This is a genomic window from Lacinutrix venerupis (genome assembly GCF_001971745.1).
Classification (GTDB): Bacteria; Bacteroidota; Bacteroidia; order Flavobacteriales; family Flavobacteriaceae; genus Lacinutrix; species Lacinutrix venerupis.
This window is the reverse complement of sequence record NZ_CP019352.1, coordinates 57,672-115,342: the sequence shown is the minus strand read 5'-3', so window position 1 is coordinate 115,342 and position 57,671 is coordinate 57,672. Positions and strand designations below refer to the sequence as shown.

The 57,671-nt window shown below is 30.5% G+C and carries 51 protein-coding genes (2 of these 51 cut by a window edge); 20 read left to right on the top strand and 31 right to left on the bottom strand.

From position 1 onward, the window contains the following. Window positions 1–207: the final stretch of a metal ABC transporter permease gene (locus BWR22_RS00500; RefSeq protein WP_076731492.1), read on the top strand. Its footprint begins 954 nt before the window's first position; the window shows 207 of its 1,161 coding nt (coding positions 955–1,161); its start codon lies beyond the left edge, outside the window; it ends in the stop codon at window positions 205–207. 72 nt (window positions 208–279) lie between these two features. Here BWR22_RS00500 and pyk read toward each other — a convergent pair whose 3' ends face one another. The 5 genes from pyk to BWR22_RS00475 form a co-directional block, all read right to left on the bottom strand. Then, window positions 280–1,707: a pyruvate kinase gene (gene pyk / locus BWR22_RS00495; protein ID WP_076731491.1), complete on the bottom strand. Its 1,428-nt coding sequence runs from the start codon at window positions 1,705–1,707 to the stop codon at window positions 280–282. Beyond that, the gene (locus tag BWR22_RS00490; protein WP_076731490.1) at window positions 1,707–2,195 is read right to left on the bottom strand and encodes an IPExxxVDY family protein; all 489 of its coding nucleotides are present in this window, start codon (window positions 2,193–2,195) and stop codon (window positions 1,707–1,709) included. The genes pyk and BWR22_RS00490 overlap by 1 nt, the downstream gene beginning before the upstream one ends. Window positions 2,196–2,347: 152 nt before the next feature. Then, a complete protein-coding gene (gene rnc, locus BWR22_RS00485) occupies window positions 2,348–3,091 on the bottom strand; it encodes a ribonuclease III (protein ID WP_076731489.1) in 744 nt (247 codons plus the stop codon). A 7-nt stretch (window positions 3,092–3,098) separates the two neighbouring features. Beyond that, window positions 3,099–4,349 carry a beta-ketoacyl-ACP synthase II gene (gene fabF, locus BWR22_RS00480; protein ID WP_076731488.1) on the bottom strand — a complete coding sequence of 417 codons (1,251 nt, stop codon included), beginning with the start codon at window positions 4,347–4,349 and terminating at the stop codon, window positions 3,099–3,101. Window positions 4,350–4,360: 11 nt separating this feature from the next. Continuing rightward, window positions 4,361–4,594 (bottom strand): acyl carrier protein, encoded by a 234-nt coding sequence (locus BWR22_RS00475; protein WP_013869581.1) that lies wholly within the window; start codon window positions 4,592–4,594, stop codon window positions 4,361–4,363. A gap of 182 nt (window positions 4,595–4,776) precedes the next feature. On the opposite strand from BWR22_RS00475, the gene purN reads away from it, so the two are divergent. From purN to BWR22_RS00455, 4 genes are all read left to right on the top strand, one after another. Further along, entirely contained in the window at window positions 4,777–5,346 is a 570-nt protein-coding gene (purN, locus tag BWR22_RS00470) for a phosphoribosylglycinamide formyltransferase (protein ID WP_076731487.1), read from the top strand. Between the two features lie 34 nt (window positions 5,347–5,380). Beyond that, the gene (locus BWR22_RS00465; RefSeq protein WP_076731486.1) at window positions 5,381–6,022 is read left to right on the top strand and encodes a ribonuclease H1 domain-containing protein; all 642 of its coding nucleotides are present in this window, start codon (window positions 5,381–5,383) and stop codon (window positions 6,020–6,022) included. A gap of 67 nt (window positions 6,023–6,089) precedes the next feature. Further along, entirely contained in the window at window positions 6,090–7,019 is a 930-nt protein-coding gene (locus BWR22_RS00460; RefSeq protein ID WP_076731485.1) for a PfkB family carbohydrate kinase, read from the top strand. A gap of 115 nt (window positions 7,020–7,134) precedes the next feature. Beyond that, window positions 7,135–9,033, top strand: coding sequence for an amidophosphoribosyltransferase (locus BWR22_RS00455; protein ID WP_076731484.1), 1,899 nt, complete (start codon window positions 7,135–7,137; stop codon window positions 9,031–9,033). Window positions 9,034–9,579: 546 nt separating this feature from the next. Here the strand turns inward: BWR22_RS00455 and BWR22_RS00450 are convergent. From BWR22_RS00450 to recA, 4 genes are all read right to left on the bottom strand, one after another. Further along, a complete protein-coding gene (locus tag BWR22_RS00450) occupies window positions 9,580–11,151 on the bottom strand; it encodes a hypothetical protein (RefSeq protein WP_076731483.1) in 1,572 nt (523 codons plus the stop codon). After that, complete coding sequence (locus tag BWR22_RS00445; protein WP_076731482.1) at window positions 11,151–11,696, bottom strand: RNA polymerase sigma factor; 546 nt, start codon at window positions 11,694–11,696, stop codon at window positions 11,151–11,153. Before BWR22_RS00445 ends, BWR22_RS00450 begins: the two co-directional genes overlap by 1 nt. Before the next feature lie 26 nt (window positions 11,697–11,722). Further along, window positions 11,723–12,130 (bottom strand): hypothetical protein, encoded by a 408-nt coding sequence (locus BWR22_RS00440; RefSeq protein ID WP_076731481.1) that lies wholly within the window; start codon window positions 12,128–12,130, stop codon window positions 11,723–11,725. Window positions 12,131–12,230: 100 nt separating this feature from the next. After that, window positions 12,231–13,235 (bottom strand): recombinase RecA, encoded by a 1,005-nt coding sequence (gene recA, locus BWR22_RS00435; protein ID WP_076731480.1) that lies wholly within the window; start codon window positions 13,233–13,235, stop codon window positions 12,231–12,233. Window positions 13,236–13,761: 526 nt separating this feature from the next. Here recA and trhO point away from each other — a divergent pair. The 4 genes from trhO to BWR22_RS00415 all read left to right on the top strand — a co-directional run bounded on the left by trhO (window position 13,762) and on the right by BWR22_RS00415 (window position 19,371). Beyond that, window positions 13,762–14,829: an oxygen-dependent tRNA uridine(34) hydroxylase TrhO gene (trhO, locus tag BWR22_RS00430; protein ID WP_076731479.1), complete on the top strand. Its 1,068-nt coding sequence runs from the start codon at window positions 13,762–13,764 to the stop codon at window positions 14,827–14,829. A gap of 351 nt (window positions 14,830–15,180) precedes the next feature. Beyond that, window positions 15,181–16,458, top strand: a complete 1,278-nt coding sequence (locus tag BWR22_RS00425) for a PSP1 domain-containing protein (RefSeq protein WP_076731478.1) — start codon at window positions 15,181–15,183, stop codon at window positions 16,456–16,458. After that, the gene (locus BWR22_RS00420) at window positions 16,448–16,933 is read left to right on the top strand and encodes a gliding motility lipoprotein GldH (protein ID WP_076731477.1); all 486 of its coding nucleotides are present in this window, start codon (window positions 16,448–16,450) and stop codon (window positions 16,931–16,933) included. The genes BWR22_RS00425 and BWR22_RS00420 overlap by 11 nt, the downstream gene beginning before the upstream one ends. 83 nt (window positions 16,934–17,016) lie before the next feature. Beyond that, the gene (locus BWR22_RS00415; protein WP_076731476.1) at window positions 17,017–19,371 is read left to right on the top strand and encodes a penicillin-binding protein 1A; all 2,355 of its coding nucleotides are present in this window, start codon (window positions 17,017–17,019) and stop codon (window positions 19,369–19,371) included. 74 nt (window positions 19,372–19,445) lie between these two features. Here BWR22_RS00415 and BWR22_RS00410 read toward each other — a convergent pair whose 3' ends face one another. Next, on the bottom strand, window positions 19,446–20,036 hold the full coding sequence (locus BWR22_RS00410; RefSeq protein WP_076731475.1) for a carboxymuconolactone decarboxylase family protein: 591 nt from the start codon (window positions 20,034–20,036) through the stop codon (window positions 19,446–19,448). 59 nt (window positions 20,037–20,095) lie between these two features. Between BWR22_RS00410 and BWR22_RS00405 the strand changes: the two genes are divergently transcribed. From BWR22_RS00405 to BWR22_RS00385, 5 genes are read left to right on the top strand one after another with little or no spacing between them, the layout of a single operon-like run. Then, window positions 20,096–20,518 (top strand): OsmC family protein, encoded by a 423-nt coding sequence (locus tag BWR22_RS00405; protein WP_076734328.1) that lies wholly within the window; start codon window positions 20,096–20,098, stop codon window positions 20,516–20,518. Window positions 20,519–20,569: 51 nt separating this feature from the next. Continuing rightward, on the top strand, window positions 20,570–22,261 hold the full coding sequence (gene recJ, locus BWR22_RS00400) for a single-stranded-DNA-specific exonuclease RecJ (protein WP_076731474.1): 1,692 nt from the start codon (window positions 20,570–20,572) through the stop codon (window positions 22,259–22,261). A gap of 25 nt (window positions 22,262–22,286) precedes the next feature. Next, window positions 22,287–23,360, top strand: coding sequence for an OmpA family protein (locus BWR22_RS00395; RefSeq protein ID WP_076731473.1), 1,074 nt, complete (start codon window positions 22,287–22,289; stop codon window positions 23,358–23,360). 53 nt (window positions 23,361–23,413) lie between these two features. Beyond that, complete coding sequence (locus tag BWR22_RS00390) at window positions 23,414–24,673, top strand: MFS transporter (protein WP_076731472.1); 1,260 nt, start codon at window positions 23,414–23,416, stop codon at window positions 24,671–24,673. A 47-nt stretch (window positions 24,674–24,720) separates the two neighbouring features. Next, complete coding sequence (locus tag BWR22_RS00385) at window positions 24,721–25,380, top strand: peptidoglycan-binding domain-containing protein (RefSeq protein ID WP_076731471.1); 660 nt, start codon at window positions 24,721–24,723, stop codon at window positions 25,378–25,380. Here the strand turns inward: BWR22_RS00385 and BWR22_RS00380 are convergent. The 3 genes from BWR22_RS00380 to BWR22_RS00370 form a co-directional block, all read right to left on the bottom strand. Beyond that, window positions 25,377–26,129 carry a UDP-2,3-diacylglucosamine diphosphatase gene (locus tag BWR22_RS00380; protein ID WP_076731470.1) on the bottom strand — a complete coding sequence of 251 codons (753 nt, stop codon included), beginning with the start codon at window positions 26,127–26,129 and terminating at the stop codon, window positions 25,377–25,379. The genes BWR22_RS00385 and BWR22_RS00380 overlap by 4 nt on opposite strands. 5 nt (window positions 26,130–26,134) lie before the next feature. After that, window positions 26,135–26,584, bottom strand: coding sequence for a 6-pyruvoyl trahydropterin synthase family protein (locus BWR22_RS00375; protein WP_076731469.1), 450 nt, complete (start codon window positions 26,582–26,584; stop codon window positions 26,135–26,137). Between the two features lie 138 nt (window positions 26,585–26,722). After that, window positions 26,723–28,057: an MATE family efflux transporter gene (locus BWR22_RS00370; RefSeq protein ID WP_076731468.1), complete on the bottom strand. Its 1,335-nt coding sequence runs from the start codon at window positions 28,055–28,057 to the stop codon at window positions 26,723–26,725. A 314-nt stretch (window positions 28,058–28,371) separates the two neighbouring features. Between BWR22_RS00370 and BWR22_RS00365 the strand changes: the two genes are divergently transcribed. Continuing rightward, on the top strand, window positions 28,372–30,735 hold the full coding sequence (locus BWR22_RS00365; protein WP_076731467.1) for a hybrid sensor histidine kinase/response regulator: 2,364 nt from the start codon (window positions 28,372–28,374) through the stop codon (window positions 30,733–30,735). On the opposite strand, the gene BWR22_RS00360 is transcribed toward BWR22_RS00365, so the two are convergent. The 5 genes from BWR22_RS00360 to BWR22_RS00340 all read right to left on the bottom strand — a co-directional run bounded on the left by BWR22_RS00360 (window position 30,732) and on the right by BWR22_RS00340 (window position 40,320). Beyond that, window positions 30,732–31,574, bottom strand: a complete 843-nt coding sequence (locus BWR22_RS00360; protein ID WP_076731466.1) for an alpha/beta hydrolase family protein — start codon at window positions 31,572–31,574, stop codon at window positions 30,732–30,734. The genes BWR22_RS00365 and BWR22_RS00360 overlap by 4 nt on opposite strands. Beyond that, window positions 31,574–34,315, bottom strand: a complete 2,742-nt coding sequence (locus BWR22_RS00355; RefSeq protein ID WP_076731465.1) for a PD-(D/E)XK nuclease family protein — start codon at window positions 34,313–34,315, stop codon at window positions 31,574–31,576. The genes BWR22_RS00360 and BWR22_RS00355 overlap by 1 nt, the downstream gene beginning before the upstream one ends. Window positions 34,316–34,385: 70 nt before the next feature. Then, a complete protein-coding gene (locus tag BWR22_RS00350) occupies window positions 34,386–35,798 on the bottom strand; it encodes an OmpA family protein (RefSeq protein WP_076731464.1) in 1,413 nt (470 codons plus the stop codon). Between the two features lie 120 nt (window positions 35,799–35,918). Beyond that, on the bottom strand, window positions 35,919–37,115 hold the full coding sequence (gene kbl / locus BWR22_RS00345; protein WP_076731463.1) for a glycine C-acetyltransferase: 1,197 nt from the start codon (window positions 37,113–37,115) through the stop codon (window positions 35,919–35,921). Window positions 37,116–37,155: 40 nt separating this feature from the next. Continuing rightward, complete coding sequence (locus BWR22_RS00340) at window positions 37,156–40,320, bottom strand: UvrD-helicase domain-containing protein (RefSeq protein ID WP_076731462.1); 3,165 nt, start codon at window positions 40,318–40,320, stop codon at window positions 37,156–37,158. Between the two features lie 203 nt (window positions 40,321–40,523). Here BWR22_RS00340 and BWR22_RS00335 point away from each other — a divergent pair, with 203 nt between their 5' ends. Then, on the top strand, window positions 40,524–41,132 hold the full coding sequence (locus tag BWR22_RS00335) for a superoxide dismutase (protein ID WP_076731461.1): 609 nt from the start codon (window positions 40,524–40,526) through the stop codon (window positions 41,130–41,132). A gap of 72 nt (window positions 41,133–41,204) precedes the next feature. Here BWR22_RS00335 and BWR22_RS00330 read toward each other — a convergent pair whose 3' ends face one another. Then, window positions 41,205–42,170, bottom strand: a complete 966-nt coding sequence (locus BWR22_RS00330) for an endonuclease/exonuclease/phosphatase family protein (RefSeq protein WP_076731460.1) — start codon at window positions 42,168–42,170, stop codon at window positions 41,205–41,207. Between the two features lie 78 nt (window positions 42,171–42,248). Here BWR22_RS00330 and hflX point away from each other — a divergent pair, with 78 nt between their 5' ends. Both hflX and BWR22_RS00315 read left to right on the top strand, forming a co-directional pair. Then, window positions 42,249–43,478 carry a GTPase HflX gene (gene hflX / locus BWR22_RS00325; protein WP_076731459.1) on the top strand — a complete coding sequence of 410 codons (1,230 nt, stop codon included), beginning with the start codon at window positions 42,249–42,251 and terminating at the stop codon, window positions 43,476–43,478. A 216-nt stretch (window positions 43,479–43,694) separates the two neighbouring features. Further along, the gene (locus BWR22_RS00315) at window positions 43,695–45,956 is read left to right on the top strand and encodes a transglycosylase domain-containing protein (RefSeq protein WP_076731457.1); all 2,262 of its coding nucleotides are present in this window, start codon (window positions 43,695–43,697) and stop codon (window positions 45,954–45,956) included. Between the two features lie 17 nt (window positions 45,957–45,973). On the opposite strand, the gene BWR22_RS00310 is transcribed toward BWR22_RS00315, so the two are convergent. The 8 genes from BWR22_RS00310 to BWR22_RS00270 form a co-directional block, all read right to left on the bottom strand. Then, a complete protein-coding gene (locus tag BWR22_RS00310; RefSeq protein WP_076731456.1) occupies window positions 45,974–46,468 on the bottom strand; it encodes a DUF6265 family protein in 495 nt (164 codons plus the stop codon). Between the two features lie 84 nt (window positions 46,469–46,552). Further along, window positions 46,553–47,497 (bottom strand): DUF3078 domain-containing protein, encoded by a 945-nt coding sequence (locus BWR22_RS00305; protein ID WP_076731455.1) that lies wholly within the window; start codon window positions 47,495–47,497, stop codon window positions 46,553–46,555. A gap of 111 nt (window positions 47,498–47,608) precedes the next feature. After that, window positions 47,609–48,112 (bottom strand): DUF2480 family protein, encoded by a 504-nt coding sequence (locus tag BWR22_RS00300; protein ID WP_076731454.1) that lies wholly within the window; start codon window positions 48,110–48,112, stop codon window positions 47,609–47,611. A gap of 17 nt (window positions 48,113–48,129) precedes the next feature. Beyond that, window positions 48,130–49,965, bottom strand: a complete 1,836-nt coding sequence (locus tag BWR22_RS00295) for an ABC transporter ATP-binding protein (RefSeq protein WP_076731453.1) — start codon at window positions 49,963–49,965, stop codon at window positions 48,130–48,132. A gap of 10 nt (window positions 49,966–49,975) precedes the next feature. Continuing rightward, window positions 49,976–50,302 carry an SUF system Fe-S cluster assembly protein gene (locus BWR22_RS00290; RefSeq protein WP_076731452.1) on the bottom strand — a complete coding sequence of 109 codons (327 nt, stop codon included), beginning with the start codon at window positions 50,300–50,302 and terminating at the stop codon, window positions 49,976–49,978. Window positions 50,303–50,366: 64 nt separating this feature from the next. Beyond that, complete coding sequence (locus tag BWR22_RS00285; RefSeq protein ID WP_076731451.1) at window positions 50,367–50,792, bottom strand: SufE family protein; 426 nt, start codon at window positions 50,790–50,792, stop codon at window positions 50,367–50,369. Window positions 50,793–50,832: 40 nt separating this feature from the next. Further along, the gene (locus tag BWR22_RS14290; protein WP_083678162.1) at window positions 50,833–51,636 is read right to left on the bottom strand and encodes an META domain-containing protein; all 804 of its coding nucleotides are present in this window, start codon (window positions 51,634–51,636) and stop codon (window positions 50,833–50,835) included. Window positions 51,637–51,690: 54 nt separating this feature from the next. Next, a complete protein-coding gene (locus BWR22_RS00270) occupies window positions 51,691–52,905 on the bottom strand; it encodes an aminotransferase class V-fold PLP-dependent enzyme (RefSeq protein ID WP_076731450.1) in 1,215 nt (404 codons plus the stop codon). Between the two features lie 109 nt (window positions 52,906–53,014). Between BWR22_RS00270 and BWR22_RS00265 the strand changes: the two genes are divergently transcribed. Together BWR22_RS00265 and BWR22_RS00260 are read left to right on the top strand one after the other, a co-directional pair. Next, complete coding sequence (locus BWR22_RS00265; protein ID WP_076731449.1) at window positions 53,015–53,350, top strand: PadR family transcriptional regulator; 336 nt, start codon at window positions 53,015–53,017, stop codon at window positions 53,348–53,350. Continuing rightward, complete coding sequence (locus BWR22_RS00260) at window positions 53,350–53,778, top strand: GldL-related protein (protein WP_076731448.1); 429 nt, start codon at window positions 53,350–53,352, stop codon at window positions 53,776–53,778. The genes BWR22_RS00265 and BWR22_RS00260 overlap by 1 nt, the downstream gene beginning before the upstream one ends. Window positions 53,779–54,034: 256 nt before the next feature. On the opposite strand, the gene sufD is transcribed toward BWR22_RS00260, so the two are convergent. From sufD to sufB, 4 genes are all read right to left on the bottom strand, one after another. Continuing rightward, complete coding sequence (sufD, locus tag BWR22_RS00250) at window positions 54,035–55,348, bottom strand: Fe-S cluster assembly protein SufD (RefSeq protein WP_076731446.1); 1,314 nt, start codon at window positions 55,346–55,348, stop codon at window positions 54,035–54,037. A 145-nt stretch (window positions 55,349–55,493) separates the two neighbouring features. Continuing rightward, window positions 55,494–56,246 carry a Fe-S cluster assembly ATPase SufC gene (gene sufC / locus BWR22_RS00245; protein ID WP_076734326.1) on the bottom strand — a complete coding sequence of 251 codons (753 nt, stop codon included), beginning with the start codon at window positions 56,244–56,246 and terminating at the stop codon, window positions 55,494–55,496. A 4-nt stretch (window positions 56,247–56,250) separates the two neighbouring features. Further along, entirely contained in the window at window positions 56,251–56,655 is a 405-nt protein-coding gene (locus BWR22_RS00240; RefSeq protein ID WP_076731445.1) for a hypothetical protein, read from the bottom strand. A gap of 40 nt (window positions 56,656–56,695) precedes the next feature. Continuing rightward, on the bottom strand, window positions 56,696–57,671 hold the 3' portion of the coding sequence (sufB, locus tag BWR22_RS00235; RefSeq protein ID WP_076731444.1) for a Fe-S cluster assembly protein SufB. It continues 473 nt past the right edge of the window; only the last 976 of its 1,449 coding nucleotides appear in the window; the start codon falls outside the window, past its right edge; its stop codon occupies window positions 56,696–56,698.

The window sequence follows — 57,671 nt, the reverse complement described above, 5'->3', positions numbered from 1 at the left end:
CGAGAGCACATTAATTGGCAAAAAGTTAGAGCTAAAACAGTATTAGAACTGGCAACAAAAAACAATATGATTAGTGTTGAAAATAATATTGTATCTCTTACCGAAAAAGGAGATAAATTCACCTCTAAAGCAATTGATTACATTATAACTAACGAAGATGCGCAAATTGAGGATATGAAAGATGATTTCTTTTTGTTTAGAGGTTAGTTATTTGCATAAATAAAAAACCAGTTACATTTTTGTAACTGGTTTCTACTTTTATATTTATTTTAAAAATTATTATATTTCTGTAATTCTTAACGTGTTTACCATTCCTTTTTCCTGAATAGGCATTGCGGCTAAACTTACAAGCATATCTCCTTTTTCAAGGTAACCCATTTCTTGAGCCATTTTATTAACATCTTCTATAGTTTCATCTGTACTTACAAACTTATCGTAATAGAAAGCTTTAACTCCCCAAAGTAGATTAAGTTGCGTTAAAATACGTCTATTAGATGTAAATACTAATATATGAGATTTTGGTCGCCATGCTGAAATTTGAAAAGCAGTATATCCACTATTTGTTAATGTAGAAATGCCTTTTGCATCAATTTCGTTTGCCATTTGTGCTGCATGATAACAAATAGATTTTGTTATATAACGTTTTGTTCTAATAGTTGGTGGCATGTGTGGAACATTAATTAAATCACTATCCTCGACACTACGAATAATATCTGCCATTTGCTTAATAACTTGAACAGGATATTTACCTACACTAGTTTCTCCAGATAGCATTACGGCATCTGCACCGTCCATAACAGAATTTGCTACATCGTTAACTTCTGCACGAGTTGGTGTTAAACTATCAATCATAGTTTCCATCATCTGCGTAGCAATAATTACCGGTATTCTAGCTTTTTTAGCACGTAAAACTAATTTTTTCTGTACTAAAGGCACTTCTTCGGCTGGGATTTCTACTCCTAAATCTCCACGAGCTACCATTAAACCATCACAATAAGCAACAATTTTATCGATGTTTGCTACACCTTCTGGTTTTTCAATTTTTGCAATAATTGGAATTTTATGGTCACTATGTTCTTTTATAAGTTCTTGTAATACCATTAAATCTTCTGCATGACGTACAAAAGATAGTGCTATCCAATCTACTTTTAGTTCGCAAGCAAATTTTGCATCTGCTATATCTTTTTCTGTTAAAGCAGGTTGAGATATATTTGTATTTGGAAGATTTACACCTTTTTTAGAACGTAAAGGACCTCCTTGAATAACTTTAGCTTTTACTTCTGTTTTTTTATCTGTTGAAACAACTTCGAAAATTAATTTTCCATCGTCTAAAAGAATACGCTCACCTTTTTTAGCATCTTGTGGAAACTTATCGTAAGTCATGTAAACGCGTTCTTTTGTACCTTCAAAACGTTCTCCAGTTGCAAAAATTATTTCATCTCCAGGTTTTACAAATACCTCACCTTTCATTACACCAACTCTAAGTTTTGGGCCTTGTAAATCGGCAAGAATAGAAGCGTTGTAACCAAATTCATCATTAAGTTCGCGAATTGTTTTTACACGTTCTTTTACATCTGCATAATCAGCGTGAGAAAAGTTTATTCTAAAAACATTAGCACCTTCGTCTAACATGCCTTTTAAAACTTTTTTTGAACTTGTTGCAGGACCTAATGTCGCTACTATTTTTGTCTTTTTTCTTTTAAACATTAGTTAAATATTAGTTGATTTTTAGATTTTAAACTTTCAGTATCTATACTGTAAGCTGTAATTACTTGATTTATTTTTAGTATTTTCTCTAAAATAATTTTCTCCTTATTTGGCGAAAAATTATTACTTATTTTAAGTAAATAGTTTGCTTTACTATATTCAGACACCAAATGATGTGTTTTTGTTATAACTTGATTTGCACTAAATAGTGAATCTAAACCGTCGTTAAAATCATTTGTAATTATTTTACAGTTATTAGATACTAGATTCCAGATTTTAAACTGTGTTTTGTCTTCCCATTCAAAAATAGAAAAGGCTGTTTTCTGGTTGTTGTTATCGATGTCTTTGTCTTGTCTCTTGAGTTTTAAGTCTAAAACTTTGTTTAATAAAAAGGCCAATCGATAATCTTCAATTGTACAATGAATACCAATAAGTGAGAAATTTTCTTCTTCTAAAAAATCATCTAAAACGAGTTTTTTTATTGCCATATTAATACTATTTGCACATAGACAGAATTGTAAATATAGTATTTAAAATGGTTTGTAGTACCTTATTTTACTGAATATTAACAAGAATATAATACGAAAACGTTGTAGTGTTTGTGTGTTTTCTTTTTAGGCTTAAAAAAAACTAAAGATAATTAAGAAAAAACTTTTGATATTTGATTTTGAAAAACAAAAAAAGCACGCTTTGAGGCTTTTTCTTCAGCTTTCTTTTTTGATGTAGCTCTTCCTTTTGCAACAATTTTATTGTCTATAGATAGTTTTACAGAGAAATGACGCATATTATCGTTACCAGTATCTTCATAAACATGATAATCGAAAGTCTTTTTTTCTTTCTGGCACCACTCAATTAATAAACTTTTATAGCTAATTACTTTGCCTTCTAGCTGTTCTATATCTACAAATGGTGTGATAACGCGTTTATAAATAAATTTTTCGCATGCTTTATAGCCATCGTCTAGATAAATGGCTCCAACTAAAGATTCAAACAAGTTACCATGTATATTATCTCCAAATTGGCCTTTAGGTATTTTGCTTTCAACTAAATTTATTAGTTTTAAATTGCGCCCTAGTTCATTTAAATGCTCTCTACTTACTATTTTAGAACGCATTTTTGTAAGATAGCCTTCGTCTCCGCTAGGCACTTCAATATACAAGTGATGTGCAATTACTGCGCTAAGCATAGCATCGCCTAAAAACTCCAAACGCTCATAGTTAACAATATTGCCTTTATTGTTTTTTATATTCATAGAACGATGTGTAAACGCTGTTTTAAAGTGTTTAATCGTTTTTGGCTTGTAGCCTATAATTTCAGAAATTGTTGTAAAGAATTCTCCTTTATCTTCTTTAGACTTTGAGAATATGTTTCGAATTCTTTTCATTCAAATTCTAATCTAACTTTTTAAATAATACACAAGCATTATGTCCGCCAAAACCAAAAGTGTTACTCATAGCAACTTTTATATCACGTTTTTGAGGTTGGTTTAGCGTTAAGTTTAGATTAGGATCTATATTTTCATCAATATTTTCGTGGTTAATAGTTGGAGGAACGATACCATGCTCCATTGCTAAAATAGAAGCAATAGATTCAATAGCACCAGCAGCACCAAGTAAGTGACCAGTCATTGATTTTGTAGAATTAATATTAATTGTTTTAGCGTGGTCGCCAAAAACTTCTGTAATTGCTTTAAGTTCTGCAACATCTCCAAGTGGTGTAGATGTTCCGTGTGTATTTATGTGGTCTACGTCTTCAGGCTTTAAACCAGCATTTTCTAGACAATTTCTCATTACTGCCATAACACCTATTCCGTCTGGATGCGGTGCTGTCATATGGTGAGCGTCGCTAGACATTCCTCCACCTACAACTTCGGCATAAATTTTTGCGCCTCTAGCTTTGGCATGTTCATATTCTTCAAGAATAATAGCTCCAGCTCCTTCACCTAATACAAAGCCGTCTCTTGTGGCGTCAAAAGGTCTTGAGGCTGTTTCTGGGCTTTCATTTCTTGTAGATAATGCATGCATAGCATTAAATCCTCCCATTCCAGCGATAGTTACTGCGGCTTCACTTCCTCCTGTAACTATAACATCGCATTGTCCTAAGCGAATGTAATTTAAAGCATCTATCATAGCGTTAGCAGATGATGCACAGGCAGATACGGTTGTATAGTTAGGTCCCATAAATCCATTTTTAATAGATATGTTTCCTGGTGCTATATCTGCAATCATTTTTGGGATAAAGAAAGGATTAAATCTTGGTGTTCCATCTCCTTCAGCAAAGTTTAATACTTCGTTTTGGAAAGTTTCTAAACCTCCAATTCCGGCTCCCCAAATAACACCAACTCTAAGTTTGTTGATGGTATCTAAATTTAGGTTCGCGTCCGCAATAGCCTCATCAGATGCGACCATTGCGTACTGCGTAAACCTATCCATTTTTCGCGCCTCTTTTCTGTCTAGAAAATCGGTTGCGACAAAGTTTTTTAATTCACAAGCGAATTTTGTTTTAAACTTTTCAGTATCAAAATACGTAATAGGTGCAGCACCACTTTTACCGTTAATTAAGGCATTCCAATATTCATCTTTGGTATTACCAATTGGTGTAAGTGCTCCAAGACCCGTAACTACAACTCGCTTTAGTTCCATAAAATTCGTGCTTATTTTGCAGCTTCAATATATGATACAGCTTGACCAACTGTTGCAATGTTCTCTGCTTGGTCATCTGGAATTTGGATATCGAATTCTTTTTCGAATTCCATAATTAATTCAACAGTGTCTAACGAATCTGCTCCTAAGTCGTTTGTGAAGCTAGCTTCTGTTACAACTTCGTTTTCGTCAACACCTAATTTGTCTACGATTATCGCTTTTACTCTTGATGCAATGTCTGACATAATTTTAATTTTTTTAGTTTTAATTAAGAGGCAAAAATAAAAAACTTTATTTTAAAACCATTCTTTCTTTTAAAAAAGACTCCGAAAGTTAATAATTTATTTCGAGGAATTTTGGTTTTAGCCCGTAATTGTTAATAATTATTCTTTTTTTTGTTTGAAGATTTAACATTGAATACTAGAAAATGAAACGTGTAGTAATTTTTGCGTCCGGTAGCGGAAGTAATGCTGAAAATTTAATAAGGTTTTTTCAAAATAGAGACAATGCGTCTGTAATTCAAGTACTAACTAACAATCCGCATGCCAAAGTGCTAAATCGTTGCAAAAAACTGAAAATTAGCGCTTTGTCTTTTAATAAAATTGCTTTTACAGAGACTGAAGATGTTCTAAATATTTTGAAATCTGTAAAGCCAGACTTGATTGTTTTAGCTGGTTTTCTCTGGAAATTCCCTGAGAATATTCTAAAACATTTTAATAATAAAGTAATAAATATACATCCAGCATTATTACCAAAATTTGGAGGTAAAGGTATGTATGGTATGCATGTTCATGAAGCAGTTATAAGACAAAAAGAAACCGAAACAGGTATAACAATTCACTACGTAAATGAGAATTATGATGAAGGAGCTATCATTTTTCAAGCAAAATGCGAGGTGAAAACGTCAGATTCTGCTCAAGATGTAGCAGAAAAAATTCATGAATTAGAAATGAAACATTTTCCTGAAGTGGTTGAAAAAATATTAAACTCACAATAAAAAAATTTGATTTTCGCTTTCACTTAAAATTATTATGAGTAAAAAAAAGAAAAAATATTACACTGTTTGGAAAGGGCATAAAACAGGCGTTTTTGATTCTTGGAATACATGTAAATCATTAATTAAAGACTACGAAGGAGCTCAATACAAGTCTTTTGCAACCTTTGATGCTGCAAAAGAAGCTTTAAAAGGTAATTATTTCGATTATATAGGAAAAAACAAAAGTTTTAAAAGTGAGCTTTCTGCAGAGCAACTTAAAAAAATAGGACTCCCTAATTATAATTCAATAGCTGTAGATGCAGCTTCAAGTGGTAATCCTGGTATAATGGAATATCGTGGTGTAGATACTAAAACAAAACAACAACTTTTTATCCAAGGTCCGTTTGAGCAAGGCACAAATAATTTGGGAGAATTTTTAGCATTAGTTCATGGTTTAAGTTTTTTAAAAAAACATAATAGCGATCGTATTATATATACAGATTCTAAAACAGCAATGAGTTGGGTTAGAAAAAAAACATGCAATTCTAAATTAGAGCGAAACTCTAAAAATAAACCTGTTTACGATTTGGTAGACCGTGCAGTAAAATGGTTAAAAGAAAACGATTACAAAACAACTATAGTAAAATGGGAAACTAAAGCTTGGGGAGAAATACCTGCAGATTTTGGTAGAAAATAAGAATTACATTAATTAATTTAAAACTATATAAAAATCGTATATTTGCCGCTTAAATTAAAACGCTTTTATGAGCAAATTAGTAATAGTAGGTACAGTAGCTTTTGATGCTATAGAAACACCTTTTGGTAAAACCGATAAAATTCTAGGAGGAGCAGCAACTTATATAGGTTTATCTGCTTCAAATTTTGACAATGTAAATGCAGCAGCAGTATCTGTTGTTGGTGGAGATTTTCCGCAAGAATATTTAGATCTATTAACAGATAGAAATATTAATATAGAAGGTATAGAAATTGTAAAAGATGGAAAAACTTTCTTTTGGAGTGGTAAATATCATAACGATATGAACTCTAGAGATACTTTAGCAACAGAGTTAAATGTATTAGAGCATTTTACACCTGTAGTTCCAGAGAGTTATAAGGATGCAGATATTGTTATGCTTGGAAACCTACATCCACTTACACAGCAAAGTGTTTTAGACCAAATGTCTAAAAAACCAAAATTAGCAATTTTAGATACCATGAATTTCTGGATGGATATTGCTATGGACGATTTAAAAGCTGTTTTAAAAAATGTAGATGTTATTACAATTAACGATGAAGAAGCTCGCCAGTTATCTGGAGAATACTCTTTAGTAAATGCAGCTAAGAAAATTCACGAAATGGGACCACAATATGTTGTAATTAAAAAAGGAGAGCATGGCGCACTACTATTTAATGAAGGCAATATGTTTTATGCACCAGCATTACCACTCGCAGAAGTTTTTGATCCAACAGGAGCAGGAGATACATTTGCAGGAGGTTTTTCTGGATATATTGCAAAAACAGGAAACATCTCTTTTGAAAATATGAAGAATGCCGTTATTTATGGATCTGCATTAGCATCTTTTTGTGTCGAGAAGTTTGGCACAGAGCGTATGCTTACTTTAACAGATGAAGAAATATTTGAGCGTCTACAACAATTCAAGGATTTAACACAATTCGAAATAGAATTAAAATAAATTTACGCGCTCATTATTGAGCGCGTTTTTTATTTATTAAAATTTAGTAAATAATAAATAAATTTAGCGACTAAATTTATAGCTAAAATTAACAACAACTCACAACACAACAACAATGAGTGATGCTTTAAAACACGAGTGCGGTATTGCACATATTAGACTTTTAAAACCTTTAGAATTCTATAAAGAAAAGTATGGAAGTGCATTTTATGGAGTAAATAAAATGTATTTAATGATGGAAAAGCAACATAATCGAGGTCAAGATGGTGCAGGCTTTGCTAGTATTAAATTAGACACTAAACCTGGAGAACGTTACATAAGTCGAGTTAGGTCTATACAACAACAACCTATTCAAGATATTTTTGCTCAAATTAACGAACGTATTAATAACGAGTTAGAAGCACATCCAGAGTATAATGATAATGTAGCGCTTCAAAAAAAGCATATTCCGTATATTGGAGAAGTGCTTTTAGGCCATGTACGTTATGGTACTTTTGGTAAAAACAGTGTAGAAAGTGTTCATCCATTTTTAAGGCAAAATAACTGGCAACACAGAAATTTAATTCTTGCCGGTAATTTTAATATGACCAATGTAAAAGAACTTTTTGGTAATTTAGTAGAGCTTGGTCAGCATCCCAAAGAATATACAGACACTATTACCATAATGGAAAAAATAGGTCATTTTCTTGATGATGCTGTAAGTAAAATTTATAAAAAATTAAAAAAAGAAGGTTACAAAAAAAATGAATGCTCACCTTTAATAGCAGAGCGTTTAAACGTTGCAAAAATATTAAAAAGAGCTGCAAAAAACTGGGATGGAGGTTATGCCATGGCAGGATTAATGGGTCATGGAGATAGCTTTGTTTTAAGAGATCCAGCAGGAATTCGTCCAGCATATTATTACAAAGACGACGAAATAGTTGTTGTAGCTTCCGAAAGACCTGTAATACAAACTGTTTTTAATGTAGAATTTGATGATGTAAAGGAACTTGAACCAGGTCATGCTATTATTACAAAAAAGTCTGGAGAAGTTGCTATTAAGCAAATTTTAGAGCCGTTGGAACGTAAGGCTTGTTCTTTTGAACGTGTTTATTTTTCGAGAGGAAGTGACGCAGAAATTTATCAAGAACGTAAAATGTTAGGGCGTCTATTAATGCCTGAGGTTTTAAAAGCCATAGATAATGATACAGCAAACTCAGTATTTTCATATATTCCAAATACAGCTGAAACTTCTTTCTTTGGAATGATTGAAACCGTTGAAGAACACTTAAATCAAAGAAAAACTCAAGCAATTTTAGATGGAGGAGGAAAGCTGTCTAAAGAAACTGTAGTTGAAATTTTAAAAGAAAGACCTCGTATAGAGAAAATTGCAATTAAAGATGTTAAGCTAAGAACTTTTATTACTGAAGATAGTAGCCGAGATGATTTAGTAGCACATGTTTACGATGTTACCTATGGTGTAATTAAACCAACAGACAACCTTGTTATTATTGATGATAGTATTGTACGTGGTACTACTCTAAAAAAGAGTATTATTAAAATGATGGATAGATTACATCCTAAAAAAATTGTAATAGTTTCGTCTGCTCCGCAAATACGTTTTCCTGATTGCTATGGTATTGATATGGCAAATTTAGAAACATTAGTAGCATTTAATGCAACCTTAGAATTATTAAAGGAAAACAATAAGTATCACCTTGTAGAAGAGGTTTATCATAAGTGTAAAGCGCAAGAAAGTTTAGCAGATAAAGATGTAAAGAATTTTGTAAACGAAATATATAACCAGTTTACAACTGAGGAAATATCAGCTAAAATATCTCAATTGTTAAGTGATGATTCTGTAAATGCAGAAGTAGAAATTATTTTTCAATCTGTAGATAATTTACATAAAGCATGCCCTAAAAATTTAGGCGACTGGTATTTTACAGGAAATTACCCAACAGTTGGAGGAAACAGAGTAGTAAATAGAGCGTTTATTAATTTCTATGAAGGAAATAAAGAACGAGCTTATTAATTGATTATCAGTATTTTATTTCATTTTATCTAAGTTTAATGCTTTTAATCTAAAAGATTTTTTAAACGATAATTTTTAATATATTTTTATTATACCATAACATAAGTAGGTTAAGATTATGGTAGATTTGGGGCAAAAAAAGCTGAACTAAAGTTCAGCTTTTTTTATGCAAATAGTTTACTTACAAGTAATTAAGAACTTTGTATTTTATCTAAAAGTATTCTAAAACGCTCAATACTGTCGATGAAATGTATTTTAGCAGATATATTTGCCATTTATCTAAAAAAACAATTTTATTAAAAACTCTTCTTTATATTTGAGCTTACCATAACATAAGTAGGTTAAGTTCATGGTAGATTTGGGGCAAAAAAGCTGGACTCTCGTCCGGCTTTTTTATTTGTAAAAAATTAAAATATTTCTCTTTTAAAATTTTTAATTTATATATAAAAAAGCTGTTCTGGCACAGAACAGCTTTTAAAAATTATTGGGTTGTTAATTTAACAATATACTAAGCAAAAGTTTAACCAACTAAAATTAACTTAAAACTTAAAATTTATAACTAATACCAGTATATACACCAATAATGTATGGTCTAAAATTGCCAGAGGTTTCGTTGTAAGCATTAATTTGATACTTGAAAGTTGGCTCTAAATTAAATTTAACAGTTTTACTAAATTTATAATCTATACCAATTCCAGCATTAGCACTAAAACTTAAATTATTAATATTATTTGCCTCTCCAATTTTTGTTTTTCTATTTTCAACTTCAGTGACAACTTCATTATCACTTAAAAAGAATGTGCTAAATCCGCCTATTAAGTTTAATCCAAAACGTTTTTTTATTACAGAGTATTCAAGTTCTAAAGGAACTTCTAAGTAACTAAGTCTTTGGCTTAGTGCAGCATTTAAATTATCATTAACAACTTCACTAATTTGTTGAACAGAAAAACTATTAGAACTTAATACAGATATATTTTGACCACTACTTGTAGGTATAAAGTTTATATTACGTAAAGGTACATTGCTAGGTGTATTAGTAACGTTTTCATAAACAATAATGTTTGCAGTATCGTAGCTTAAATTAAGTTTATTAATTCCAGATCGTACTTTTAATTTATCGTTTAGGGCATAACCAACATTTATTCCATAGCTTGTGTTTACTTCTCCATTTTTAGGATTATCAATAAATTGATCGTGAATGTGAGAACCTTTGCCAAGAGTATTATAATAAACAGGTGCGGCATTTGCGTTTACCGTCCACCTGTTTATTTTTTCTTCTTTTTCATCAAGATTTTCAATCTTGGCAATAGCTTCTTCTATGGCGTTAGACGAGTTTGCGCTGTCTAGCTCCATCAATTTTTCTTCTTCTTTTTCCGTTTCACTTTTAGTTGAAGCAACATTTGCATTAGTTGCTACATTATCTTGTATAATATCTTTACTATTTATATCAATTTTATTAGAATTAATAGTTGTATTGCTAGTGTTACTATTTAAAACAGTAGCATTTTGATTTGTTTTAGTTTCGTTTAGTGTGCTATTAACAATAGAATTATTATTTGTAGTTGCTTTATTCGTTAAATTATTATTAGTCGATTTTAGTGGTTTGTTTTGGTTAATAAAATTATTTTTGCTTGTTGCACTTTTTGCAACATTATATAAATTTTTATTACCTAGATTTTTTCTATTTAAACTGTTTTTAGGGTTTAAAGAATTTGAAGAAGAATTAATTTCTGAATTATTAGTTTCAATTTTATCTTTACTTGAAGCAGCTACTGGATTAGTAATTGTTTTATTTTCTTGTAAAGAATTATCATTGTTTTTAACAGAACTATTTTTAGTATTAGTAGGTGTGTTGTCTTTTTGGCTATTAGTATTTACAATAGTTGTATTGGTTTTGGTATTTTGATTACTAAATATAAAGTTTCCAACAGAAAATAGTAATAGCAATATAGCTGCAATAGCACTTAAACGTAGCCAAAGAGGAAAAACTGTTTTAGTTTTCTCTGGTTGATGATTTATTTTACTTTGAATATTTTCCCAAACTTTATTGCTAGGCTTGGCTTCAAAATCTTTAAACTTTTCTTGAAAAAGTCTGTCTATTTGTTTTTTATCACTCATTATAAAGATTGAGAATTTAATCTCGTTTTATATTCTATTATTTTATCTTTTAAGGTCTGTCTAGCTCTTGCTAAGTTAGATTTTGATGTTCCAGATGTAATATTTAACATTTGTGCTATGTCTTTATGAGAATAGCCATCCATAACATATAGGTTAAAAACCAAACGGTAACGGTCTGGTAATTCTTGAATAATTTTTAATAAATAATCTAAAGGGATGTTATCTTCATCTTCAATAGTAATTGCTTCATCCTCAATTAAATCTTCATTTACAATATCAAAAACACCTTGTGTTCTATAACGCTGTAATGCGGTATTAATAGTAATTCGTTTTAACCAACCTTCAAAAGAACCTTTGTTTTTATATTGTTCTATTTTTTTAAAAATAGTAATAAACGCATCTTGTAAATTATCTTCTGCTTCTGCATAGTTGCGTGAATACTTTAAGCTTAAAGAAAACAATTTGCTTGAGTAGAGCTTATATAGTTCGCTTTGTGCTTTAGTATCATTAATCTTACAATTTTGTATGAGTTTCTCTAAACTCAAATTAAATCCATGTTTTTAATTAGTAATTATCCTAATACAGGAACTTCTATTGTTAAATAAACATCTTCTCCTTCATCATTTTTGCTTTCCCAAAACTTAAATACATAAGAACCAGTTTCTGTTGCTGTAAAATTGAAACTAGCCTCAAATGGTGTATTTAACTCTTCACAGTTTGTGTTATTTTGAAAAACAGTACCAATAATAACAACTGTTCTATTATTTTGGTTTTTTTTATAAAATATATCACTAAAAGTGTGACATGAAGTTGGTTTTAAATAAGTTACTGTAATTTCATAAGTTTCATTTAAAACAAATTCATCTGGTAAAATTACCGATTCAACTGGCATTGGGTCTTGGTACATTACAAAAGAATCGTCATTTGTGCTGCAAGAGAACAATATAAGGCCAATTATTAAAACAATAATTTTTTTCATTTCTAGTTACTGTTGTACATGTATTTATAAGTAGATGTGAAAATGTTTAAAAGGTTGCGTATAAAAATAAAAAAATCCCGAAAAAATCGGGATTTAATAATTACATATCGTCTTTAATTGCTTGTTTTATTTTTTGTTCAAGCTCTTCAAATAGTTCCGGATTGTCTTTTATAATAGCTTTTACAGCGTCTCGACCTTGTCCTAATTTGGTGTCTTCATAACTAAACCAAGAACCTGCTTTCTTTACAATCTCTTTTTCTACGGCAACATCTAAAATTTCACCAACTTTGCTAACACCTTCACCATACATTATATCAAACTCAGCTAATTTAAAAGGCGGTGCTACTTTGTTTTTAACAACTTTAACTCTTGTTTTATTACCCATTACCGAACCGTCTGTACCTTTTATTTGGGTAGAGCGTCTAATGTCTAATCGTACCGAAGCATAAAATTTAAGTGCATTACCACCAGTTGTAGTTTCTGGGTTACCAAACATTACACCAATTTTTTCACGTAATTGGTTAATAAAAATTACTGTACAATTGGTTTTACTAATAGATGCTGTTAATTTTCTTAGAGCTTGAGACATTAAACGAGCGTGTAATCCCATTTTACTATCTCCCATTTCACCTTCAATTTCACTTTTTGGTGTTAAGGCTGCAACAGAATCTACTACAACTATATCAATAGCTCCAGAACGAATTAAATTATCTGCAATTTCTAATGCTTGCTCACCATTATCTGGTTGTGAGATTATTAAATTGTCTATATCAACACCTAATTTTTCAGCATAAAAACGATCGAATGCATGTTCTGCATCAATAAATGCTGCAATACCTCCTGCTTTTTGAGCCTCTGCAATGGCGTGTAATGTTAATGTTGTTTTACCAGAAGATTCTGGACCGTAAATTTCTATTACTCTTCCTCTTGGATATCCACCAACACCTAAAGCAATATCTAAACCTAAAGAACCAGAAGGAATGGCTTCTACATCTACAACTGCAGCATCACTCATTTTCATTACAGTTCCTTTTCCGTAGGCTTTATCTAATTTATCTAAAGTTAGTTTTAGTGCTTTTAATTTTGCGTCTTTTTCACTGCTCATAATCTTTTTTTTATCTATTTGTTGTGCTAAAATACCACTTTTTTAATCTTTTTTTTAATTTCTCACGCAACCTTTTAAACATTTTTACATCTACTAATAAAGGTGGGAAAATTTTGGCTATGAAAAAGAAAAATTAACCTCACTTTTTAAACTATCATGTTCAATTTTTAAGTGTAATAACATGAGATATTTAAAAAAAATATTAACATCAAAAACATTAGGTGTTTCAGTAGCCGTTTTAGTAAACAGCAGCTGTAAAGCCGATGGAGGTTAGCTCGTTAAATTTTTTAGAAATAAAAAAAATTAATAACGAGTTAGTCTATTAAAAGTCCTTTGCAAAGTGCAAAGGACTTTTTTTGTTTAAAACTAAAAGTAAATCAATCAAAAATTTATTTTATAAGTTTTAAATATTTTGAAGCTGCTTTTAACTTAATTACCAACATCTTTAATAAGTTCAAGCTTGTTCAGTTCATTAAATATAGTACCTTTGCAAAAATTATTCTTTAACCTTAAAAACTAGTATAGCATGCAACTGTACAACAAATTAAGCGCCAAAGAAAGAGCAGAGCTTATAGAAAAAGCAGGAAAAGATCGTTTAACATTATCGTTTTACGCTTATGCTCAAATTGGCAATCCACAACAATTACGCGATAATTTATTTATTAAATGGGACAGTTTAGACGTTTTAGGACGTATTTACATTGCTCATGAAGGTATTAATGCGCAACTTTCTTTACCAGCCGATAATTTTGAAGCTTTTAAAACACATTTAGATAGCATAGATTTTTTAAATGGTATCCGCTTAAATATTGCTATCGAGCAAGACAATATGTCTTTTTTAAAGCTAAAAGTTAAAGTGAGAGATAAAATTGTAGCCGATGGTTTAAACGACGATTCTTTTGATGTTACAAATAAAGGAATACATCTTTCAGCTAAAGATTTTAACGAGATGCTGTCTAACCCAAACACAGTTTGCGTAGATATGCGAAACCATTACGAAAGCGAAATTGGTCATTTTGATGGAGCTGTTACTCCAGATGTAGATACATTTAGAGAGAGTTTAGATATTATTGAAGCAGATTTACGAGAACATAAAGAAGACAAAAACCTTTTAATGTATTGTACTGGAGGAATACGTTGTGAAAAAGCGAGTGCTTATTATAAGCATAAAGGTTTTAAAAACGTATATCAATTAGAAGGCGGTATTATAGAATATACTAGACAAGTAAATGCAGAAGGTATAGAGAATAAATTTATTGGAAAAAACTTTGTTTTCGATGATAGGCGTGCCGAAAAAATAAGTGACGATGTTATAGCAAAATGTCACCAATGCGGTAGTCCTTTCGATGTGCATACCAATTGCGCAAACGATGCCTGCCATTTACTTTTTATACAATGCGATAGTTGTAAAGAAGAAATGAATAATTGTTGTTCAACTACATGTCAAGAAATACATGCTTTACCATTTGAAGAGCAGAAAGCATTAAGAAAAGGACAAGGAAATAGTAATGATATCTTTAAAAAAGGAAGAGCAGACCACTTACCTTATAAAAAAGATTTGAGAAATATATTTGAAACCTTTAAAAAAGAATAATTGCTCAATACATAAACTATATTTAACCTCGCAAATTTTAAAATCTGTGAGGTTTTTTTATAAATTTAATTGTTTTGTTTGCTTAAAAAATGGACACATTATATTTTATAAGATTTTATTTATAACAACTTAATAAACAAATATTTAAAGTGAAATTAAATAAGATTTAAAATCCAAAACATTTAAATTTTTTAGGTCATAATAATAATCTTATCTTTACCGTTAGCTTTTATATAAAGCTGAAAAGAGTTTACTTCAGTTAAAATAAAAGAATATTAATCGTCTTCTGAATTCATGTTAGAACCTTGTAATTAAGTATAATATGTTCAGAATCAATATATAAATACAAATATGGCTTGCACAAGTTGTACAACTAAAGACGGCTCACCTAAGGGCTGCAAAAATAACGGTACTTGTGGTACAGACAGCTGTAATAAACTAACCGTTTTCGATTGGTTAGCAAATATGTCTGTTCCTAACGGAGAAAAACCTTTCGATTTTGTTGAGGTTCGTTTTAAAAACGGAAGAAAACATTACTATAAAAACACAGAAAATTTAACTTTAGCAATTGGAGATATTGTTGCAACACAAGCACAAGCAGGTCATGATATTGGAATGGTAACCTTAACAGGTGAATTAGTACGCGTTCAAATGAAACGCAAAAAAATAAAAGAGAAGCCAGAAGATGTTTTAAAAATATATAGAAAAGCATCACAAAAAGATATCGATATTTGGAGCGATGCACGCGATAAAGAAGAACCTATGAAGGTTCGAGCTAGACAGTTTGCTATTGACTTAAAGCTTCAAATGAAGATTTCAGACATTGAGTTTCAAGGCGATGCAAGTAAAGCAACTTTTTATTATACTGCCGAAGAACGAGTAGATTTTAGAGAACTTATTAAGGTTTTTGCAAGAGAGTTTAGAACACGAATAGAAATGAAACAAGTAGGTTTCAGGCAAGAAGCCTCAAGACTTGGCGGAATTGGTTCTTGTGGTCGTGAGTTATGTTGTTCTACATGGTTAACAGATTTTAGATCTGTAAGCACAAGCGCAGCTCGATATCAACAATTATCCTTAAATCCGCAAAAATTAGCAGGGCAATGTGGTAAATTAAAATGCTGTTTAAACTACGAATTAGATTCATATCAAGATGCCTTAAAAGCATTTCCAAAAACAGACACAAAATTATATACAGAAAAAGGCACCGCAGTTTGCCAGAAAACAGATATTTTTCAAGGATACATGTGGTATGCCTACGAAGGAGAGTGGATGAACTGGCATAAAATAACAACAGATCAAGCTAGAGAAATTATAGAGTTAAATAAGAAAAAACAAAAAATTGCTAGCTTAGAAGAATACGCATCAGAGTTAATAGAAGAGGCTAAAGTTGAGTTCGAAAATGTAGTAGGGCAAGATAGTTTAACACGTTTCGATAGTCCAAAAGGCAATAAAAAACGTAGAAATAACAAGAACAGAAACCGTAATAAAAAAAACAATTCAAATACAAACCCAAACAATAATACTAATAAAAGGCCTCAAAATAAAAAAACCAATAAGCCAAAACCAAAACCAAAATCTAGGCCAAGGCCACAAGGAAAGTCTCAAAACAATACCAAGAATGCAAAATAAAACGTTTTACTTTTTTTTATTTTTAAGCTTATTTTTGTGGTCTTGCGATTCCAAAAGTGTATTCGATGATTATGAAACAGTTCCAGAAGTTTGGAATAAAGATAATACTGTAAGCTTTAAAGTAAATCCACCAGACTCAACAAAAGCATATAATCTATTTGTAAATTTACGTAATACTAATGCCTACAAATACAGTAATATATTTTTAATTGTGGAAATGAATTTTCCTCATGGAAAAAGTATTGTGGATACTTTAGAATATAAAATGGCAAAACCTAATGGAGAATTTTTAGGAACAGGTTTGTCAAGCATAAAAGAAAATAAATTATGGTATAAAGAAGGTGTTATTTTTAACGAAACCGGAGAGTATACAGTAAATATAAATCACGCTATGCGTGAAAATGGAGAAGTTAATGGTATCGCTAATTTAGAAGGTATTACAGATATTGGCTTTAGAATAGAAAAAACAGAATAAATATAATTTTTGCAGCATAATTTAGCTTTGTTAATTACTGTAGAAATAAATTAAAATATTAAATATTAGGCACTTATTTATAAATGGCAAAGACAACAACAAAAGATAAACAAGAGCATCAAGGTTTCGAAAAATACGTGCGTTGGTTTTGGATGCTTTTTTTAGGAGGTATATTATCTTTCACACTACTATTTTTATTAGCTTCTTGGAGTGTTTTTGGAGAAATGCCAGACCATACGGTATTAGAAAACCCAAAAACAAATTTAGCTACAGAAATTATTTCTAGCGATGGTAAAACAATAGGGAAATTTTATTTTGACGATAATAGAACTCCAGTAAAATACGATGAACTTCCTAAAAACTTAGTAGAAGCTTTAGTAGCTACAGAAGATGCAAGATATTACGAGCATTCTGGAATTGATGGAAGAGGAACGTTAAGAGCTATTTTAAAACCTGGAAGTGGTGGAGCTAGTACAATTTCTCAACAATTAGCAAAAAACTTGTTTCATGGAGAAGGCTCAAGAAATATTGTTATGCGTGTCCTTCAAAAAGCAAAAGAATGGATTATTGCTATTCGACTTGAAAGACAATATACTAAAGAAGAAATTATTGCAATGTATTTAAACATTGTAGATTTTAATAATAATGCAGATGGTATTCGTTCTGCATCAAATATTTATTTCGATAAAGAACCACAAGATTTAAGTGTTAAAGAATCAGCCATGATTGTTGGAATGTTAAAGAATCCTTCTTTATACAATCCAAGACCAAATCGTAATCCAGTAGGTGTAAAAAATAGAAGAAATGTTGTATTATCCCAAATGGAGAAATATGGCTACATTTCTGAAGCAACGAAAGATTCACTTCAAAAAACAGAATTAGATTTAAAATATTCTCCACAATCTCATAGAGATGGTACAGCCACTTATTTTAGAGAATATTTAAGAGCTTTCATGAAAGATTGGGCAAACGACAAAGCAAATAGAAAGCCAGATGGAACTAAATATAATATTAATAGCGATGGTTTAAAAGTCTTTGTTACTATAGACTCTCGTATGCAAAAATATGCAGAAGAAGCAGTAGGCAGGCATATGCCAAGATTACAAGCAGAATTTTTTAATCAAAATACACCAGAAAGAAACCCAACAGCTCCATTTTTAGACCTTACTAAAGAAGAAGAAAAAGATTTAATGACAAAAGCGATGCGTCGTGGAGAGCGTTGGAGAATTTTAAAAAACCAAGGTAAAAGTAATAAAGAAATTGAAGCTTCTTTTCAAGTACCTACAAAAATGACTGTATTTAAATGGGAAAACGGTAAAGCTAGCGAAGTGGATACCATTATGAAACCAATAGATTCAATGCGTTATTACAAGTCGTTTTTACGTACAGGAATGATGAGTATGGATCCGCAAACAGGTCATGTAAAAGCGTGGGTTGGTGGTATGAATTATAGACACTTTCAATTCGATATGGTTAAACAAGGTAAACGTCAGGTAGGTTCAACTTTTAAACCGTTTGTTTACGCTACTGCAATAGACCAATTACACATGTCGCCTTGCGATAAATTACCACTATCTCAAATAACTATTGAAGCCAATAAATATGGTAATCCAGAACCTTGGTCGCCAAGTAACGATGGAGGAGATTATGGAGGAGATAAAACGCTTAAAGATGCTTTAGCAAATTCTGTAAACACCGTTACAGCAAGGTTAATGGATAAAGTTGGGCCGCAACCAGTAGCAGATTTAGCAAGACGTTTAGGTGTAACTTCAGAGATTCCAGAGGTGCCTTCTATTGCACTAGGAACACCAGATATTAGTGTTTACGAAATGGTTGGAGCATACTCTGCTTTTGCAAATCAAGGTGTGTATACAAAACCTGTAATGATTGAGCGTATAGAAGATAAAAACGGAACTGTTCTATTTCAATTTACACCAGAAACTAGAGATGTTTTAAGTGCAGAATCTGCTTATGTAACCGTTAAGTTAATGGAAGGTGTAGTACAATCTGGATCTGGAAGTAGATTAAGAGGTAAGTGGAGAGGAAACCAAACGGTCTATAAGGAGATTATAACAGGTTATCCTTACGAATTAAATAATCCAATTGCAGGAAAAACAGGAACTACACAAAACCAAAGTGATGGTTGGTTTATGGGTATGGTACCTAACTTAGTAACGGGAGTTTGGGTTGGTGCAGAAGATAGAGCTGCTCACTTTAAAAGTATTACCTACGGTCAAGGCGCAGCAATGGCATTACCAATTTGGGGAATGTACATGAAAAGTTGTTACGAAGATGAATCGCTTGAAGTTTCAAAAGGAAATTTTGAGAAACCAAAAGACTTATCTATTGAAGTAGATTGCGATAAATATCAAGCCGATAATCCAGATGGAGATAACGATACTCCAACAGATGATATACCTGATGGTTTGGAGTTGTAGAAATTAATATTATAAAACAAAAAGCCCTTAAAATAATTATTTTAAGGGCTTTTTGTTTTTAAGTGCAACATTAATTAAACATGCTTTCCAACCTCAAAACCATGTTTTCCTAAGTATTGATTCCCGCTATCAATAGCATCACCTTCAAGTGTTGTTCCCATAGAATCGTTCCAACGGTTTAAGTATCCAAATAAAGAAATTACACCAAGCATTTCTACAATTTCACCTTCGGTCCAATGTGTATGTAAACGTTCTTTTATATCAGCATTAACTGCATTTGGTACTTGCGAAGCAGCTAAAGAAAAATCTAAGGCAGCACGCTCAGCCTCGTTAAAAGCAGGATGCGTTCTATACTCCCAAATATTGTCTAACTGTTCTTGTTCTGCACCGTAACGCTCTGCTGCTCTAATAGCATGTGCTTGGCAATAACGGCAACCAGTAGCATTACTAGAAACCCATGCAATCATACGTTTTAAGGCTGAGGTTACACGACCTTCATTTGCCATTACAGCTTTATTTAAATTTATAAATGCTTTAGAAATAGCAGGTCTACGTTGCATGGTTAGCACAGAGTTAGGACAAAAGCCTAAAGTTTCATTAAAGAACTCTGCTAGTTTTTTAGTTTCTAAGTCGTATTCAGCATCTAATGGTGTAACTAATGGCATATATTTGTTTTTTAATAGTATTTTTGAAAGTATCTAAATTAACAAAAAAATATTCAATTATGGCAGATAAAGTAACAACTGTTTGGAAAGAAAAAATGATTTTTGAAAGCGATAACCCAAGTGGATTTAACTTTAACTTAGGTGTAACAGAAGAGGAAAACGATCCTTACAAACCATTAAGACCTAAGGCAGCAATGTTATCGTCTTTAGCAGCATGTTCTGGTTTAGATGTTGTTTCTGTTGCCGAAAAAATGAAAACAGAGTTTTCAGATTTCAACATTGAAGTTTCTGGAGAACTAACAGAGGAACACCCAAAAACATACCATACAGTAACTGTAGATTATCATTTTTATGGTAAAGATTTAAACGAAAAAAAAATAAAAAAGGCTGTAGATTTATCTATTGAAAAATATTGCGGTGTTATGGAAATGTTTAGGCAATTTGCAACAGTAAAAACTAAAATTCATTACCATTCAATTTAATAAATTGTTTACAATAGCGATACTGCTTAAAACCTAAACATCATATTTTTAATGCGTTGGACTTTAAAACCTAAACCAAATCAAGAAACTGTACAATTTTTACAACATGCGTTACAAGTAGAAGAACCTGTTGCTTCACTTTTAGCACAACGCGGTATTGAAACCTACGAGCAAGCAAAAGATTTTTTTAGGCCTAATTTAAAAGATTTGCACAATCCTTTTTTAATGAAGGATATGCAAAAAGCGGTCGAGCGTATTGAAAAAGCAATAGAAAACAACGAAAATATTTTAGTGTATGGTGATTACGATGTAGATGGTACAACTGCCGTATCACTTATGTCATCATATTTAAAAAGTGAATATCCAAATGTAGCGACATATATTCCAGACCGTTATAACGAAGGTTACGGCATTTCTTTTCAAGGTATTGATTTTGCCGAAGACAATAATTTTACATTAATTATAGCCTTAGATTGTGGTATAAAAGCGATAGATAAAATCGCTTACGCGGAAGAAAAAAACATAGATTTTATTATTTGCGATCACCACAGACCTGGAGAAAACGTACCAAATGCAGTAGCCGTTTTAGACCCAAAACAAACCGATTGTAATTATCCTTACAAAGAATTGTGCGGTTGCGGTGTAGGTTTTAAACTTATACAAGCATTAGCTTCAAAAAAAGGAAAAAACGTTGAAGATTTAAAAGAGTATTTAGACTTGGTTGCTACAGCCATTGGTGCAGATATTGTACCTATTACAGGAGAAAATAGGATATTAGCTTACTTTGGTTTGCAAGTTATAAATAGTGCTCCAAGAGCTGGTTTTAAGGCGATAATAAATCAAATAAAAAAAGAAACACTTACCATTACAGATGTTGTGTTTGTAATTGCACCAAGAATAAATGCTGCAGGTAGAATGAAACATGGGCAATATGCTGTAGATTTATTAACCGAAACTAATGTAGAAACAGCCCAAGTTTATGCTCAAGAAATTGAAGATTTTAATACTGATAGACGTGCAGCAGATAAACAAATTACAGTAGAAGCATTACAACAAATAGAAGACAATAACGAAAAAGATCGTTTAACCTCTGTTGTTTACCAGCCAGATTGGCACAAAGGCGTTATTGGTATTGTTGCTAGTAGATTAATAGAAACGTATTATAGACCAACATTAGTATTCACTAAAAGTGGCGACAAATTAGCCGCATCGGCACGTTCTGTAAAAGGCTTTGATGTTTACAATGCTTTAGAGGCTTGTGCAGAACATATAGAACAGTTTGGTGGCCATAAATACGCTGCAGGCTTAACACTTAAAGAAGAAAACTACGAAGCCTTTAAGCAAAAGTTTGAACAAGTGGTACAAGCGACAATAGACAAAAGATTGTTAACTCCAGAAATTACAATAGATAGACAAATTGAACTTAACGATATTTCAGATAAATTCTACAGAATATTAAGTCAGTTTGCACCTTTTGGCCCAGGAAATATGTCTCCTGTTTTTATGAGTGACAATTTGCATGATACTGGTTATGGCAAATGCGTTGGCGAAGACAATAAACATTTACGAATAACAGTAAAGCAACCCAATAGCAACCCAATAGTATGCATTGGTTTTGGTCTTGGAGACAAACTTAATTTAATTAAAAACAACAACCATTTTAAAGCTGTTTATTCTATAGATGAAAATGAGTGGCAAGGCAATGTGAGCTTGCAGTTGAAGTTGAGAGATTTACAGGAATAATTTATATTTTTTCGTTATAACTAATATGAAATTAAAAATCACGTTACTATTTGTTTTGGTCTTAGGAATAATTAATGCTCAAAATTTAGTAATAAATCCAAGTTTTGAAGAGTATAAAAAATGCCCAAAAAACTATAGTGAGTTTAATAATAATGTTTTAAGCTGGACTACAGCAAATAAAGGTACTAGTGATTATTATAATAATTGTAATACTACTTTTGGCAGTTTTAATCCGCGAGGTTTTCAGAACCCTCAAAATGGTGATGGTTTTGCAGGAATTGTTACTTATTACGAAGACAGATACAGTGCTGTAAGACATTACAGAGAGTATGTTCAAGGTGAGTTAAAAACACCTTTATTAAAAAATAAACGTTATTCCTTAAAAATCAGGATAAGTCTTGCAGATGAGTCTAATTTTGCTATCAATCAATTATCAGCCGTTTTTTTGGAGCATCCAATTAATATAAAAACTAAATCTTTTATTGATTTAAAAAACTTGAAAAAGGACTCTGTTATTTATAGTGAGGTATCTTTTAAAAAAGACACATATTTTACTACTAAGAAAAACTGGGTGACATTAGAAAAAAACTTTATAGCAAAAGGAAATGAAAAATATATTTGCTTTGGGAATTTTAATTCAAATGAAGCAACAGAAAAAATTAAAATAGGAAAATATTTTCTTCCTATAGAATCTTATTATTTTATAGATAATATAAAAGTTTCTCCTTTAGATACACAAGGTTTTTTAGCAAACAATCTTTACGCTTTTAGTAATGTTTTATTCGATTTTGATAAAGTTGTATTATTAAGTTCTTCATTAAAAGAATTAGATAAATTATACATTCATTTAAAAGAAAATAAACATCTTAATATAGAAATTTATGGCCACACAGATAATGTTGGAACTTTAAACCGTAATGAAGAGTTATCACTGCAACGTGCTCAATCTGTTTCAAATTATTTAATTAATAAAGGTTTAAAAAAAGAAAGAATACAATGGTTTGGTTTTGGTAGCTCTAAACCATTAGTAGAAAATTCTTCAGAAGATAATAGAGCAAAAAACAGACGCGTTGAGTTTAAACTAATTGAAAAAAAATAAAATATAAGCACGTGTTACTTTACTTTTGTAACTTTTAAAATTATAAATTTTTAATGTCTAAAAACGATCCTTACGCAGCACTTAGGTTTAAAGAGTTTAACCTTTTTTTAATCATGCGTTTTTTATTGGTTTTTGCTTGGTCTATGCAATTTATTGTTATAGAATGGCAAGTTTATGCTTTAACTAAAGATCCTTTATCGCTTGGTATTATAGGTTTAATGGAAATTATTCCAGCTTTTACAATGGCATTATTTGCAGGACATATTGTAGACCAACGCGAGAAACGAAATTTACTTGCTATTTGCTTAGCTGCATTTTCAATTATAAGTTTTGCTTTGTTTTGGTTAACGTCAGACACTGTTTCTCAAAGCTGGTCTAAAGACAGTTTGTTATATTCTATATATGCTTTAGTGTTTTTTGGTGGTTTTTTACGTTCCTTTTTTGGTCCAACTATTTTTTCTTTAGTTGCTTTAATTGTGCCTAAAAAAATATATCCAAATGCAGCAACATGGAATAGTTCTACTTGGCAAATGTCTCGTGTTTTAGGCGTTGCCTTTGCTGGTTTTTCTATTGGTTGGATTGGTGTGCATTATTCATTATGTATTGTTTTTGCCTTGGTTATGGCGGCATTATTTATGGTTTTTCAAATTTCTAGAAAACCAATATTAAATCCTAAAATTGGAGAACCTGTAATGCAAAGTTTAAAAGAAGGTGTAAGCTTTGTGTTTAAAACAAAAGCCATTTTAGGAGCTATAACACTAGATATGGTTTCGGTTTTATTTGGTGGAGCAGTGGCACTTTTAGCTGTTTTTGCCGAAGATATTTTAAAAGTTGGTCCGCAAGGTTTTGGTATTTTAGTCGCCGCGCCATCGGTTGGTGCTTTTTTAACCATGTTAGTTACTGCATATATTCCAATAAGTAAAAATGCCGGAATGAAACTGCTAGTAGCTATTTTTGGCTTTGGAGTTTGTATTGTAGTTTTTGGTTTATCATCAACCTTTTGGATTTCTGTTGTGGCACTGTTTTTTAGTGGTGTAACAGATGGTGTTTCTATGGTTATTAGGCAAACCATTCTTCAGCTTAAAACACCAGATAATATGCGTGGTCGTGTATCGTCTGTAAATTCAATGTTTGTTGGTAGCTCTAACGAGTTAGGCGCTTTTGAAAGCGGATTAACAGCAAAACTTATGGGTACAGCTACTGCCGTTGTTTTTGGTGGAAGTATGACGCTAATTACGGTTGTTACAACTGCTATTGTATCTCCAAGTTTTAGGAAACTTGATTTAACTAAAGATTTTGAAGCAAACAATTAAAACCAAATTCCCTTATATTTGTTTAAACCTTTTAATATTAGACACCAATGAAAAAAATACTCTTCTTCATAATTGCTATTATTATTTTAATGTTTGCTTATTCAGAATATAAAGAATACCAACGTTTTCATCCAGAAAATGCAAATTTAAAGGTATCTGAAACAATAGATGTAAATTACTACAATCAAGAAGTAGTTTATAATTATTATGATGCTTTAGAAGCAGCAAATAATTATATGCAAATGCAATGGAGTGCAAACGGTATTGATGTTAGAAGTCCAGAAGATGATGATGAAGAAACTGTTTTAGCTGTAGCCGAATATGGAAAAAAAATTGCTAAATTAAATTATTTTAAAGCTGTTTTGGAGCAATCTAAAACTTTAAAAAGTAAAGGATTAAGCAACAACGATATTAAATTTTTTGAATCTGAAGGTGTTTCTATTGCAGAATACAATAAAACTAAAGCTGAAGAGGATTTTAAAAAAGAAATACTTAGTATGTTACCTCAAAAACCGTTGTATTCTGGAGAAAAAAGTGTTTTTGTATATGAAATGCAAAAGCTTTTAGTAAAAAAAGGTTTCGATATTTCTGTAGATGGTGTATATAAAAATATAACGTCTGAAGCTTTAAAAAGTTTTGAAGAAAAGCAAAATTTGTTTCCTGATGGAAAAATTGATGTAATAACGTTAAAAGCTTTGCTTAACTAGTATTCTTTTAATTCCATAGTTTCACCATCAAACACTCCATAAGTGTAATAACTTATCCAGTCTCCTAAATTTATATATCGAGATTTAGAGTTAAGAGCGATATCTAAAGGTAAATGTCTATGTCCAAACACAAAATAATCTCTGTGTTTGGTTTCTAGTTTTCTTTTACAATATTGTACTAGCCACTCTTTGTCTTCACCTAAAAATATAGCATCATCATCTCCAGAAATCATTTTGTTTTTAACCGAAAGATACTGTGCTATACGCATACCAAAATCTGGATGCAGCCATCTGTATAACCATTTAGATATTGGGTTTGTAAACACTTTTTTCATGCGTTTATAACCTTTGTCTCCAGGACCTAATCCATCTCCATGGCCAATAAAAAACGTGGTATTATTGAAAGTGTACTCTTGTGGTTTGTGGTAAACAGGAATGTTTAGTTCTTCTTCAAAATAACCATTCATCCATAAGTCGTGATTACCAACAAAATAATATATAGGGATTCCAGAATCACTAATTTCGGCAAGCTTACCAAGTGTTCTTGTAAATCCTTTTGGAATAACAGTTTTGTATTCCATCCACATATCAAACAAATCACCTAAAAGGAAAATTACTGCTGCATCTTTTTTTATTTCATCTAACCAAGCTACAAATTTTTGTTCGCGAGGCAAAGACTGCTCTTTTGTTGGAGCACCAAGATGATTATCTGACGCAAAATATATTTTTTTTCCTTTTGGAATTTGCATAGTAATTAATTTTCACTCGCATACCACTCTGCATAAGAACTCTCTGTTTCTTGTAATTTTAGCGAGTGTAATTGAATATTTTCTGGTAAACGTTTTTTAATTTTTTTAGCAAAATCGATAACCATCATTTCACTTGTTGGTTGGTAATCTACTAAAAGTACGTTATGACCTCTGTTTTGTAGTTCTCTTGCTAAATCAACGTGTGGTGTGTTTTTGTTAAAAACAGTTGCATGATCGAATACATCAACAATCTCTTCTTTAACTATTTTTTTTAAATCTGAAAAATCAATAACCATCCCAAACTTAACATTTGTATTATCGGAAATTGGCTGCCCAAAAACAGTAACAGACAGTTTGTAGCTGTGACCGTGAACGTTTTTACATTTTCCATCGTACCCGTAAAGTGCGTGGCCTGTTTCAAAAGTAAAAAGTTTAGTTATTCGAATGTTTCCCATTATCTGCGGTTTTTATATCTATTATAAACGTAAATTATAATGATAATAAAGGCTAGTACTGCAAAAAAACCACTACCTCCTAAAAAGTTTAATATTTCCATGTTATTTTTTTTAATAAGCCTAAGGCTCGCGTCAAAGTTAATTCTTTTGTGATTGTGGTAAAAATTCTTTTCTAAATTTTATGATTAAAGGAAATCCGCGAGCTATAATCCACAGTGTTAAGGCAATAAAAATACCATTTAATTTAAAGTTGTAATAATCTAAAATAAATAACGCAGGTAGGAAAACAGCAAAAGTTGATATTAATAATAGATTTCTTAAATCTGCCATTTTGCCTAAACCCTTAAACATACCATCAAAAATAAAAGCTAACGCACATAAAGGTTGCATGGCTAATACAATCCAAAAAATACTATAAAACTGTTTTAAAACTTCTGGTTCCTTTATAAAAATATTACCTATTGAATAATAAAAAAGCGCTCCCAATACAGCCATAAATAACCCAATTAGAATACCATATTTTATTAATCGATTACTTAAAGAAATAAGTTTTCCATATGCTTTTGCGCCTAATAATTTACCAGAAAGAATATTTCCTGCACTTGCGTAACCATCTATTAAAAATGCACCCAAAAACCATATGTTTATTGCTATTGTGTATGCTGCAATATATTCTTTACCATAGCTCGTGGCATATTTTGTTGCAAAATATAAAGTAACGTTTAAAGCTATAGTTCTAACAATTAAATTTCCAATCATTAATAAAAAACGATTCATTTCTTTATTTAAAGGTAAACGAGCAATTAAAGGGATGTTTGTTTTTTTAATTAAATATAAAGCCGAAAGTACAGCCATTATCAATTGAGATATTACGCTAGCATAAGCAGCTCCATGAATATGCATAGCAGGAACGATATTAGCTACACCGTAAACTAAAGCATAGTCTAATATAATATTAGAGCTTGCTCCAATTATTGCTATTACCATTGGATAAAAAGTGTTTTGAAGGCCTCTAAAAGTGCCAAAAACAGCAATGGTAAATAGAGTAAAAGGAAATCCGAAAACACGAATTCTATAATAGTCTATGGAATATTCTAAAATTAGATTTTCTGCATTGTAAAGCTTAAATATAGCTTCTGCAAATGGATAGGTTGTAATAATAATTATTATACTTAACAATGTAATTATAAAAATTGCCTGAGCAGGAAGATTTTTAATTTCATTTAATTTATTAGCTCCCAAATATTGAGAAACAATAGAGGAAATTGCACTACGTGTTTGGCCAAAAACCCAAATTAACATAGATAAAAAAGTAGATACAATACCAACAGCAGCAAGAGACTCTGTAGCATTAAATTCTATATTTCCAACAATTGCCGCATCTGTTAAAGACAATATAGGCTCTGATATACCTGCTATAAGAGCAGGAATTGCAAGCTTGTTAATGTGTTTAATACTAATATTAGAACTCAAATTAATCTTAATTTAATGACCATGCTAATGTCGGAAGATTTGCAACAAAAATAGTGCTTTGGTAGACTAAAAATATTTATTTAAAAGGTTATAAAATGTCCTGTATTAATATTTAATAGACTTAAAATAATATTATTTGTTACTTTTGCTGTAAGAAAAACATTTAATTATATGTTTTATATTAAAATAAATCATATTTTTTAAAACCAATTTATATTAGACTACGTATGTACGTAGCATGTTCAGCTTTAACAATCCCTCTACACATAAGTTGCACTTTATTTTTTTGATTACTAACCCAAATCAACTGGAAAATGTGTCGAGTAATATTACTTATTTTTTGCTTGTTTTCGAGTGCGCTATTCGCTCAAAACACGCCATTTAATCCTATAGAAAGTAAAGGTAAACTTTACGAATACGCTTTGTTTGCTAAAGCTGAAAATCCAAATTTAACTATTGAGGATATAATTAGTAACCAAAGTGATATTGTATATAATCCTCTAACTAGCGAAAACCAAAGTGTTGGCTTCTCTTCAGACGATTACTGGTTAACTTTTAGTTTAGAAAATACAACTAATCAAGAAAACACTTACTATTTAGAAACAGCTAGACCTGTTACAGATATTGCTAATCTATATCAAATAAATAATAACGATATAAAACATTTTAGTAGTGGAGATGCAATACCATTTAAAGATAGGCAAGTTAAACACCGTAAAACTATTTTTAAAATAATTTTACCTAAGAATAGCGAACAAAAGTTTTACATACATTTAAAGAGCGATGGAGAAACTTTAAATTTACCTCTTACTATTTATTCACCAAATGAATTTTGGAAAGTAAACTATGCAGAACAATTATTTTTAGGTTTCTTTTATGGATTATTATTTTTAGCCTCATTAATTTATTTGTTTTTCTTTACAAGCTTATCTAATAAAACATTTGTTTATTACAGTATATATGTTTTTTCTATTGCTTTAATGCAAACAGCGTTAGATGGTATTATTTTTCAATATCTACTGCCGTTTGGAGGTTATTTAAACGATAGAGCAGTTTTAATAGCAGCCCTTTTTTCTAACTTTTTTCTTTTAAAATATTGTGAGCATTTTTTAAAGGTTAAGTCTAGAACTAAACTAATAAAATACGCTTTTAAAGTACTTTATGTAGTAGTTATTGCATTAGGTTTATTGTTATTTATTAACGACAAGACAAAGGAATTAGTTTACCCAATTAGTAATGTAAATGGTTTATTAAGTTTAATATTAATACTTGTAACATTATTTTATTTACGTTATAAAAATTATAAAATAGATTCATTTTTTTCAATAGGTATATTTTTCTTAGTTATTGGTTTAATGGGATTTGTAATGAATAATTTAAGTTTATTACCTAATAACTTTATTACAATGAACAGTGCAAAATTTGGTATTTCATTTGAAGTAATATTTCTATCACTTTCTATGACTAATTTAATTAGAGACTTGAGGTTAGAAAAGGAATCTTCTCAAATTGATGCTCTTAATAAATCTGAAGAAATTAGCGAACTTAAAAGTTATTTTATGTCTAATATTAGCCATGAGTTACGTACTCCAATTAATGCAATTATGGGTATTGCTGCAGATGAAATGGATAAAAAGTTAGATAATGAAAGTCAGAAAAATTTTGAAATTATTAAGCATGCCTCTTTAAGCTTACTAAGTAATATAAACGATATTTTAGATTTTGAAAAAATTGAAAAAAGAGAATTACAGTTAAGACCCAATCCTTTTAATCCTAAAGAAGCTATAGAGCAGATTAGTAATAATTGGCAACGTATGGCAGAGCAAAAAGGGTTAAAATATAATATTAATGTTAGTGAATCTATTCCTTATAGCGTTTTAGGCGATTCAGAACGTTTTGTACAGGTTATAAATAATGTTTTAAGTAATGCGGTTAAGTTTACTAGTTATGGTACTATTAACTGTTCTGTTATAACAACTAATACACCAAACGGAAATACCAATTTTAAAATTGAAATTTCAGACACTGGTGTTGGAATTGATGTCGATAAAAAAAATCATTTGTTTAATAGTTTTGGACAAATGCGACTAAATAATAAGCGACGATTTGGTGGTGTAGGTTTAGGGTTAAGTATTGTTAAACATTTAATAGGTTTATTTGAAGGAGAAATTAATATTGATAGCGAACTTGGAAGAGGAACAAAGGTTTCTATTTCAATCGACTTTAAAACATTAGAGGAAAGCCAACCAATAAAAGAGCCTGTTCAAGTTAAAACAAAAGGAAATGAACTAAAAGTTTTAATAGTTGAGGATAATGAATTAAACCAAATGATAATGAAAAAGATTCTTACAAAATTATCTATAACCGATTTTAAACTAGCGGCAAACGGAAAAGAAGCTTTAGAGTTATTAAAAAATAATGTATTCGATATTATTTTAATGGATTTACAAATGCCAGTTATGGATGGTTATGAAACTACAACCATTATTAGAAATAATCCTCCATTTAGCATTATTAAAGATATCCCAATTATTGCTGTTACTGCTGACGCAACAGAAACTGCTAGACAAAAAGTTATTGCTGTTGGGATGAACGATTATATAACAAAACCTGTTAATAGAGAATTGTTATTTAGAAAAATAAATATGCATAAAAGCAGTGTATTAAAAATTGCTTAGTTGTTTATAAAATTAATACTCTTATCTACTACTTGTTTTAATTCTTTTGGCATTGTACTATTTAACCAAGGATGTTTAGTACTAAAAACATGATCGCTGTTTTCTATAGGAAACAATTCGCTATGTTTACTCCAATTATGTAACATTTCTGCCTCATTGTACTTTATAGACTTATCATTTTTAGCATGAATTATAAGGTGTTTTATTTGTAGCGATTTTTCAGATTTTTCAATATTTAATCGTTCCTCGTTTGCTTTAAAGTCTTTGTAAAACTGATAATTATGAGGCATTTGCTGTTTTGTCCTTCCGTTTAAAACATATTTTACACCTAGTTTCTTCCATTCTTCTAAGTCTCCAATGGTAGAAGTTCTTTTGCTAAAATCACTTACACTTGCAAATGTTATAAGTTTTTTTATTCTGGCATCTTCAGCAGATTTAATTATGGCAATGCCACCACCTCGCGAATGACCTATAACTACAATATTATTAATGTTAATTTCATTTTTATATTCGTAATCATTGGCTAAAAAATAATTTAATATAGCGTCTAAATCGTCTAATTCTTTAGTGTAATTATTTTCAGCAAATGCATTTAAATCTGGAAAATCTATTGGGTTTTCTATAGTTCCTCCATTATGCGAAAAGTTGAACTTTACAAAAAATAGGTTAGCATTCATAAAGGCCTCTGCCATTAAATTCCAGCATCCCCAATCTTTAAAACCTTTATAACCATGACAAAAAACTACAAGAGGTTTTTGTTTTTCTGTTTTATTAAAAAAAGTGTCAAAAACAATTGGTTTTTGATTGTTTCTGTTTAAAATTTGATTTTTTTTAATCATTATACTTCTTTTTCAACAAAATTAATTTCTGGATTACATATCTCTATTATTAATTTTTTTAATTCATTAAAGTAGCTATTTAAGTTTTCTTGAGTAATTAGTGAGTTTTTTTTGCCACCTTTTTGTGTAAATTTTATAAAACCAGAATTAAGGTTTTTAAAAGAAATTATTCCTGCTTCAACAGGAAAATCTAAAGGCTTTAAAGCGTTCATCATATAAGCATAAGCTAAAATTTGAAAACTTTTACTGTATTTTTTATAGTCTAAATTTATGTCTTCCCAATTTGTTATAGATACTTGATTGTTGTTTACTTTACCAGTTTTATAATCTATAATTCTTGTAATACCATTATATAAATCTACACGGTCTACTGTTCCTTTTAATTTAACATTAAAATTTAATTCCGGAATATTTAATGGGACCTCTGTTTTTTGTTCTAAAGCTAGAATTTTAATGGTATTTCCTGCTTTTAAATCTTCTATTTCTAAATTTAAAAAATTTTGAACATAGCGTTTGGCAATTTCGAATATAATTAGGTTTTTACCTTTGCTCATATCGCCTTCAGCATAAGTTTTTTTAAAGAACATTTCAATATTAGACTCTATTTTAGGCATCATATCTTTAATGTCTTCAATCTTTAGTTCCATATTAATATATGGCTTGTAAAGTGCTTCTAATGTATCATGAACAACTGTACCCATGGTATTTGCGGCTACGGTTTCTTCTACTTCTTCTATATTTTTTATACCTAATAAACTCTGGTAATAAAAGTCTAATGGGTTTCGTATATAATTTGTTAAAGATGAAGGTGAAAACCCTCTTTGTGCAACTTCTTTAAGTTGATTTATTACAGTTTTTGTTTTAACTATTTCCTTTAGTTTATTATTAAATCCTGGAACTTTAGGAGTAATAATTTTATGATTAATTTTATGAATATTTTCAAGTTCTAATTGGTTAATAAATCTACTTTTTTCTCCACCGGTTAATACATCAACTTCAGTGTTGTAGAGAATAAATATATTTTTTGCACGTTGTAATAACCTGTAAAAATGATAGGTGTATACAGCATCTTTCTCTTTATATGTTGGTAGTTTATTTTCAATTTTAATATCAAAAGGAATAAAAGAGTTATTTGTTTTACCTGATGGTAACACGCCCTCATTTACACTCGAAATAATTACGGTTTCAAAATCAAGAACACGAGATTCTAACATTCCCATTACTTGTAATCCTTGTAAAGGCTCACCTTTAAAGTCTAATGTTTCGCTGCTTAAAAGTTCGGTATAGATACTAAATAGAGCAGAAATATCTTGTATATGTTTATAGGTATTATTTAGCCTAAAAAGCTCGTTAAAGAGTTTGTTAAAACGAAATAAATATTCTAAAGATATTAAGTTGTCTTCCTTATTAGTAGATAGGTATTCTTTTACCTTGTTAATTATTTTAAAACAATTTTCAATTGCTTTGTTTGCATCATCTTTCCAAGGATTAAAAATAAGCTCTATAAGGCTAGCGTTGTTTTTAGCATATTGTCTAATTTCTGAAACAGTTAAGTATACGAGGTTATTTTTTTTTATAGTATCTATTACTATTGAGGCTGTATTTATTGTTCCGTTTAAAAATAAGGGATTAATAAATTGATGAGATAGCAGACCAATAATGTCTTTATAATAATATTTTTCTGATGCTTTTTTGTGTACACTAAATAATTGTTCGAATAGCGATGCTAATGGTATGGAACTTAATGGAAAGCCCATGGTAATATTTAATTTAGAAATAGATTCTGGAACAGAATTTAGTATTGGAATTAATAAATTTTCATCACCAAGTACTACAGCAGTACTTTTTAAATTTGGATTTTTAGTTTCTAATTTTTTTAAAATAGAGCCAATGGCTTTTGCTTGTCCTATGTTTTTTGGAACACCTAATACCTCTATATTTTTATCGTTTTTGTAGTGTTTAGTAACCCAATTAAAAGGATGTTTTTCAAAATGTTTCCATTTGGTCTTGTGCGCTCTAGTAAATAATCCTGCATCATGAATTTTGTTTTCTATAAAGGTTTCATCTATATCCCAAAATATCTCTGCTAAATTATTTTTTAAAAGTTCTTGAATTATAGTTTCTTCCGCAGTATTTAAAGCATTAAAACCTAAAAATATATGCTTACGCTTTGTTAAGGTGCAGTAATTTTGAATATTTTCAACGGCTTCTCTGTATATTAAGCCTTGGTAGCCAGTTTTTTTAGCAATTAAATTTTGGGTGTAATGTTTATAGTAGAGTTTTAATTTGTTCCAAAATTTTAAATAGTTTTTTATAACTTCTGTTTTGTCGTTTCCTACAGACCAATGATCCAATTCTTTTACTGCAGCTAAGTAATCGAATATTTGGTTTTGTGGTATAAGATAACGGTCAATTTCATTAAAGTCTTGAAGTAGTATTTGCGCCCATTTAGAAAATACTTCAAAGCTTTCTTGCTCTTGTTTTGGAGTTAAAGCTAAATAAGTATTGTAAAACTCAAATAATAACTCTGTATTGTTAATAGTTGTAAGTTCTGCTAATTCTTCAACAAACTCTTCAATACTAATAATAGTAGGAGAGAAAATTGTTTTTTTTACAACAGCAGATAGTTCTTGCCTTAAAAAAACTCCTGCACGTTTACTGGGTAAAATAAAGTAAAGGGTAGATAAATCTTCTCCTTTATCTTTAAGACTTTCTAATACATCGAAAATAAAACTCTTCATTGTATAAAAATAAAAAACGCTTCGGATAACCGAAGCGTTTTTAATAACTTATTTAAAAGTATTGAGAAACTTATTTTTTAAGTTTAATCTCAGTACGTCTGTTGTTAGCTCTACCGTTTCTTGTAGCGTTAGAATCTACTGGGTAATCTTCACCAAAACCGTAAGCAGTTAATCTATCTTTAGAGATACCGTTAGCAATTAAGTAATCTCTTACTGCGTTAGCTCTTCTTTCAGATAATAATTGGTTAGAAGATTTAGCTCCTACACTATCAGTATGACCTTCTAATGTAAAGTTAGAGTCTGGGTATTCTTTTAAAATAGCTGTAATATCTTGTAATGCAGAGTAAGCTGATTTTTGGAAGCTTGATTTTCCTGTATCGAATAAGATAGTTCTAGCATAGCTATTTAATTTGTCCATAACTTCTTGAGTTGGTTGAACAACTACTTCAGGACAACCATCGTTAGCAGCAGTACCTACTTCTTTAGGACATTTGTCAACATTATCAGTTATACCATCTCCATCTGTATCTGGCCAAGGGCATCCGTTGTTTGCAGCTGGACCAGCTTCGTTTGGACATTTATCTTTAGCATCTGTTACACCATCAGCATCAGCATCTGGACAACCATTTAAGCTCTTAAGACCTTTAACAGTAGGACAATCATCGCTACCATCTACAACACCGTCACCATCAGTATCAGGACATCCGTTAAACTCAGCTAAACCAGCTTCGTTAGGACAAGAATCTTTAGAATCTTCGATTCCATCACCATCAGTATCAGGACATCCGTTGAAAGCTTCTAAACCAGCAACTTCTGGACATGCATCGTTTTTATCAAATATACCGTCACCATCAGTATCAGTTCCTCCAAACTTAACAGTAAATCCTGCAGTATGTTGGAAGTGAGTATCTAAATAATCTTCAAAAGAATGCTTGTACTTAGACTCTACAGAGAAACCAACGTTATCTGTAAACCAGTATGTTAATCCTAAAGAACCGTTTAAAGTTCCAGCACCATTATTATTGTTTCCACTAATTCCATTGTTGTTATAAGGACCTTCTTCAACCCAAGTATAACCACCACCAACTCCAACAGTTGGATCTAATCTTCCACTATTAATTAAGTTTGATAAGTGATATCTTACGTTACCATCTAAAGCATAGTAATTTAAGTCTCCTACAGGTGCGTCTCCATAATTCTCTATTTTGTTGATAGAACCACCAACTTGTAAAGAAAAGTTGTTACCCATATACTTAGATACAGATATTGTAGATAAAGATGGAAGAACGTTCCAATGATCTCCTACGTTAAAAAATTCGTCGAATGTAGCATCTGCAGAAGGGAAACCTTCGTTAGTTGGGTAGAAATCTACTGCGTTAATTCCAAAATTAATAGCCCAAGGATTGTCTTGGTCTTGTGCATTCACATTACTAAAACTTACTACAAGTACTAGAGTGAATAATAATCTGCTAAGATTTTTCATATTCAAAAATTTAATTTTTAAGTGTTAATTAAAAGCAAAAATAAGTTGTTAAACATTATTAACAAAGACAAATATATAAAAATATTGATTATTGTACTAAAATGTTAAAATTAATAATGGTTATTTAATAACCTCAAGAGTTTTTCCAACCTTTATAAAAGCTTCTATAGCCTTATCTAAATGGCTTATTTCGTGAGCTGCAGATAGTTGAACTCTAATTCTTGCTTTTTCTTTAGGAACGACAGGAAAAAAGAAGCCAATTACGTAAATTCCTTCATTTAATAACATATTTGCCATTGTTTGAGACAATTTAGCATCGTAAAGCATAACTGGAACTATTGCTGAGTCTCCATCTATAATATCGAATCCAGCAGCTTTCATTTTTTCTTTAAAATAATTGGTGTTTTTTTCTAATTTGTCTCTTAACGAAGTGTCATTTTTAAGCATATCGAATACTTTAATAGACGCACCAACAATTGCGGGAGCTAATGAGTTAGAAAATAAATATGGTCTAGATCGCTGGCGTAAAATATCGATAACTTCTTTTTTAGCTGTAGTATATCCACCCATTGCACCTCCCATTGCTTTGCCTAAGGTTCCTGTAATTATATCGATTCTGCCTAAAACATCTTTATCTTCTAATGTTCCAATGCCTGTTTCTCCTATAAAGCCTGTGGCGTGACACTCGTCAATCATAACTAATGCATCATACTTATCTGCTAAATCACATATTTTATCTAATGGCGCAACTAATCCATCCATAGAGAAAACACCATCTGTTACTATTATTTTGTGTCTTGCTCCGTTTTCGTTAGCTGCAATAAGTTGTTTTTCTAAATCTGCCATATCGTTATTTTGGTAACGATAACGAGCTGCTTTACATAAACGAACTCCATCTATAATGGAAGCATGATTTAAAGAGTCTGAAATAATAGCGTCTTCTTTACCTAATAATGGCTCAAAAACACCACCGTTAGCATCGAAGGCTGCAGCATATAAAATAGTGTCTTCTGTACCGTAAAAATCTGCTATTTTTTGCTCTAATTCTTTATGTATGTCTTGAGTTCCACATATAAAACGAACAGAACTCATACCAAATCCATGAGTGTCCATAGCATCTTTTGCAGCTTGTATTACTTCGGGATGTGAAGATAAACCTAAGTAGTTATTAGCACAAAAATTTAAAACAGTTTCACCTGTATTTAAAGTAATTTCGGCACCTTGTGGAGAAGTTATTATACGTTCTTCTTTATAGAGACCATTGTCTTTAATGTCTTGAATTTCTTGTTGTAAATGTTGTTGTATTTTACCGTACATTTTTTTAGTTTTTTAGATGATTTTTCAAAGTTATAAAGAATTAATTATAACTTTTAATGGTTATGTTTTTATTAATGTAAAGAAGTATTTTTTTAGTTACTTTAAAATTCATTTCCTCTAAAACATCTTGGTAGTCCTGTAGTTGATGTTGATATTTAGGGTTGTGCAATCCTGTTTTGTAGTCTATAATTATAACTTCGTTTTTACTATTTATTACTAGTCTGTCTGGCCTATATAATTTACCTGTTTTAGAAATAATGTCTCTTTCGTTATAAACAGTATTGTTTCCAGAAAAATAACTTTTTAAATCTGGATGATTTATAATGCTAAGTATGGAAACTTTTAAATGTTTTGCCTGAGTGTTATCTATTATACCATCGTTTTCAAAATTTTTAATTGCAGAATCTACATCGCTTTCAGTTTTAATATGTTCCATTATGTCATGGACTAAATTTCCTTTTTCTAATGCATCTTCTTGTTTGGTGTCCCATAAGTAACCTGAATTGGCAATTACTTTAATATTATGGTCTTCTTTAGCTGTAGAAATAAATTCTTGCTGCTCTATAGTTTTTATATCTTGTTCTTTTTTTATGGTTTTGGGTTTTAAGGGTGAGCCAAAACTATAAATGGTTTCATTATCATTCCATTTATTAATATGCATTAAATAGTCTATTAATAATCCTGAATACGATTTTAAGTTTAAATCTCCTTTTGCATTAACATCTTTTTTGCCAATTATATATAGTTGTTCTACTGGTCTTGTTAATGCAACATATAATAAATTTAAACTGTCTAATTCCAATTCAGCTTGATGTCTAGTGTAAATAGCATTGCCTTCCTCACCGTAATCTTCAAAGGCTTTACTATAATTTAATAAAGCGTATTTAAAACCGTTGTAATTTTCAGGATTTAATGCAAACCATTCTTTAGGTTCAATATCTTCATAAATATTAATGTCTGCATAAGGAAATATAACAACTGGAAATTCCAAACCTTTAGATTTATGAATGGTCATTATTTGTATGGCATCTTGTTCTTGAGGAGATACGATACTTAGTTTGTCTTTTTTTAAATTGAAATATTCTAAAAATGAACTTAAATCTGATATGTTTTTTTGTGAGTATTCTAAAACGGTATCTAAATAAAATTGAACATGAGCGTTAGAAGTTTCTACTAAATTGAAGTCCCTAACCACTGTTTCTGCTAAATCGAATAAGCCTTGTTGTATTAATTCTTTCGGGTTTATAAAGATATTAAACGCTTCAAAACTTTTAAAAAAGAGGTCTAATTCTAAAAATAAATGATTTTTAAAAAACTCATGTTTGTCTTCTACATTAAATTTTTCAGCTAAAAAATCTAAAATATTTACTTTGCATTCTGTATCGTTTGGATTTATTAAAACCGTGAGAACATTGTTAATAAGCTGTACTTCTGGCGAAATATTAATTAACATAGTGTCGCTAGATGTAATTTTTAAATTTTCGCTACTTAAAAATTCTGCAATAGCAATACCATGTTTTTTCTTTCTAACAAGAATACAAATGTCCTTTAAGGTATATCCTTTTTCTAGACAAGAGTTTACAGTGTCGAGAACATGTTGTGTGTAAACAGTGTCCTTATCATCATCTTCATCTTTAAAGTCTATAAAACTTAAGTTTACATAACCTTGTTCTTTTTTAGATGGTTTTTGGTATGATTGTGCATACAAATTAGCATAATCTTCTTTACTAAGTGTTGCTTGCGAAGAAATATGTTTAAATAAACTATTATTAAAATTTACAATTGTTTCTAGACTTCTGTAATTATAATCTAAGTTTTTAACGTCTTGCTCAATATGAAAAGGTTTAGCGTTTTTGTTAAATAGGTCCATAAATTGCTCAGCTTTTCCGCCTCGCCATCTATAGATTGCTTGTTTAGCATCACCAACAATCATAGCAGTGCCTTTTTCTGCTTTAATATTTTCGCCAGATAAAGTATTATCTATCAACGGTGTTAAATTTTCCCATTGCATTTGCGAGGTGTCCTGAAATTCGTCTATAAAATAATGTTTAAATTTCTCACCCATACGCTCATAAATAAAAGGTGTTGGTTGTCCTTTTATTTCTTTACTAATAATGGCGTTAAATTCGCTAATTAGCATTTTATTTTCTTCAGTTTTAATGTCTAATAACTCTTTGTTAATAAAGGTTAAAACAGAAAGAGGCGTTAGATTTTTGTAAAATGCTTTTAAAAATTTATGCTGATATACTGATTTTTTTATAATATGAAAAAGTATTTCAATTTCTGGTAATATTCTATCGATTACAGATGATTTAGATAAGTCTAATTTTTTATTATAAATACCTTTATTTATGGCTAAGTTGGTTTCTAGTTTATTGTCATATATTCTATTGAAATTTAAAGTTTTAACTTTAATAAAATGATTAGGCAGTGTATTTCTTGTAAAATCTGAATACTCCAATCCATTATCTGTTATAAGCTGAAGTACCAAATCGGCAGACTCAATAATTTTTTTTTCAGTTATTTTTATTTCAGAAAACAATGTTTTCTTCAAAATTGAAAAATCTTCTAATTTTTTGTCATTTAAAGTTTTTACAAATTCTAAATCACTTTCTTTAGTTAATAATTTAGCAATTTTATTAAAGTCTAAGGCAACGTCCCAACTTTTATCGTCGTCTGCTTTTTCAATAGCAAAATCAATTAATATTTTAGTTAATTCTTTATTTGTTCCTGCTTTAGCAATTAAACGGTCTACAGCTTCATTTAATAAGGATTCTGTGTCTAATTCTACTTCAAAATTAAGAGGTAATTTTAAATCGTGAGCAAAAGTTCTTATTAATCTGTGGTTAAAACCATCTATAGTTGCAATATCGAACGCTGCATAATTATGCATGATTGTGTTTAATATTGTTTCAGATTTTTCTTGAAGTTCCTCAGGCTTCAATTTTAAATCGTTAACAATGTCTGTAAACATTGGATGCGGTTGTTTTAAATTTTCAATTTCAGAAAAATGTTTTAACATTTCTAAAATACGTGCTTTCATTTCACCAACCGCTTTATTGGTAAACGTTATGGAAAGAATATTTCTAAACTGATAATTTCCAGAAGCTGAAAATAAAATTTTAAGATATTCTTTAACTAGAGTAAAGGTTTTTCCGCTTCCAGCAGAAGCATTATATACTTGAAAAGAGGAGTTTGAAGACATTAGTTAAATTTGTTTACAAGATAAAAACATTTCTTGTCAAGACTGTTTAAATATCTTTTTTTTAAGAAGAAAATAAATCAATTTAAACTATGTTGTTAAAGTATTATTAAAAGAGCTGAGTTAATTTGCCTTAAATTTTTAATTGATTTGTTAAAGTGTTAAATTTACATACAAAAGATTATTAACAAAAAACAAATAAAATTATGGCTTTCGAATTACCGAAATTAGGATACGCATACGACGCTTTAGAACCAAATATCGACGCTCGTACAATGGAAATACATCACACTAAACATCATAATGGATATACAACTAAGTTAAATGCTGCAATTGAAGGTACAGATTTAGAAGGGAAATCTATAGAGAACATATTAAGTAATCTTGATATGGATAATAAAGCAGTTAGAAATAATGGTGGAGGTTTTTATAACCACTCATTATTTTGGGAAATAATGAATCCAGAAGATAAAGGACGTTTATCTGGTGAATTAAAAGATGCTATTGAGGCTGCTTTTGATTCTGTAGATGCTTTTAAAGATGCATTTAGTAAAGCTGCGGCTACACAGTTTGGTTCTGGATGGGCTTGGCTTTGTGTACATAAAGGTGGTAAAGTAGAAGTTTGCTCTACTCCAAACCAAGATAATCCACTAATGCCAGGTGTAACTTGTGGAGGAACACCAATTTTAGGATTAGATGTTTGGGAGCACGCTTATTATTTAAACTACCAAAACAGAAGACCAGATTATATTGATGCTTTTTTTAAAGTAATTAACTGGAACGAAGTAGAGAGACGTTATGCTTTAGCTAAATAAGCAAAACATATTATACAATAAAAAAGAGCTAGTTTAAACTAGCTCTTTTTTTATGTTCTTAAATTTAATTATTTACTTTTTAGACATAATTAAATAAACAGGAAAATGGTCGCTATAACCACCCTTATAGCGTTTGCCAACATAGGTTCTATATGGAGAACCTTTATATTTTCCATCATATTCTTTTAAATAATCTTCATCAAAAATATTTGCTTTAACATAGCGAAGAGCATTTTTCTTGCGTTCAAAAAAATTATGTGTAATTAAAAACTGGTCGAATAAATTCCATCTATGGTTATGGCTAGTTGTACCGCGATCTAAAGATAGTAATGTGCGCATTGGATTAAAAAGACCATGACTTTTTTCTAAAGTTTTTACGCTTTCACTTTCAGGATCATCATTAAAGTCTCCCATTATAACAACCTTAGCATTTGGGCTTTTTAGTTTTAGCTCATCAATAATTTCTGTTACTTTTTTAGCGGCTTTTAAGCGTTTGTGTTTTGTTTCTACATCTCCAGTTCTTCTCGAAGGCCAGTGATTTACAATTAAATGTAATTCTAAACCTTCAAACAAGCCACTTACTAGTAAAATATCTCTAGTTAAATCCTCTACACCAAATTCATCAATAAGTTCTAATTTATAGCTTTTAGAATAGGCTACGTTAAATACAGTATCGTCATATAATAGCGCTACATCAATACCACGCTCATCTGGCGAGTCGTAATGTACAAATTTGTAATTATAATCTTCTAAATGCTTAGAGTTTACTAAGTCTTGTAAAACAGCTTCATTTTCAACTTCGGCTAATCCAACAATTGCAGGATGCCTTTTTACATCCTCTTTTCCAATGTTAGAAATTACATAACCTATTTTTCTAAGTTTATTTTTATAGCGTTTTATACTCCATTTTTTTTCAGAACTTGGAGTCATATCACTATCTCGAGTTAGCTCATCATCATAAACATCAAAAAGATTTTCAATGTTATAAAAAGCTATAGTGTGGCGTTTTTCTTTAGATTTAAAGAAGTTTAGTATCAAATTAAAAAAATTTATAGAGTTAAAAATAGAAAAATTATTCTGCTTTCATTTATGTAACTTTGTGTTTTAAAAATATTTATGCTAGAAAAAAAAGATATAGAACTAGAAAGCGCTGTAATTATAGGTGTTGTTACTAAAATTCAAGACGAAGACAAATCTAAAGAATATTTAGATGAATTAGAATTTTTAACATTCACAGCAGGCGGAGATGTTAAAAAACGATTTACCCAGAAAATGGAAATGCCAAATCCTAAAACCTATATTGGTACTGGTAAAATGGAGGAGGTTAGAAAATATATTCACGATAATAATATTGGTACTGCTATTTTTGATGACGAATTATCTGCATCACAAGAGCGAAATATTAGTAAAATATTAGAATGTAAAGTTTTAGATAGAACCAACCTTATTCTCGATATTTTTGCACAACGAGCGCAAACAAGTTATGCAAGAACTCAAGTAGAATTAGCACAATGCGAATATTTATTACCACGATTAAAAGGAATGTGGACTCACCTCGAAAGACAAAAAGGTGGAATTGGAATGCGTGGACCTGGAGAAACAGAAATTGAAACAGATAGACGTATAGTTCGTGACCGTATCTCTTTACTTAAAGATAAAATTAAGGTTATAGATAAGCAAATGTCTGTGCAACGTGGTAATAGAGGTAAAATGGTGCGTGTAGCTTTAGTTGGTTATACTAATGTTGGGAAATCAACCTTGATGAATACTATTAGTAAAAGTAAAGTATTTGCAGAAAATAAGCTTTTTGCAACTTTAGATACTACAGTTAGAAAAGTAGTTATTCAAAACCTACCATTTCTCCTTAGTGACACTGTAGGTTTTATAAGAAAACTACCAACGCAATTAGTAGAAAGTTTTAAAAGTACGTTAGATGAGGTGCGCGAGGCAGACTTATTATTACATGTAGTAGATATTTCTCACCCTAATTTTGAAGAACACATAGCTTCTGTAAATAAAGTTTTAGGAGAAATAGACAGTAGTAATAAACCTACTATTATGGTGTTTAATAAAATTGATGCCTATAAAGCAAAACCTTTTGATGATACAGATTTAATAGCAGAAAGAACCGAAGAGCATTACAGCCTTGCCGAGTGGAAAAAAACATGGATGAGTAGAGTAGGCGAAGATAACGCCTTATTTATCTCAGCATTAAACAAGAAAAATTTAGAAGACTTTAAAAAGCGTGTCTACGATGAGGTTAGAGATATACACGTTACACGTTTTCCATACAATCATTTTCTGTATCCAGATTATGATTATGACAATATGGGAGAAGAAGAATAAATTAATAAGGGCGTTACCTAAAGGTCAGGCTATCCGTTATATCTTTTTTTTGCCATATATGGCAGCAAAAAAAAGGATGCCACTACTATCCTTAACGCAAAAAACAAAAGCACTTCTTCCTATTAGAAGTGCTTTTATTTTTAATACAATTACAACCAACACAATCCATAATACCGTATCTAAATAAAGCAACTTATTTTCACGTAATAATTATACATGATAAAACAAAAAATAAAAGCATTACTAAAAAATAAATGGGTAAAAAAAAGCCTTTTAGCAGGAGTAATAGTACTAGTTTTAGGCATTATTTTTTACCTAAGCATCTATTTTGGAGCCTTTGGAAAGCTACCAAATACTGCAGAATTAACAAACTTAAAACAAGCCGAAGCCACCCAAATTTTAGATAAAGACAGCACACTTATTGGTAAATATTACATTTACGATAGGCAGCCACTAACATATCAAGAATTTCCTAAACACCTTCTAAATGCTTTAATAGCAACAGAAGATGTTAGGTTTTACGAGCATGATGGCGTAGATAATGTAAGTTTATTACGTGTTTTTTTTAAAACTATTCTATTTCAAGACCAATCGTCTGGTGGCGGCAGTACAATAACATTACAGTTAGCAAAAAATTTATTTGGAAGAGAAAATCACTTTGCTTTTAGTACAGTAATTAATAAAATAAAAGAGTCTATTGTTGCAAAACGAATAGAGAAAATTTACACCAAAAAAGAAATACTAACACTTTACCTTAACACAGTACCGTTTCCAGATAATACATATGGTATAGAAAGTGCATCGCGTAAATTTTTTAATGTTTCTACAGCTAATTTAACAGTGTCGCAAGCAGCAACATTAATAGGAAGTTTAAAAGCAAATAGTTATTATAATCCTAGACGAAATATAGAAAACAGCCAAAAACGTCGAGATGTTGTACTACAGCAAATGTTTAAATACAATTTTTTAAAAGGAACAGAATTAGAAAAAGCAAAACAAGACTCTTTAAAATTAGATTACCAATCTTTTAATCACGATTTAGGATTAGCACCTTATTTTAGAGCACAATTAAAAAAGGAATTAAGCACCATTTTAGCCAATTATAAAAAGCCAAACGGAGAACCTTACGATTTGTATAACGATGGTTTAATAGTACACACCACATTAGACCAACAAATGCAAGAGTATGCAGAAGAAGCTATGCAATCTCACTTAGCAAAATTGCAGCAAGCTTACGAAGCTTCTTACGGTAAAAATGCACCTTGGAAAACTAATAAAAAGTTAATTGAGAGTGCTTTAAAAACATTACCAGAATATAAAAAACATAAAGCTTCAGGTTTAAATCATGATCAAATTATAGATTCACTTTCTGTAAAACATGAAGTAGAATTATTTAATTGGGATGGTGTTACAAAAGCACAATTATCTACAATAGATAGTTTACAACATTACTTAAAGTTTTTAAATACAGGTATGATAGCTTTAGATCCTAAAACAGGAGCAGTAAGAACTTATGTTGGCGGTGCAGATTATAGATTTTTTAAATACGATCATGTTTCGCAAAGCGAGCGTCAAGTAGGTTCAACATTTAAACCTTTTGTGTATACCGCAGCTATAGAAAATGGTATGAAGCCATGTACTTATTTTTCGCCAAAAGCCATTACTTATACAGATTATAAAAACTGGACACCAACCAATTCTGGAAATAAAGCCGAAGATCCACACATTAACTACAATTTAGAAACAGCTTTAAGTCAATCTATGAACACTATTGCAGTTAAGGTTTTAAATGAAGTTGGTATTGACAATGTGTTACAACAAGCTAAAAAATTAGGTATATCAAAACAACTACCTAAAGAACCATCTTTAGCGTTAGGTGTGGCCGAAATTAATATAAAAGAACTTGCTGGTGCTTATGCTAGTTATGTAAATAATAGTAAGCCAGTTAAGCCTTATTTTATTACTAAAATTGAAGATAAAAATGGTGTAGAAATAGTGTCTTTTAAACCAGAAGAAAATACAACTAAAGCTTATAGCGATGATACTAGACAAGTAATGCTACAAATAATGAAAGCTACAGTAAACTCTGGAACCGCAGCAAGACTTCGCTCTACTTATAATCTTAAAAATAATATTGCAGGAAAAACAGGTACAACTCAAGATAATAAAGATGGTTGGTTTGTAGGAATAACACCAAATTTAGTAACAGTAAATTGGGTTGGTAACGATAATTATAATATTGGTTTTAAAACTACTGGATTAGGTCAAGGCGCAAATTCTGCACTACCAATTTTTGCTAAATTTTATCAGAAATTAAATTTAGATTCAAAATATAATTCAATAACAAAAAGTAATTTCGAAAATCCTTCAGCTAGCGTTATCGATGCTTTAAATTGTGAAGATGAAAAGCGAGATGGTTTCTTAAAAAGGCTTTTTGGTAAAAAGAAAAGCGAGCGTAAGTTTAATAAAAAGCATTAGATTTTTATAAATTCTTTTTATTCTGCTCTTTTGTAAAAGAAATCTACTTTTACTTGTTCATTATCCATTTTACCTTCAATCCAAGCATGTATTGAATCTTTTACTGGATTTGAATATGATATTTTTGACGGAAAATCATGTTTTAAATTTTCGAAAGTAGAAATATTACTATTAGTAGGTTTAAGTATAAAAGTTACTGGCTTATTGTCATTTTCATTATAAGCCACAACCGTAAAAGCTACTGTGGTATCAATTTGTTGTAGTGTAATGCGCTCTGCAAAAACGGTGTCGTTTTCTACAATAGTATAGCTATGTGCTTTTAAAGTACTATCATTTGCTTTTTGCCAGTTTTCGAAAGATTGTTTTTTTTCAGTAATATTAGTCCAGTTTCCAACTAGCCATTGTAGTTGTTCAATTTTTTCATAATTTTTTTTTAATACTTCTGTTTGTTTTACTTCTTTTTTACAAGAAAAAAAAGTTAGGATTAAACATGATATAAGTACTTTTTTCATTTTAAAAGTTTTAAAAACAGAAAGATACAAAAAAACGCGTTTCTTAAAAGAAACGCGTTTTTTAAAAATGTTATAGTTTATAATCTATAGGTTATAGCTTAAACCTAATAACCAGTAAGATTGTAATTTGTTATCTACATTATCAAATGTTGGAACTGCTTGAGCAGGAATTGCTAAAGGATCAAACTGTCCTAATGCATAGTTAAGTGCTTCTTGTTTGTTGCTTCTTAAACCAAAATCAAAACCAACACCAATCATTTTCCATAAAGTATAGCTAAATGAGTTTGTCCAAGTTACATTAGATAAGTCTCCACTTTTATAGCTCTGGAAAGTAGATAAGTTAGACTTAAAGCTAATTGCACCAATTTGTCTTGTATAATCTGCAACAATTTTTGCGCCTAAAGAAGAATCAAAAATAGCGTCATTATCTGCAAATACAAAGTTGTAGTTTAATGGGTGTACAACAACAATTAAATTTTCTAAAGGTGTCCAAGTTCCACCAACACCAACGTCTAAGTATCCTGGGTCGTTAAAGTTGTCTAATAATGTTGTTCTATATTCTGCTAAACCAGAAACAGCAAAGTTTTTAGTAAGGTTTCTTCCGTATAAAGAAGAAATGTTAAAAACATCTGTAGTTGGGTTAAAATTGTCATCATCTGTAGGATCATTTTTATCGTCTAACTTAACCCAATTTAAGTTAGTTGTTAAAGAGTTTCTCCAGAAAAATTTATCTTCAATTAAATTAGCAAAACCATTAATAGAAACACCAATGTTTCCAGAAGCATTATCTGGAGTACCTTGAGAGTACCAGTTGCTAAAGTTAGAAATAGTACCACCTACAGTACCAAAAAGACCTTTTCTCCATCCTGGAAGTGCATCTATTTGTGCTTGTATTGCATTCGCTTCGGCTTGAAACTTGTCTGCCTCAGCTTGTTTTTCTGCTTTTTGAGTTTTTAACTCTTCTTTTGTCTGTGCGTTAATTGAAAATGTTCCAATAGATAACGCTAATAATAATAAAAGTTTTTTCATTTTGAATATTAAAATTTTATGTTGCAAAAGTATAGCAATTAGAAGTAATTGCTAAAATTATAACGACTATTTAGTGTAAAATATAGATTAAGTGATTGGTTTAAACGACAACTAACGTTTAAATAATGGCACAGATGAGCAAGCTTCACCAAATAGTATGGATTTTACAACTGGTTTTAACTTGTTACTTACCATAATTAATGCGCTATCTGGTACTGGTTTTTTAGAGCAACCTTTAATAATAACAGGTTTGTCTTTATAAATTTCTGTGTCTAAATTGGCTATTATTTCTTGGTAAATTTCTGTTTCTAATGCTTCTAAATTACCTAAAACTGTTTTTTTTGTATAAGGTTGAAGTTGCAGTGTAATTAACATAAATGCCCAAGCTGGTACAATAGCATCGGTAGAGCAGGTAAGTGCTACGTATTGGTCTTGGTGTTGCGACCAATTGTAATTTTTTACGCTTTCACGAAAATCTTTTTCACGTAAAACAAAACCTTCATACAACCAGTCTTTAATATCAAAAACAATGCGTTTACCTTCAGGATAAAAATCCTCAAGATCAAAAACAACTAATTTGCTGTTTGCTACGCGATTTATAATTTCTTCTGCCATAATACAAATTTAAATATTTATTGGTATCCTTCTGCTTGTAGTGTAAATAATTCTGCGTACAATAATTTGTTTTGCATTAATTCTTCGTGCGTTCCAATTTCTAGTACGCGTCCTTCTTCGAGCACTAAAATTCTATCGGCTTGCCTAACGGTACTAAATCTATGAGAAATAATAATACTTGTTTTACCTTGTGTTAAGCCAATAAAACGGTCAAACACTTCGCTTTCTGCTTTGGCATCTAGTGCTGAGGTTGGCTCATCTAATATCATGACTTTAGCATCTTTCATGTAGGCTCTTGCTAATGCTACTTTTTGCCATTGACCTCCAGAAAGTTCTTGTCCTTTTGCAAAACGTTTTCCTAATTGTTGGTTGTAACCAAACTTTAAATCTTGTACTACTTCGTTGGCTAAACTAAGTGCTGCTGCGTTTTCAATTTTAGTTTGGTTATCTATTTCATCTATATCACCAATGGCAATGTTTTCTTTAACTGTAAACTCGTATTTAAAGAAATCTTGAAAAATGACACCAAAATATTCTTGATAGTCTGCTTTATTAAATCTATTAATATTAATACCGTCTAATAATATTTCTCCCGAGGTTGGTTCGTAAAAACGTAATATAAGTTTAGTTAAGGTTGTTTTTCCTGCTCCATTTTGTCCTACAAAGGCTAGTTTTTCGCCAGCTTTCATTGTAAAACTAATACCTTTTAATATTTCGTTATCTGATCCTGGATAGGCAAACCTAACGTTTTTAAATTCGAATCCCTCTTTTATGGTTTCTGGAAGTGGAGTATCTTCTTTATGGTTAGGTTCTATAGATATGTCTAAAAAATCAAAATAATCTTTTAAGTATAAAGCACTTTCTGTAATTCTTGTAAACTTTGAAAAGAAGTCTTGTAAATTTTTGGTAAGCCTGTTAAATGATCCTGATAGGAAAGTTAATTCACCTAAGGTAATAGCTCCAGAAATTACTCTATAAATAATAAATACATAAGCACCATAATAGCTTAAAGTACCTAAAACATTAAATAAAAAACCTAAAGCCGATCGTTTTACTGCGAGCTTTTTGTTTAAATCGTAATATTCTTGAGAGAGGTTTTTAAACCTATTAACAACAAAATCTGTTAGTCCAAAGAGTTTTATTTCTTTTGCTGTTTTATCGTTAGCGCCAATAAAACGTAAGTAATCGAGTTCTCTACGCTCTGCAGTCCAACCGCGTGCTAAAGAATACTGCTGTTGGCTAAACCATATTTCGTTTATAAACGATGGTATAATGCTTAATACTAAAAGAATAATTAAGTAAGGTTCAAAATAAACTAATCCGGCAACTAAGGTGAGTATAGAAATAAGGCTTTGTACTTCTCCTAAGGCGTTAGACATTAATCCAACGCGTCCAGTTGTTTGTGTTCTAGCGCGCTCTAATTTATCGTAAAACTCAGAGTCTTCTAAAAGACTTATGTTTATTTGATTTGTTTTTTTTATAATTCTTACTGAAGAGTCTATAGAATAAGAATCGCCTAATAAACCATCTGTTAGCGAAATGGCTCTACTTACTAAGTCTGATAGAATAATTAATCCAAATTCTACGGCAACATAGGTCCAGAGTAGTGTTAAATCTGAAACATCTGCTTTAGATTGTAAGATAATTTCATCAATAATAATTTTACCAATCCAAAGTATAATAACTGGTAAAAGAGCACCAATAAGCCTACAAAAAGCAGAAAGTAAAAACAGTTTTTTATTAGTTTTCCAAATTTCTTTGAAAAATCTAGGAATGAAAACCAGCGCACTAAAAGACTGTTTTAAACTCGTTTTTTTATTGTCTTTAAGTGATGTTAGTTTACGTTTTGGCATTTAATATTATTTATAACATACCAAGTTCCAACTTAGCTTCTTCACTCATTAATTCTTGAGTCCATGGTGGATCGAAGGTAATTTCAACTTCAGCATCATTAACGTCTTTAATTGATTTTACTTTTTCTTCTACTTCTAAAGGAAGTGTTTCTGCCACTGGACAATTAGGTGTTGTTAATGTCATTAAAATTTTAACATCGTAGTCTTCGTTTACAAAAACGTCGTAAATTAAACCTAATTCGTATATGTCTACAGGAATTTCTGGGTCATAGATGGTTTTTATAACGGCAACTATTTTTTCTCCTAATGCTGTGGTGTCTATTGTTGTATCACTCATAATTTACTGTTTTTTGTTAATGTGTTTTTCTGTTGTTATAAAATTGTTTTTATAAAAAAACCACTTAACTTAATTGAGTTTGGTACGCAATGGCATACATTTTAATTTGTTTTATCATGCTAACCAAACCATTTGCTCTTGTTGGAGACAAATGCTCTTTTAAACCAATTTTGTCTATAAAATCTGTGTTAGCTTCAATTATATCTTTTGGATGTTGATTAGAGAATGCTCTAATTAAAATAGCAATAATACCTTTTGTAATTATAGCATCACTATCTGCTGTAAATTCCAATGCATTATTTTTTAATTCAGCATGTACCCAAACTTTACTTTGGCATCCTTTAATAATATTGTCTTCGGTTTTAAATTGTTCATCAATTAAAGGTAGGTCTTTGCCTAAATCTATCATATATTGATAGCGTTCCTCCCAATCTTCAAACATTGAAAACTCGTCTATAATTTCGTCTTGTATCTCTTTAATACTTTGCATTTATCAAGTTAATTTTTCTACTACAAATTTACTAAATTCTTTAGTTCTTTTCTGTTGTAGATTTGCCAATATTTACTAGCATACTAACTAAAGGTTCAATTTCTTTATTAGGTTTTCCGGCATCAAAAGCAGGAGTTTTATATGTTTCTCCATCTTTTGTGATTGAAAAATATGCTAATGGAGCACCATCGTATTGGTGAGCTTTGCTTGGAGGCTCTAAAGTTGTAAGAGTTTTTAAATTTAAATTTGAAACCATAGCCATTACTTTAGCCCAATTCTCGTTCGAACAATTAGTTGTCTTAGGTGTATTGTCGTTTCTATTTTGTACACTTACTGTTTTATCTTTTAAAGTTATTTTTTTTGACGCAGCTCTAGTTGAAGTACTATATTCTATACTAATATTATGGTCTTGCATTATTTTGGCATCTGTATTTTTTATAGCAGAAAGTAGTTCTTTTTCTGCTTTTTTAAATATGATTTTATTGTCTTTAATTTCAAAACTAGTAGTTTCGTTTAAAGCAGTTATCATCTGTTGTTCTGCTAAATTATTTTGTTCTTCGCACATTTTTCTAGTTAAACCTAAACCGCTAAAAACAAGACTGTTTTTATTTAAAGTATAATTTCCAAAAAAATTATTGCATCCTGAAAAACCAGAGACACGATTGGTTGTTTCATCAAAAGTAATCGTAAGATTTTTTGAGTTTGTATTTATAACATTAAATGTGCCATTTAATGTTTGTTGGGTTTTATTTGTGTCACTATCTACTAAATTTGTAGTGGCTTTATTACTGGCTCCACAAGCATTTAATATAATAGCAAAGAGTAACATTGTAATTGTTTTCATAATATAATAGTTAATTATTTATAGTATAATATTACAAAAAAGAAGCCAAAGTATTTATGACAACATCATTTTTGCTTTTTTAACACCTTCTATTAAGGTGTCTATTTCTGCTTTAGTGTTGTAAAAAGCAAAAGAAGCGCGTATAGTTCCTGGAATTTTATAATAATCCATAATTGGTTGTGCGCAGTGGTGTCCTGTTCTTACGGCAATTCCCATTTTGTCTAATAGTGTACCAACATCGTATGGATGAATACCTTTAAGGTTAAAACTAATAACAGATGTTTTGTTTATTGAAGTGCCATATATTTTTAAACCTTCAATTTCTAAAAGTCTTTTAGTTCCATAATCTAAAAGTTCTTTTTCGTAAGCAGCAATATTATTAAAACCAATAGCATTCATATAATTTAATGCAGCTCCAAAAGCTATACCGCCGCAAATATTTGGCGTTCCTGCTTCAAATTTATGCGGTAAACCTGCATAAGTTGTTTTTGTAAAACTTACTTGGTCTATCATTTCTCCGCCACCTTGATAAGGCGGTAGTTTATTAAGCCATTCTTCTTTTCCGTATAACATGCCGACACCTGTTGGACCACACATTTTATGTGCCGAAGCAACGTAAAAGTCTACATTTAATGCTTGCACGTCTGGTTTTACATGTGGGCAAGATTGTGCTCCATCTATTAAAACTGCAGCACCAACATTATGCGCTTGTTCTATAATTTTTTCGATAGGATTTATAGTACCTAATGCATTAGATATATGATTGACAAATACTAGTTTTGTTTTGTTTGAAAGCAATTTAGAGTAGCTATCCATTTCCAACTCGCCATTTTGGTTCATTGGTATAACTTTTAAAAGGGCTCCAGTTTTTTCGCATAGCATTTGCCAAGGCACAATATTACTATGATGCTCTAAAGCCGATACGATAACTTCATCGTCTTTTTCTAAAAGTGAAGCAAAGCCATGAGCTACTAAATTAATACTTTCTGTTGTGCCAGAAGTTAATATAATCTCGTAAGCATGTTTTGCATTAAAATGATGCTGAATAGTGTGTCTTGCAGCTTCATATTTATCTGTAGCTTCTTGACTTAATGAATGCACACCTCTGTGAATATTAGCATTATAATTACTGTAATAATCTACAATAACATCTATTACTTGTTGTGGAGTTTGTGAGGTTGCAGCATTGTCAAAATACACCAAAGGTTTACCATTTACTTTACGATTAAGTATTGGGAAATCTGCTCTTATTTTTTTCCAATCTAACATAATACAAATTTAAGGTTTGTTTGATAAAAACAAGTGTAAAGAAAAATATAAATGATAAAAATATTTAAATTTTATGCAAATGCATTTAAATAAAATGTATATTTGAAATATGTATAGTAAAGAATTAACAAAAGGAACGTTGCAACCTATTATTTTAAAGCTTATAAGTGAGCGTAACCAAATGTATGGTTATGAAATAACACAGGAGGTAAAAAAAATAACTCTTAATAAGATTGATATTTCTGAAGGAGCACTGTATCCAATTTTACATAAATTAGAAGCTAAAGGGACATTAAAAACTGAAAAAGTATTTATTGGTAAACGAGTAAGAAAGTATTATAAAGTAACTCCTGAAGGAAAAAAAGTTGTAGAGGAAGTGACTGAAGAGATTAATAATTTTATAGCAACATTAAATTTAATATTTAACCCAAAACCTATTGTATAATGCAAATTGAAGAGGAACATATAAGATTTATAGAAAACAGTTTAAAACTTTATGGTATTAATTCTCAAGATTTAAAAGAAGATTTAGTAGACCATATTTGTAGTTATATTGAAAGTAGAGAGTCTAATAATTTTAATGAATTATATAAAGAAGCAATACAAAAATTTGGTGGTTATTCTAGTTTTCAAAACTTACAATTAGAAACTAATTTTCAAAAATTTTCTAAAAAAGCTAAAGTTGTTAATGTCTTAAAGTTTATAGTAGGCTTAATAATGGTTATCTTGCTGGTAATTGGTTTTCTTTTTAAGATAATGCATTGGCCTTATGCAAATGCAATGTTAATTGTTGCAATATTACTATTTGCGTTTCTATTAATACCACTTTTGTTTTACTCTAAACATAAAAAAATACGCTACAAATTCTCTTAATAACTTTTAGTATGAAAAAATCATTTTATGTTATTGGCTTTTTAACCTTTTTTACTTTAGGAATAGGAGCTATGTTCGAATTTTTAACTTGGCCTTATAGAGGTATTATAGTTTTCATTGGTTTTATATTTTTAAATTTTGGTTTAATACCAATGTATTTTTATCAAAAATATAAACTCGCTAGGAACTAAAATATAAAAGCCTCAAATACTTATTAAGTTTGAGGCTTTTTATCTAATATAAAGCTTTTTGTAGTCTACAAATCGAAGCCAATATTAACACCTAACTTGTTTGCTATTATTTTAGTAATACGTTGTTTTAATTCTGGAATTTTTACAGAACTTAAAACGTTATTACTAAAAGCAAACATTAATAAAGCTCTTGCTTCTTTCTCTGGAATACCACGTTGTTTCATGTAAAACAATGCACTTTCATCTAATTGTCCAATGGTACAACCGTGAGAACATTTAACATCATCTGCAAAAATCTCTAATTGAGGTTTTGTGTTTATCGATGCTTTATCGCTTAATAAAATATTATTATTAGACTGGAATGCGTTAGTTTTTTGTGCTTCTTTTTCAACAACTACTTTACCATTAAAAACACCAGTTGCACTGTCTGCAAAAATACCTTTATAATCTTGGTGGCTTTCGCAATTTGGCTCAATATGATGTACTAATGTGTTGTGGTCTACATGTTGCTTATCTCCAATAATGGTAATACCTTTCATGGTAGAGTCCATACGTTCACCATTTTGGTAAAAGTTAAGATTGTTACGTGTTAATTTACCTCCAAAAGAAAAAGTATGGACAAAACAGTTAGTTTGGTCTTTTTGGTTTACAAAAGTGCTATCTATTAAAGAAGCATTTTTATTATCGTTTTGGATTTTGTAGTAATCTACAATTGCACGCTTATTAGCAAAAATTTCTGTAACACTATTGGTTAAAACAGGATTATCTGTTAAACTTTGGTGACGCTCAATTATTTGTACATGAGAATTCTCGTCTACAACAATTAAATTTCTAGGTTGAAGCAATAATGCTGCCTCGTTTCCTGTAGAAAAGTGTATAATTTGAATTGGTTTTTCTACCAATTTGTTTTTTGGAATATGTATGTAAGCTCCTTCGTTAGAAAATGCTGTGTTTAGTGAAGATAAGCTATCTTTAGTTGCAATTTTATTAAAATAATTTTCGATAACTAACCTATACTTTGGCTTATTTAAAGCAGCAGACATTAAGCATACATCTATACCATCGTGTGTTACTTGTGATAAATGAGAAGAATATTTTCCATCGATAAATACAATTTTATAAGTATCTATATCGTGAATAAAATACTTTTTTATGTCTTTATAATCTATAGCATTCTCTTGCTTCGGGAATACACTATAATCGTGTTTTAAAACACTATTAAGCGATGTGTACTTCCATGCTTCTTCTTTTTTTGATGGAAAACCTTTGGCTTCAAATGTTTTAATAGCTTCATTTCGAATATTGTGTATATGCGAATCAACATCGACTTCATTTTCGAATGCTAAAAAGGATGATACTAATTTTTCTTTTAAACTCATTATTTTTAAGTCTTCAGTACTCAGTTTTCAGTCTTCAGTTTACTTTTTGGTATACTGTTTCTGTTTTCTGCCTACTTATAATTAAACATGGGTAATCAAATTTTAGTAAGTAACTATTTACTGATGTTGATTACTGCTTACTATTTTATGCGTTCACTTCTTCTTTAATCCAGTCGTAACCTTTTTCTTCAAGTTCGTGCGCTAATTCTTTTCCTCCAGATTTAACAATACGTCCATCTAATAAAACATGTACAAAATCTGGAACTATATAATCTAATAAACGCTGGTAATGTGTAATTACTACAACAGCATTGTCTTTAGATTTTAATTTGTTTACTCCATTGGCAACAATACGAAGTGCATCAATATCTAAACCAGAATCTGTTTCGTCTAAGATGGCTAACTTTGGCTCTAGCATTGCCATTTGGAAAATTTCGTTACGTTTCTTTTCTCCTCCAGAAAAACCTTCGTTTAAAGAACGCGATAAGAATTTTCTATCTATTTCTAATAATTCGGATTTTTCACGAATAAGTTTAAGCATATCTTTTGCAGGCATATCTTCTAAGCCTTTTGCTTTACGAGTTTCGTTTATTGCTGTTTTTATAAAGTTTGTTACAGAGACTCCAGGTATTTCTACAGGATATTGAAATGATAAGAAAATACCTTTGTGTGCACGTTCTTCGGCAGCTAAGTCTTCTAAATCTTCTCCATTTAAAACAATTTGTCCTTTCTCGACTTCGTATTCTTCTTTTCCAGCTATTACAGAAGCTAAAGTACTTTTACCTGAACCATTAGGTCCCATAATTGCATGAACTTCGCCTGCTTTTACTTCAAGGTTAATACCTCTTAAAATAGATTTGTCGTCAACACTTGCGTGTAAATCATTTATTTGTAACATAGTTTTATTTTCCAATTTTAATCACTTCTTTTTTTACAGATGGTTCTTTAACACTAATAATTTCTTTAATATCAATACTATATGGCCATCCTTCTTCACCTTCTGGTTTTGGTATTATTTTACCACGAACTTGAACAAGTACACCATCTGTATCTTCTGTTCTAAATGGTTTACCCATTTTATGTAATTCGTGCATTTTTTCATTTAATACAACACCGTATATAGCGCTGTTTCCAACTTGTAAAACTGCAGCGTCTTCATAATAAGAAAATTCACCATTTAATGTGGTTAAACCATCATTTTGTTCTACTGTTTTATTTGTATCGTCTATTGGTGTTTCTGTTTTTGCATCATTTTTACAATTTGTAAAAATGGAAAACATAAGCAGTAAGGTTAATATTTTTTTCATTTTTATTTATTTAAAAACAACTTGCTATTTGGTGTAATTTTTATCCTACAGAACCTTCAAGGCTAATTTCTAATAGTTTTTGTGCTTCTACTGCAAATTCCATTGGTAATTTGTTTAATACATCTTTACTAAAGCCATTTACAATTAATGCTATTGCCTTTTCGGTATCGATTCCACGTTGGTTACAATAGAAAATTTGGTCTTCACCAATTTTACTTGTTGTAGCTTCGTGCTCTATCATAGCACTTTTGTTATTTGCTTCTATATATGGAAATGTGTGTGCACCACACTCGTTACCCATAAGTAAACTATCACATTGGCTAAAGTTACGTGCGTTTTCTGCACGAGAGCTTACTTGTACTAATCCACGATATGAATTTTGAGATTTTCCAGCTGAGATACCTTTAGAAATAATGGTTGATTTGGTGTTTTTTCCCAAATGAATCATTTTTGTTCCTGTATCTGCTTGTTGATAATTATTTGTTACAGCAATAGAATAAAATTCACCTACAGAATTATCTCCTTTTAGAACGCAACTTGGATATTTCCATGTTACAGCACTTCCTGTTTCAACTTGAGTCCATGAGATTTTAGCATTTTTTTCGCATAAACCTCTTTTGGTTACAAAGTTATAAACACCACCTTTTCCTTCTGCATTTCCTGGAAACCAGTTTTGTACTGTTGAGTATTTTATTTCTGCATCGTCAAGCGCAATAAGCTCTACAACTGCAGCGTGTAATTGGTTTTCATCACGACTAGGAGCTGTACAGCCTTCTAGGTAAGAAACATAACTACCTTCGTCTGCAATTACTAATGTACGTTCAAATTGTCCTGTTCCTGCTTGGTTAATTCTAAAATATGTAGACAATTCCATTGGGCATTTTACGCCTTTTGGAATATAACAGAAAGAACCATCACTAAATACTGCAGAGTTTAATGCTGCATAAAAATTGTCTTTAGTTGGAACAACTGTACCAATATATTTTTTAACCAATTCTGGGTGTTCTTGTATGGCT

What these genes read in the sequence shown, in the direction of transcription:
- BWR22_RS00420 (WP_076731477.1), top strand. Translation starts at nt 16,448, where the DNA reads ATGCAAAATAAAACGTTTTACTTTTTTTTATTTTTAAGCTTATTTTTG.
- BWR22_RS00460 (WP_076731485.1), top strand. Translation starts at nt 6,090, where the DNA reads ATGAGCAAATTAGTAATAGTAGGTACAGTAGCTTTTGATGCTATAGAA.
- BWR22_RS00425 (WP_076731478.1), top strand. Translation starts at nt 15,181, where the DNA reads ATGGCTTGCACAAGTTGTACAACTAAAGACGGCTCACCTAAGGGCTGC.
- BWR22_RS00285 (WP_076731451.1), bottom strand. Translation starts at nt 50,792, where the DNA reads ATGCAAAGTATTAAAGAGATACAAGACGAAATTATAGACGAGTTTTCA.
- BWR22_RS00375 (WP_076731469.1), bottom strand. Translation starts at nt 26,584, where the DNA reads ATGGGAAACATTCGAATAACTAAACTTTTTACTTTTGAAACAGGCCAC.
- BWR22_RS00350 (WP_076731464.1), bottom strand. Translation starts at nt 35,798, where the DNA reads ATGAAAAATCTTAGCAGATTATTATTCACTCTAGTACTTGTAGTAAGT.
- BWR22_RS00290 (WP_076731452.1), bottom strand. Translation starts at nt 50,302, where the DNA reads ATGAGTGATACAACAATAGACACCACAGCATTAGGAGAAAAAATAGTT.
- BWR22_RS00265 (WP_076731449.1), top strand. Translation starts at nt 53,015, where the DNA reads ATGTATAGTAAAGAATTAACAAAAGGAACGTTGCAACCTATTATTTTA.
- BWR22_RS00395 (WP_076731473.1), top strand. Translation starts at nt 22,287, where the DNA reads ATGAAATTAAAAATCACGTTACTATTTGTTTTGGTCTTAGGAATAATT.
- recJ (WP_076731474.1), top strand. Translation starts at nt 20,570, where the DNA reads ATGCGTTGGACTTTAAAACCTAAACCAAATCAAGAAACTGTACAATTT.
- BWR22_RS14290 (WP_083678162.1), bottom strand. Translation starts at nt 51,636, where the DNA reads ATGAAAACAATTACAATGTTACTCTTTGCTATTATATTAAATGCTTGT.
- BWR22_RS00405 (WP_076734328.1), top strand. Translation starts at nt 20,096, where the DNA reads ATGGCAGATAAAGTAACAACTGTTTGGAAAGAAAAAATGATTTTTGAA.
- BWR22_RS00475 (WP_013869581.1), bottom strand. Translation starts at nt 4,594, where the DNA reads ATGTCAGACATTGCATCAAGAGTAAAAGCGATAATCGTAGACAAATTA.
- BWR22_RS00240 (WP_076731445.1), bottom strand. Translation starts at nt 56,655, where the DNA reads ATGAAAAAAATATTAACCTTACTGCTTATGTTTTCCATTTTTACAAAT.
- fabF (WP_076731488.1), bottom strand. Translation starts at nt 4,349, where the DNA reads ATGGAACTAAAGCGAGTTGTAGTTACGGGTCTTGGAGCACTTACACCA.
- hflX (WP_076731459.1), top strand. Translation starts at nt 42,249, where the DNA reads ATGCTAGAAAAAAAAGATATAGAACTAGAAAGCGCTGTAATTATAGGT.
- BWR22_RS00360 (WP_076731466.1), bottom strand. Translation starts at nt 31,574, where the DNA reads ATGATTAAAAAAAATCAAATTTTAAACAGAAACAATCAAAAACCAATT.
- BWR22_RS00335 (WP_076731461.1), top strand. Translation starts at nt 40,524, where the DNA reads ATGGCTTTCGAATTACCGAAATTAGGATACGCATACGACGCTTTAGAA.
- BWR22_RS00340 (WP_076731462.1), bottom strand. Translation starts at nt 40,320, where the DNA reads ATGTCTTCAAACTCCTCTTTTCAAGTATATAATGCTTCTGCTGGAAGC.
- BWR22_RS00465 (WP_076731486.1), top strand. Translation starts at nt 5,381, where the DNA reads ATGAGTAAAAAAAAGAAAAAATATTACACTGTTTGGAAAGGGCATAAA.
- BWR22_RS00390 (WP_076731472.1), top strand. Translation starts at nt 23,414, where the DNA reads ATGTCTAAAAACGATCCTTACGCAGCACTTAGGTTTAAAGAGTTTAAC.
- BWR22_RS00455 (WP_076731484.1), top strand. Translation starts at nt 7,135, where the DNA reads ATGAGTGATGCTTTAAAACACGAGTGCGGTATTGCACATATTAGACTT.
- BWR22_RS00440 (WP_076731481.1), bottom strand. Translation starts at nt 12,130, where the DNA reads ATGAAAAAAATTATTGTTTTAATAATTGGCCTTATATTGTTCTCTTGC.
- BWR22_RS00415 (WP_076731476.1), top strand. Translation starts at nt 17,017, where the DNA reads ATGGCAAAGACAACAACAAAAGATAAACAAGAGCATCAAGGTTTCGAA.
- BWR22_RS00355 (WP_076731465.1), bottom strand. Translation starts at nt 34,315, where the DNA reads ATGAAGAGTTTTATTTTCGATGTATTAGAAAGTCTTAAAGATAAAGGA.
- BWR22_RS00380 (WP_076731470.1), bottom strand. Translation starts at nt 26,129, where the DNA reads ATGCAAATTCCAAAAGGAAAAAAAATATATTTTGCGTCAGATAATCAT.
- BWR22_RS00295 (WP_076731453.1), bottom strand. Translation starts at nt 49,965, where the DNA reads ATGCCAAAACGTAAACTAACATCACTTAAAGACAATAAAAAAACGAGT.
- BWR22_RS00410 (WP_076731475.1), bottom strand. Translation starts at nt 20,036, where the DNA reads ATGCCATTAGTTACACCATTAGATGCTGAATACGACTTAGAAACTAAA.
- BWR22_RS00310 (WP_076731456.1), bottom strand. Translation starts at nt 46,468, where the DNA reads ATGAAAAAAGTACTTATATCATGTTTAATCCTAACTTTTTTTTCTTGT.
- recA (WP_076731480.1), bottom strand. Translation starts at nt 13,235, where the DNA reads ATGAGCAGTGAAAAAGACGCAAAATTAAAAGCACTAAAACTAACTTTA.
- BWR22_RS00385 (WP_076731471.1), top strand. Translation starts at nt 24,721, where the DNA reads ATGAAAAAAATACTCTTCTTCATAATTGCTATTATTATTTTAATGTTT.
- BWR22_RS00300 (WP_076731454.1), bottom strand. Translation starts at nt 48,112, where the DNA reads ATGGCAGAAGAAATTATAAATCGCGTAGCAAACAGCAAATTAGTTGTT.
- BWR22_RS00305 (WP_076731455.1), bottom strand. Translation starts at nt 47,497, where the DNA reads ATGAAAAAACTTTTATTATTATTAGCGTTATCTATTGGAACATTTTCA.
- purN (WP_076731487.1), top strand. Translation starts at nt 4,777, where the DNA reads ATGAAACGTGTAGTAATTTTTGCGTCCGGTAGCGGAAGTAATGCTGAA.
- BWR22_RS00270 (WP_076731450.1), bottom strand. Translation starts at nt 52,905, where the DNA reads ATGTTAGATTGGAAAAAAATAAGAGCAGATTTCCCAATACTTAATCGT.
- BWR22_RS00490 (WP_076731490.1), bottom strand. Translation starts at nt 2,195, where the DNA reads ATGGCAATAAAAAAACTCGTTTTAGATGATTTTTTAGAAGAAGAAAAT.
- trhO (WP_076731479.1), top strand. Translation starts at nt 13,762, where the DNA reads ATGCAACTGTACAACAAATTAAGCGCCAAAGAAAGAGCAGAGCTTATA.
- BWR22_RS00315 (WP_076731457.1), top strand. Translation starts at nt 43,695, where the DNA reads ATGATAAAACAAAAAATAAAAGCATTACTAAAAAATAAATGGGTAAAA.
- BWR22_RS00365 (WP_076731467.1), top strand. Translation starts at nt 28,372, where the DNA reads ATGTGTCGAGTAATATTACTTATTTTTTGCTTGTTTTCGAGTGCGCTA.
- BWR22_RS00450 (WP_076731483.1), bottom strand. Translation starts at nt 11,151, where the DNA reads ATGAGTGATAAAAAACAAATAGACAGACTTTTTCAAGAAAAGTTTAAA.
- pyk (WP_076731491.1), bottom strand. Translation starts at nt 1,707, where the DNA reads ATGTTTAAAAGAAAAAAGACAAAAATAGTAGCGACATTAGGTCCTGCA.
- sufC (WP_076734326.1), bottom strand. Translation starts at nt 56,246, where the DNA reads ATGTTACAAATAAATGATTTACACGCAAGTGTTGACGACAAATCTATT.
- BWR22_RS00260 (WP_076731448.1), top strand. Translation starts at nt 53,350, where the DNA reads ATGCAAATTGAAGAGGAACATATAAGATTTATAGAAAACAGTTTAAAA.
- kbl (WP_076731463.1), bottom strand. Translation starts at nt 37,115, where the DNA reads ATGTACGGTAAAATACAACAACATTTACAACAAGAAATTCAAGACATT.
- sufD (WP_076731446.1), bottom strand. Translation starts at nt 55,348, where the DNA reads ATGAGTTTAAAAGAAAAATTAGTATCATCCTTTTTAGCATTCGAAAAT.
- rnc (WP_076731489.1), bottom strand. Translation starts at nt 3,091, where the DNA reads ATGAAAAGAATTCGAAACATATTCTCAAAGTCTAAAGAAGATAAAGGA.